We start from the raw sequence: 57,671 nt of genomic DNA, 5'->3' as shown, positions 1-57,671 counted from the left end.
TCCCCAACTTCCACGTCTTGACGCTACCTCTTAAATACATTACACCACCATGCATTCCAGTACCACAGAAGTTTCCCACTATCTCTTGGTCATCTGAAAGATTTAAGCCAAGAACGATAACCATTCCACCTGCCATATATTCTCCAAGAAAGTCACCTGCCTTTCCTCCAATTACCATAACCGGTTTCTTATCCGAAAACTCTTTCATGTGTATTCCAACACGGTAGCCAACATCTCCCTTTATAAAAATTTCACCACCTCTCATTGCATAACCTGTTGCATCACCAGCATTACCATATACAATGATTCTTCCTCTGTTCATTGTGTTTGCTGTAGCATCCTGTACATTCCCTTTTACAATAATTTCTGGACCATCCATATAGACAGCCATATCATTTCCTGGTGTACCCTCTATTGTTATCTTGTGATCTCCCTGAAGGGCGTTTCCAATATATCTTTGGCCTTGAACATTTTTTAAATATATTTCTGTTTCTTTTGATTTTATTAAATTTTTAATACTTTTATTTAGTTCCTTAAAATGTAATCCTTCCGCATTTAACGTTTGCATTATACCACCCCCTTTTCTATAAAACAGGCCTTTCTTAAACTCTCAGGGAAATTTATAAAACCAAATTCATCATCTCCTATTTTGTCAACAAAACTTGAAATATCTATCTCATCTCTTATCAATCTAGTATATATTCCTGCTCTGTCAACATCATTTATAATCAAATATCCTACAAGCCTTCCACCTTTTATATAAAACTTTTTATACCAATTCTTTTCTGGTATATGAACTACCTTTTCAATTACCCTTTCTTCTTTTTCTGACAGACCTGCACTAATTATTGACAACTCCAGTAATGGCATTGAATTCATCATAAATCCCTTATCAAAAATTTTTATTTCTCCTGTCATATTCATTCCTGCTATCTCACCCTGTTTGTAAGCATTTGGTATTATAGCTGTTTCCATCCGTTTGTTTTGAATAAAGTTATAACCTTCTGTAACATCACCTGCTGCATATATGTCTGGAACATTTGTCTGCATGAAATTGTCTACAATAATGCCTCTGTTTGTTTTTATACCTGTATCTTTTACTAAATCTGTATTGCACCTTACACCCATTGCAAGTATTATAAAATCACAATCTAATTCTCTATCTCCATCTAAGAGCACTCCAGTTGCCACATCTCGCCCTAAAATCTTTTTAACCGTGGTGTTTAATAAAACATTAACACTATTATTTTCAAGTTCTTTTTCTACAATCGAGGATGCAACGCCATCGAGAACACGGGGCATTATTCTGTCCATTATATCTATTACCGTTACATTAACACCTCTTTGAACTAGTGCCTCAACAGCTTTAAGACCACTGAAACTGGCACCAACTACAATGGCTTTTGAACCTTTTTCTGCATTTTTTTCTATTTCCTTTACATCACTAAATTTTATAAAGTTAAAAATATTTTTCTTGTCTATACCTTCTAAAGGTGGAACAAAAGGTTTTCCTCCTGTAGATATAAGAAGCTTAGAATACCCAATTTTATCACCATTTCCAAGAGTAACTTCCTTTTTTTTATGATTTATTTTTTCTGCCTTTACTCCAAGCATTGTTTTTACATTATTTTTTTTATAAAAATCTTTATCACGATAAAACATCTTATCTTCCGTTACCTTTTTGCCAAGATAATATGATATAAGCGGTCTTGAATAAGTGTGAAAAGGTTCATCAGATATAATGGTTATTGGAGTTTTTCTATCTATTCTCCTTATCCCTTCTACTGCAGCTATGGCAGCAGTAGAATTACCTATAATAACATAAGCCATATTTTAAACACCTCCTTCATTTATTCCAAAAGAACTATCCACTTCTTCCATATATAAAGCTTCATTTGGACAATTTTTAACACATTGGGGTTCTCCATCCTTTTCAATACAAAAGTCACACTTTGAGGCAATTTTCTTGTCTTTGTAATCCCGTTTTATAGCCCCATAAGGACAGGAAAGTATACATGTCCAACACCCAATACATCTCTGTTCATCATTTGTCACAATTTTATTTTTTAAATCTATCTGCATTGCCCCTGTTATACATGCTTTTACACATTCTGGTTCATCACAATTTTTGCACTGTAAACCAAAAGATACTGGTTTTTTTTCTTCAACTACTATTCTTGCTACCGGCCTTTGAGATGATTTTTTAAATGCCTTTATTAAATTGTCTTTATATTCAGAGTGAGCACCTATGCAATGAATCTCGCACAATCTGCACCCAACACAGACTTTTTCATTGACATATATTCTTTTTTTATAACTTTTCTTTTTATTCATATTGACCCCTCCCGTTTTATTCTCCCGCAGCCTTTATGCCAAGGATATCAAGCTCTTTGTTGCTAAGTCCTGTTCCCCTTAACATAAGCCTGTTTCCTCTTAAACTTTCTATCGCATTAATTCCCATTCCACCAAGCATTTCTTTTATTTCATGTGACCATGCATTCACAAGATTTTCAACTCTTTTAGAAGCTATTTCAGGATTAAGTCTCTTTACAAGGTTAGGATCTTGTGTTGCTATCCCCCAATTACATTTGCCTGTATAGCATTTCTGACACATATGACATCCCATAGCTATAAGTATTGATGAAGCAATGTATACAGAATCTGCACCTAGGGCTATTGCCTTAACAATATCTGCACTGTTTCGTATACTTCCGGCACATACAATGGAAACTTGGTTTCTTATTCCCTCATCCCTTAGCCTTGAATCAACAGAGGCTAAAGCTAATTCAACAGGTATTCCTACATTGTCCCGTATTCTTACAGGTGCTGCACCTGTACCACCTCTGTAACCATCAATTGCAATAATATCAGCTCCTGCTCTGGCAATACCTGAACATATAGCTGCTACATTGTGCACTGCGGCAATTTTTACAGATACCGGCTTTTTATAATCAGTAGCTTCCTTAAGAGAATATATAAGCTGTCTTAAATCCTCAATAGAATAAATATCATGATGGGGTGCTGGAGAAATTGCATCAGAACCTTCAGGAATCATTCTAGTCTCAGACACATCCGCTCCTACTTTTTCTCCTGGAAGATGGCCTCCTATTCCCGGCTTTGCTCCCTGCCCAATTTTTATTTCTATTCCGGCTGCTGAGTTTAAGTAGTCCGCATCAACTCCAAAACGTCCTGATGCTACCTGAACAATTGTATTCCCTTTATAACTGTTAAGACTTTTGTGAAGCCCTCCTTCTCCAGTATTGTACATAATACCCAGCTTCGAGGCCGTCCTTGCAATAGATTCACAGGCATTAAGACTTATAGAACCAAATGACATAGCTGAAAACATAATAGGCACTTCCAATTCCAGTTGAGGTGGAATTTTTTCAGCTAGCCTCCCATTTTCAATCTTAAGCATTTCTGGCTTTCTTCCAAGGAATGTTTTTAATTCCATAGGTTCACGTAGTGGATCAATAGATGGATTAGTTACCTGACTAGCATTTAGAAGAATATGATCCCAATATATGGGGTACTCCCTGTCATTTCCCATTCCAGCAAGAAGCATTCCACCTGTTTCAGCCTGCTTATAAATTTCCTTCATGGTTTTTTCAGTCCAATTTGCATTTCCTTTAAACTCAAGAGGATTTTTTCTTATTGTAAGAGCATTTACAGGACATAAAGCCACACATCTATGACAGTTCACACATTTTGACTCATCAGATACAACCTTTTTTTCTTCTTCATCAAATGAGTGAACAAGATTTGCACACTGCCTTACACAAACTTCACAATCTATACAGCGTTCTTTATTTCTTTCAACTATAAATTCCGGCGTTATATAACTTAAATTCATAATGTTTCAACCCCTTCCAATAATACAGTTACAGGTTCTCCTCCTCTTGGGCTCCAGATTTCATCCGGTGTAGGACAAACCACTCTTACGGCAGATTCTTCACTTGCAACATAAACTAAATCCCCTTTACTAGCTGCAACAATGGAACGCAATTTCACCCTGTCATTTAATGCTACAATTCCATTTTTAGATGCTAATATTATTGAAAAAGGCCCATTTATCAACAAACTACCATATACTGTCCTTATAGCCTTTACAAGCTCTTTTTTATCCTCATCCATTCTCTCTATCTCAGACCAAAAAGGAGCAGCCATTGCAGTAATTACAGTTTCTAGTGGAAGCTTATTACGTCTTAATAAAAAATCAAAAATATAAGTAATTGCTTCTGTATCTGTTTGAAGCGAACATCTATATTTAAGCATTTCAAGATACCTTCTATTTGCATCATAGGACGAAATTTCACCATTATGAACTACAGAAAAATCCAGTAAATTAAATGGATGAGCTCCTCCCCACCACCCTGGTGTGTTTGTTGGAAAGCGTCCATGAGATGTCCATATATAAGCTTTATAACCTTCAAGCTTATAAAATTCTCCTACATCTTCAGGATAACCAACTGCTTTGAAAGCTCCCATATTTTTGCCGCTAGAAGCTACAAATGCACCATCAATATCTGAATTAATCCTCATTACACATCTCATTACAAATTCATCTTCATTTAATCCAGATTCAATAATTTTATCTTTTAAAGGGCTTGCAAAATATCTCCATATTATTGGCGAATTTTTAATAGAAGCAACTTTCCTTGTTGGAATTTTACCTTCCATTTCAATATCAAAATGTTGATTTAAAAAAACTTCAGTTTTTTCTTTTGCATCCCTGTGTTCATAAAACATATGGATTGCATATAAATCTTTATACTCTGGATATATTCCATAGGCAGCAAAGCCTCCTCCTAATCCGTTTGAACGATCTCTCATCAAAGCTATGGACTTAATTATATCTTCTCCAGAGAAAACTTTTCCTTTTTTGTTTATTATTCCAGATATTGCACAACCCGAAGGAATTTTAACCTTACCCTCACGCATCATCATTGATATCCCTCCTTGACTTAAGCCTGTCTTTTTATTCTATGACTTTTAATCAATTTTTAATCTAATACATGCAATTTTTCTATATATAAATTGCAGTTTCCCGTAAAATAGCTTATTTGCTTTTTTTTAAAAAAATTATCAAAAAAAACGCACTCCAAAGAATTCTCTCACTCCTCGTTGAGTGCGTTAGTACCTTACGGTATGCACCTTTGCACACAGAGCCATATGGCTCATTTATTAATTGCAAAATAACTGTTTACAAAGTAATTATAGCATAAATAAATTTTTCAATCAATGTTTTTTTGAAATTTTTTTATTAAATTTGCAACTTTTTTGTTTTAATCCTGCATTTAGATTTGTAGCATTCCTAATTTCAAGAAAATTCGAAAAAAATCATATTACCCATTGACATACGCAAATAGCTATTGTATACTTAACAAGTGTTGAAGGGGTATAGCTCAATTGGTAGAGTAGTGGTCTCCAAAACCATTGGTTGCGGGTTCGATTCCTGCTGCCCCTGCCAAAAACATGATTAGACTTAATGTTTAGGTCTAGTCATGTTTTTTTGTTATAAAATCTTAAAACGAAATAATCTTATTCTAAGACTCCACCTTCTATAAGGTGGAGTTGCTCTTATAAATCTTTTTCTAATATCTAAAATACATTGAGTATATAGGAATAATTAATGTGGCAAGTGCTATAACATATACCGCTATAGCACCAAGTCTGTTTTTTTTATCCCATGTCCATTTCCCAAAACTTATTGTTCTTAAAAATACCAAAGTCAGTATAATAATTAAAGCAACTCTTTCAAATATCAAAACTACTCCTCCTTTGAATTGGGAACTTGTACTGTTCTCAGCATTATTCCAGGTCTTCTTATCTTTACGTCTACATTTACATCAAAAGTAGATTCTTTATATTTATTCAGCCAATTAAAGTCCTCCCATTCATCCCATGCAACAAATTTTCTTTTCATTAATTGACCAAAACCAACAATATCAACACCATATACTTTTATGGTTTTTTCAAGATATCTAGTAATTTCTTCTTCAAAAAACTTTTCTATTGACTTTTCTAAAATTTTTAAATTTTCTTTTTCTTCATAGTTTATGCCACTTTGTATTGACTGTATATCCCCCTCTAAAATAACATTTACACTTATATTAGGAGTATCATTTACAAGTTCAACACTATTTCTGGGTTCTCTTCCCTGACTCATACTTAAAAGCACAAAATGCCCTTCCTTCAGTGGATCAGGCAAAGTTGAAAATGCATAGTTGAAATCTCCTTTTACCATAAGATGAGACATGGTTTCAGCTCCATCTAAAACCCCCACCATCTTTGCACCATCAAAAACAGCAAGTCCCATTATTTCAGACTTTACATCCCCTGTTTTTGGCATACCCCCTGCTTTAAAATCACCTTCTAATGGAACTTCTCTTCCCTTCTCTATATATGTTGATTTTTCATTATCTATTTCATCTGATTTTTCAAAGTCACTAATCGAAGCCAACGCAACATAGCCCTGACTGGATGTACACTTTAAATTATTGTAAAACTTTAAAAATCTGGTATCTGCCGTAAATCCTGTATATTCAAATGCTCTCATCTTCATCTCATAATACTTTGCAGGATTACCTTCTAAAGCTGGCTCCACAGCCCTTATATATTCTTCCGCTGATCCTGTTGCAATAACCACAAACGTACTTGGTCTAAACTCTCTTCCTCTCGAAATAGCAGTAACATATTTATCTATTCCATCTCTTGCAAGTTCCTCAGAAAAGACAATTGCTTTAGCATGCGAAAGGTTTATTTGCTTACTTATAAACGTATTTGCCATATTAAGCCCAGAATATATTGCAGGAACTTCTAAAGTTACTATGCTGGAAGCATCTCCTTCTCCTCCCACTCCTCCTTCTCCACCTGCTATATTAACAGGTAGTGCTAATTGAAGTGTCATTTTTAGTAAATTGTCTTCTCCTTTATCAAATCCAATCGCCATAGGATAAGCAAGATCGTCTACCTCCCTAGCATCATAACATCCTGTCAGTCCAGTTAATAAAGTTACTAAAATAATTGCAAAACACAGCTTTTTAATTTTTCTTCCCATTTGAAATTTCTCCCTTCTTTTTTTTAATTATAGAAGCTGTTATTAAAAGAACAATAGGCATACCAAATGTAACTATCCAAGCAAACACTCTAAAAATCTGAGCCTCCAATTCAAAGGCTCTCATAATACTTGCCGGCATTAGAGCAAATGCAAAAATCAATATAGCCATGGGAAGAATAAGTGGTGTATGATATTTTAGCCTAAAAGTTTTTTTAAATACATATACTATAAAAAACAGTACAATTCCAAGGTATATAAAAGCAGATGTTGACCAAGCAAGTACAAAAATAGATTCAATTCTCGTAAAAAACCTTCCAAGATCAATATTTCTTGCCATAGCATACATTGGAAGAGTAATTTCTGTAGATGCAGGATATGGAACTGAAAGTGTATAAGCTAAAGTACCAACAGTTAGAAAAAAACCAGATAAAATTATACTGTAAATTCCAGTTTTCTTGAAACAATTAAAATTATTCAAAAAAGGCGGAAGTATAAATAGCACACTTATACCTGAGAAAACTGATATACTGGGCATTCCACCTACAAACAACTGATATGCCCCTTTACCCATAACAGGAAATATATTACTCGTACTAAAACTAGGTATTATCCCGGCTATTATTAATACGAAAGCTAATGCAACTGGTGGAACGATTATAGCCGAGAATCTTGTAATTGATTCAAGCCCATAAAATGCAGCAAAAACCATACCAAAAAGAAAAAAAAACATAACAAAACTTATAGGTGATTTTTCCAGTGCAATTATTTTTAGACCATCACTAAATTCTCTTAAAACAATTGAACATATAAACACATAGTCAATTACTATTATTAATCCAACAAAAATTCTGCCAACATTTCCTCCCACATATTCTCCAATATCCAGTATATCTTTTCCCTCAAAATTTTTGTACATTTTTGATATAATCCAAAAGATTAGTACAGAAAGCAGTGTTACATATATTGTTAAAATCCATCCTGCAGTACCTGCTCTTTCTGCCATAATGCGAGGAAAACTTATAAACAACTGGGTTGTTATTATAATTACTAAAACCGATATAGCTTCAGCCTTCCCAAATACAATTTTATTTTCCACTATAATCCTCCAACTTTCTTAGTTTTAATGCTGTACAACTATTTTTTATACTTTTAGTGCTTCTTTTTATCCTCTTTTGCCCATTCTCTAGAAACTTTAGGCTGTTTTTCTTGCTTATTTACATTAAGATAATCCGGCCTTTTTTCCTGCTTCCAGATAGGACTTCTTAAAAATTGATCTGCAATTCCATCACCTGTTCTAGGTCCAAAGGGTGCCATAAATGGTACGCCAAATGATTTTGCATTTACAAGCATTATTCCATGTAGAAAAATCCCCAAGGTTATTCCTAAAAATCCTGATAAAGCCGCCAAAATAATGTATAAAAATCGTAATATTCTAAAAGAAAAGGCAAGGGCGAAGCTGGGAACTGCAAAAGATCCTATTCCGGTAACAGCAACTACAATTATAAGTATAGGACTTACAATGTTTGCTGCAACTGCAGCCTGTCCTAAAATCAACGCTCCAATAATACCAAGAGTTGGACCTATTGGTCCTGGAATTCTAACACCGGCCTCACGAATAAGCTCAAATGCAAACTCCATCATAAGAATTTCCACTACAGATGGAAAAGGTACTGCTTCCCTAGATGCTTCAATTGCGATTAAAAGATCTGTGGGAATCATTTCATGATGATAATTGGTTACTGCAACATAAATTCCTGGTAAAAGCAAGGATAATATAACAGCAATAAGTCTTACAATTCTAAAAAGATTTGAATATGGAAATCTCACATATGCATCTTCGGGAGCGTGAAGCAAATCACTGTTAGTTATAGGCATTATAAGTGCAAATGGACTTCCATGCATAAGCACAACCAATTTTCCCTGGGTGATTAGACTTGAAGCCCTGTCAGGTCTTTCTGTTGCCAATATTTGAGGAGCTGGTAAAAATGTACTGTCCTCTAAAAGCTGCTCTAACTCTCCTGAATCCAAAATAAAGTCTATATTTATCTTTTCAAGCCTTCTTCTCGCCTCTTCAACTAAAGACTTATTTACAATATCATTAAGATATAAAAGAGAACATGGTGTTTTGCTCCTTTTACCAACCTCGAAATCCTCAACCATCAAGTTCTCATCTTTCAATGTTTTTCTTATAAGTGCCGTATTTACTCTCAAGCCTTCTGTAAACGCCTCTTGAGGACCCCTTATAACAATTTCTGATGTAGGTCTGTCCACTTGCCTTTGCATCCAACCCTTTACATCACATGCATATGCACTGTCTATTCCATCAATAAACAGTCCACCTCCACCAAAATTCACCTCATCTATAATGTCACTCATATTTTTGCTCATTTCCACCTGATTATGAGAAATCAGATGATTCCTTATATATTTTGCCAAGTCATCTGTATCACCTTCTACTTCAACATTTGAAAGAAGCATAAGTGGTTTTAAAACATGTGTATTTATCATTTCCGAGTCAGACATTCCATCAAATAAAATAAAAAATGCTGGCAGGTTTTTGTCTTTTATTACTATTTCAAACTTTTTTATTACAAGATCTCCATTATCAGGGTAATTATATTTCTTTTTAATGTACTCTAAATTCTCTTTAATATCCTTGCTTACTTTATCTGCTTTCTCAATCTTATTACTACTTTCTTTTTTAGATGAAAATATCTTATTTATTAATCCTTTTTTCTTGTGTTCTTTATCCCGACTCTTTGTATCATCATTAAGCTGTTTTCTCTCTTCCTCCGTTTCTTTTAAAATAAATGCCTCTTTTTCTTCGGGTTCTTTAAATACAACAATATCCCGCATTATTTTTTTAAATTTAGACAATCACTTCACTCCTTTTGGCTCATCTTTTATATAATAAAAAAACTATAAATGCTAAGAGTAACTATACATTTTACTAAAAGTATATGTATAATAATTTCTTTTTTAAGCTAATCATATTATGGTTTTATTGACATTGAAATATACAATTTTAAATTATTAACCAATAAAATTTTATATATTTACATCTGAAAAAAAATGTGCTATAATTATTAGTCGTTATCGGGGTGTAGCTCAGCTTGGTACGAGTGCTTGCTTGGGGTGCAAGAGGTCGCTGGTTCAAATCCAGTCACTCCGACCAAAAAAGGGTCAGGTTTGAATTATTTAAATAATTCAAACCTGACCCTTTTTGATCTTCACTTAAAAACTCTATATAAAAACCATTATGCCTAATATAATTAGAATTAGTATTACTGCAATATAAATACAACATCCACCCATTGCTTTCCCAACTTTTCTTTGTCTGCCCGACTTCGTCAATGGTATTCCTGTTTTTCTAGAAATATTCAATTTTGCCTTTGATACACCAGTAAGCCTTCTCCACGAAAAACCGCCTTTATTGGCCATATATTATTACAACTCCCTTCCATATGGGTAATATTTAATTCTTTATACATCTAAAAGAAATACCCCGCTGTTTCTAAATATTATTTTCAGTGTAACACACTATTATCATCTAAAGCTTTTAAAAACTCCCTTTGTAACTGTTTGTTATTCCCTAAACAATTACATGCACCACATTGAGTTTTAATATCTTTTATCAGTTCAGGATTTTTTAAAGATATTAAGCGAAAAGCTTCTCCAATGGCGTTACTCCCAATTCTTTTGTTTTGTGAAAGTACAAGTAATGAATGAAATACTTTTCTGTTTATGGCAAACTCACTATCCAATTTTGGTTTATTTACACCTTCTATTATTGATGACAAGGATTCATTAAATACGTTACCTATTGAATAAGCATGATTTCCACAGGTATATACAATTCCATTCCAGTCTATAAATAAATCTCTATGATATTTACCTCCATCATAAGCTTTATTAGTTGGAGTAAAATGATTACAACATATTTCAAATAGATTCTTTCCAGATTTGTTTTCTAAAACGTTATCACCAAGAGTCGATGCCTTTCCAACATTGGATATACCTAATCTTTTTAATAATATTTGACCTTCTTTGTTTTCATAAATACTGCTGTTAGATGTTAGTAGTTTTTTTAGCCCCACACCTGATTTGTTAATAACATCCTGTATAATATTATTTGTAGGTTTATGCCACATACCACTGGATGTAGCTGTTATTCTCAATTGATGTCCAATTGCATCTAATTTATGAATACTTCCAAAACCTTCTTTTAGAAAACTCCTTATGCTTTTTGCAACTAACTCTGAAGGTACACAGTTAGAAACTCTAGAATTTGGACTCTCAAGTGTATTGTGACTATTATCAACACTAAAGTAAACCCTCTCAAGACCAGCCTTCTTTAAAGACCTAACTATATCAGGTGTATCGATATCATATAAGCTAGCTTTCTTAAGTAGCTCTTTGTTAAGCTCTCTATAATTTCCATATGCACCTATCATGCCTCCATTTGTTACAATTGTAGGAATCATTCCCCTTTTAGTCGAGTATTCTATAAGCTTTAACAAGTTTTTGTACTCAATTAAAGGCTCTCCTCCTGTCCAATACGTCCCAACCATTCCGAGATTAGCTCCCTCATCTACAAGTTGCCGTATTTTCCCCTCAGAAAGTATCCTTTTGTTTTTATTTCCTGTTCTAGTTGTTTTGTTGAGACAAATTGCACAATCATTATTGCATTCAGGAGTTATTGATATTTTTAGTTGAGCTGTAGGACGAAACAATTCTGACATTATAATCACCTCATAGCACATTCATCATTGTGTATATTATAAATCCTTGCTCAAAATATATCAACTGCCTTTTGTCATCTGTGTACATTTTATTAAAATGAATGAAAAATTGGAATAAACATTGTTGAGCAAGTTTTAGAAGCTGCTAATAGCTTAAAATGATATTTTTATAACTTTAAAGTTCTTAATTTTATTTAATGAATAAAATTAAGAAAATATGTTGATAATTAAAATAGAAAAAACAGACTATTAAGGAGGATAAAAATATGTCAAGCGATGAGGCACCATCATTAAGCGAGCCTCGAAGATACAATAGAAAGTATTCAATTATTTATAGAATATTTATGTATCTTTTATTTGCAGTTATAATTGTTTTGGCAGTAATTAATTTAAATATATATAGTTGGTATAACCAAACCAAAGAAAATTATCAAGATGCTTTTTTAAGGGCAGAAAATGCATCTTATGAAAATAGCAACTTGATAGCTCAAAATGAAAATTTAAAAACAGAATATGAACTTTTAAAAAATCAATACAGTAAAATATTAAATCAAAATGAAGAAATATTAGAAAAGATAGAACAATTAAAAAATAAAAACAAGGAATTAGAATCAACTAATAAAGAACTTGTTGAAGATAATATAGAACTTCAAAACTCACTAAAAACAGCTGCATCAATTGGTATCAAGCCCCAAAGCTACACAAGTTTTGAAGGAATAAGCACAAGGGATACCATAGAAAAAGGCGAATATATAGGAAAATTTCTTGGTACTTTTTATACCCCAAGTGCAGTAGAGTGTGGCAATGACAAAGGTATTACTAGATCAGGACATCCTATAATCCCTGGAATATCTATTGCAATTGATAAAGAATATTGGCCATTTGGAACAATTTTTTATATCAAAGGACTGGGATATGCAGTGGCTATGGATACCGGCAGTGCTATTAAAGGAAAGTACAGGTTTGACTTTGCCGTATTTGACAGAAACTTTGCAAATCAACTGGGAAAAGATTATTGGGACGTTTACTTAGTCAAGCTAGGAGATGGTAATGTAAACGATATTTCTCTTTAGTTTTGTTCACCGTATTCTAAGGCTTCACCTATAAGGTGGAGCCTCACTCTTTTTTAATAGTATAAAAAATCTCAGAGCATCGAAATGTTTCAATATTAAGTCCTTCTCTTTGTTCTAAGACTTTTGATTAAAACTTATTTCTTTCTTTCCAAAAACAACATTTTTTATATTTTTTGCCACTTCCACAGGGACAAAGTGAGTTTAACTCCTCCTTGCTATCTTTAACAAAGGGTATATTAATCAACTTATCATAATATTTATCTTTTTTTAATTCATATTCATCAATTTCTTCATCTTCTAAATAATATATTCCTTCATCTTCAAACCAGTCATCATCGTCATAGTATTCATCATCAAATTTAAATCCACCAACCCACTCTTCTAACGAAAACACATCTTCTTTATCAATAAAAAAATAGCTTTCATTTTCCTTAAGTTCTCTTAGCACATCTTTAGAAGATCTTTTTGCATTGTTTTCTAATAAAAGCCAATCAACTAAAAAAGAATCTATTTTCCCATCTTTAGTTGCCTGCTCAATATCATCAATAAGCCCTTTTGGATGAATTAACGAACAACACGTAGGAAGGAATTCCCATATATAAGTATAATCTTTTTCAAGTTTTCCGTTCATAAGTTCTTTGAAATAAAATACCAGTTCTTCTCTTTTTAATTCTCCTTCACTTAACAATACCAGAAGTGCCTCTAATGCCTCACACCTAACAAACTCATCAATTAAAGAGTTTTCAATAATTTTTTTTAATGGATTTATGTCCCCATCACATACTGATGCCAAAATATTTTTCAAATTATCTGTTACCGTATCTCCAAGTAATCCATAAATAACTTCATCTCTAAAGCCCAAAAACTGTATAATTTCTCTATATGCTCTATTTTCACGAAAATACGCAAGTAAGTAAATAGCAGGAAAATGAATTAAGTATTTGTTATCTTTAAAAAGACTTTCAGCATTATTAACAGTATATTCTAGTATTTCAAGAAGCTCCGGTATAGCTTCTTCTTTATTTTCTAACGCATATTTCACCTGTTCAGAAGGATAATGGTCATCAAATCTTTCATATCCTTTGAATATTTTTAATCTCATATTTGCATCTCCCTTTAATATATTACACAATTCTAACATAATAATGGCTAAGAAATACTATCCTATTCTCATCGTCCAAAACCCGTTAAACCGTCGGGATTTTGTCCTTGAGAATACTAAGTTATTTCTAAGGCATTGCCTAGCAATGGCTAAGAAATACTATCCGATTCTCATCGTCCAAAACCCGTTAAACCATCGGGATTTTGTCCTTGAGAATACTAAGTTATTTCTAAGGCATTGCTTTATTAGAATATTTACTTTTAAAACTCTCTCTAAGAAATATTTTATATTATACCGTCGACAATAACAACTTAAAATTATGTTTTATTTCTGTTTTTTATAAGTATCTATTATACCAATAGCTCCTTTATATAAATTATGGTCAATCTTTGATTTCATTAATTCTATAAAAGAGAAAAATCCTACAATATGAATATGCATTTTTATTTTCGTATTAGCATCTTCTATTATTAATTCCTGAGTTCCTTTATTAAAAGTTACTCTTCTTATTTCTTCCCACATAATTTCTTTTTCTTGTCTTATTATGTTATAATGAGTTATCTTGTCTTCATCTGCAAAAACTTGAACGTTTATTGACAATAAAAAAAGAAATATACCCATTACCAACAAAAACATTGAAAATCCAATGGTAACTTTAATATCCCTTTCTATTCCAACTATCCCCAAAGCCGAAGTTGTCATAATTGCTATTGAAACTAAAATACCACTAAATCCGATTACGCCATAAATCCTACTCATTTTTAAAACTATAGCTCCATCTTTAATAACAGCTTTTTTTTCAGTACCTAACATTAAATACTTCAGTATTAACAAAATTACTGCAACTATTAACATTCCCACACTAATACGGTTCATTAAATTCCTCCATTTCATGTTCAAACTCAATTAAGTAATATCTAGGAAATAACATCCTATTATTATCATCCAAAACCCATTAAATCATAAGGATTTTTCCCTTGAAAATAAGACGTATTTCTAAAGCATTCCTACATTATTAAAATATTCTCAAACAATTCTATCACACTAACATTAATTGAACAATAAAAATTATTATTTATCGTTCTATTGTATCATTAAATGCTAAATAAGTGAACTCTAAGAAAACAAAGAGAAAACTTTCCCAACTTTAATTGCAGCTACCTATTCAATATGATATAATTATTCGATAGTAGGGCAAGATATATAATAAAAGTAAAACCGTTTAGCTAAAGTTAAACATTATATCTTGTGATTGGGACTTTAAACCACATAAAATCAAAGTATCTTTATGGCAGTCTTAAATGCAGGATAAAACTGCTTTTCTTTTATCTAAACGTTATATATGTTTTTATATATAAATTATTATCATAAATTTATGTTTGCTATTATATAAAAATTTATGGGGTTGAAAGGATGTTTTATAATGGAAAAACAATGCACTAAAAGAGAAATAGCTCTTAAAAGAGCAGAAGAATTAAAAAATCGTATTAAAGATTATAATGATGTAAAAGACACCATCCCACGTGGTATGTCTTCCACTCAAGAAGAAAAAATATCAGAAAAAAGAAAGCAAATTTCATCTCTTCTAAATGCAACTGAAAACGATTGGAATGATTGGAAATGGCAAATTAAAAACAGAATTCACAGTATTGATTTGCTTTCAAAAATCATTGAGCTAGATAATGATGAAATTCAAACAATTAAAAAAATTGAGGAAAAATTTAGATGGGGAATATCACCATATTATGCTTCACTAATAGATGATGACCCATTTAATCCAGTTAAGTTGCAGTCAATTCCTTCACATCATGAATTACATGAGGAAGGAGATTCTGATCCTATGGGTGAAGAGTACACCAATCCTGCTGGCTCTATCACAAGAAGATATCCTGACAGGCTAATAATTAATACAAGCAATATTTGTGCTATGTATTGCAGACATTGTCAAAGAAGAAGAAATATTGGTACTTCAGATAATCATACTGCAACGGAATTACTTAAAGAATCAATTGAATATGTCAGGAAAAATCCTGAAATCAGGGATGTCTTGATAACAGGTGGAGATCCTCTTACAATGTCTGATTCTACAATTGACTGGCTTTTAGGTGAACTTCACTCAATTCCTTCAGTTGAATATATTAGATTGGGTTCAAGAACTTTAGTTACAATGCCTCAAAGAATTACAGATGATTTAATTAATATTCTAAAAAAATATCCACCTATTTTCTTGAATACTCATTTTAATCATCCTCTTGAATTGACTAAAGAATCAAAAGCAGCTTGTGATAAACTTGCTGACAATGGAATTGTTTTGGGAAATCAAGCTGTTTTATTAAATGGCATAAACAACGATAAATATGTTATGCGTCTTTTAAATCATGAACTGTTAAAATGTAGAGTTAGACCATATTATATTTTTCATGCAAAACATGTTTCTGGAACCACACATTTTAACACTTCAATTGATGATGGTATTGAAATAGTTGAATACTTGAGAGGTTATACCTCAGGACTTGCTATACCAACTTATATCGTAAACGCACCAGGTGGAAATGGCAAAACTCCAATTTCACCTCAATATGTGGTTTCAAGAGGAAAAGACCATGTAAAAATTAGAACGTGGGAAGGAAAAGTTTTTGATTATCCAAATCATCCCACAAAAAACATTAAAGAATAAACTAGCTTAGCTAAAGCTAAACATCTAATCTTCAGGTAGATTATAATCTCCACCTGCGGATTATAAGACTCCACCTTATATAAGGTGGAGTCTTATAATAAGAAAGACTTAAAACTTTAACCTAAAACTTTAAGTACATGTTTATTTACCTATAACAAGATAAATTAAAAATAGTCTATCTAACGATTCTTGTTTCCAGTTATCAGTCTATACACTATATATATAGCAATAATCACAATTGCAGGTGGTATAAGAAAAGCAAGTATACTTCCAACTACCCTTATAGCAAAGACTGCCAATGTAATTGCACCTATTATAACCAAAATACTTTTTAATAATCCATCATTCATCTTCAATTCACCCCTTAAATAAATGTTCTTAATTAATTATACGATAAAAATTAATAAATGTCTTAAAATAATTAATTTAATTTAAAATAATTTTAATTTTACAGCAAAAAAGCACCTTTAAGCATAAGGTACTTTTCATCTATCTTGCATTTAATGTTTTGCACTTATGTATAATTTTTATAAAAATAATACACTCTATAAAATAATAAAAACAAATTTTACCATTTTAATTAAAACTTTAAATCTAATTGTTTTTAGCCACAATAAATACCAGTCTATCTTATACAACTTATAATTACAGAGAAATTCCTACAGAGTTTATTAAATAATTAAGTTTTTCTCTGTCAAGATTTTTTCTAAGCTCAACACCTTTTAAACTTAGAAGTCCTACAGGGTATACCGGAACTTTAAATATAGAAAACAAATATTGATCTAAACCATTTAGCTGTGAACCTCCACCGATAATAAAAATCTTAGATATTTGAGAACCATAACACCTCTCAATATAAAATTCAAAACACTTAACAATCTGCATCACAAGTCTTTCTATAAAACTACTTACTTTACCATAAGCTACAACATGGTCTCTTTTAGAAAGACTATTAGGCTGAGTCATACCATAAGTTTTCTTTAATCTTTCCGCTTCTTGAAGACTTATATTCATTTCATTGGATATGTGATTGTCTATATTTGAACTTCCAGACAAAATAACCTTGTTAAACTCTAAAACTCTGTCCTTTAAAAAATTAACAATTGTTGTTTCTGAACCAAAGTCCAATACTGCATAAGTATCACTTTGAACATTTTTATGTTTCCTTTTTGAGTAATACTCATCCATATCCTTTGTATAAATATCTCTGTTAAAAAACTTGGCAGTACTATTTGCCGGTATATCAACTGCTAAAGGTTTTAAATCTAAACCTTGCAAAACGTCTATATAACTCTCTAAAATTTTACGTGGAACTGCAGTAACAAAAACCTTATATATTTCTCGATTTTTATCTGTAACAGTTTGAAGCAGTTTGTAATCCACTCTGTAATTATCGATATCAACTGGAAGGAAATTAGGCATGCTATTTTTTATGGTAAAGTCTTCACTTTCACCTTCTGCCTTGTCAATCATGTAAATTCGGGTAATTATATTAGTACCGGACATAATTATTTTGGCATTTTTAGCTTTCATACCTTCCTCTTTAATAACAGCTTTAATAACTCTTAAAACTCTCTCAACATCATATATTGCACCGTTTTTAATGCAATCTGGAGGAGTTGAAACTATTCCGTAATTCTCAATAAAAATATTATTATTTTTCCTTACCGAAACTTCAACTACCTTTATGTTCCTATACCCTACATCAATGCATACCATTGAAGTTTTTCTAAATAATAAATCCAAAAACATTTACATATCCCCCTTAAGTGCAAAACATCTATGTTAAAAACATAAACTGTATATAATTATACGCTATATTAACACAGGGCACAACACATTTATTATATAAGTTATATTTTTTTTATATAATATAGATATGCCACTTTACAATAAACTTGTATACTTTTTTAATTATAGCATATAAATTATCATAATTCCAGCATATTTACTTTTCATATAAATATATTTTTGTTCATTAAATAAGTTTAATCTGTAGCATACTGAAAATTTAGCTATAAATGTCTTTTTAATTTTTTGAAAATATTTCTTAAAACTTAACGTAAATTTAATTTTTTATAACTTTGCAAAATTTAATTTAAACGTTATTAATACTTTCGGAAATTTCCCTCAAAAACTTTAATGTCATTTTTATTTCTTCAAAATTATTAAAACATCCAACACTCAATCTTACTGTACCTGTATTTATTGTTTTTAATGTATTATGTGCTAAGGGAGAACAATGAAGTCCTGCACGAGAAGCTACATTATAAACTTTATCCAATACATAACTTACTTCAGTAGACTCTACACCATCAAAATTAAATGCAATACTTCCTGAGTTTTTTAAAATATCAGACTTACTATATAATTTTACATTTTTTAATTCTGCTAATTCTTCATAAATGATTTTTACAAGTCTATGTTTAGATTTATTAATATTTTCAATCCCTATGCTGTTAATAAACTCAATTCCACACCCTAACCCTACTATACCTGGGGTATTAAGTGTTCCACTTTCAAGTATATCTGGAAATATTTCAGGTTGCATAAAGCTTTCTGAACTGCTACCTGTTCCCCCAGTCATCATAGGAGTTATTTTTATTCCCTCTTTAACATAAAGTGCCCCTGTTCCCTGAGGACCTAAAAGACCTTTGTGACCTGGAAATGCCATCATATCAATATTTAATTTATTTACATCAATTTTTATACATCCAGCTCCCTGTGAAGCATCAACTAAAAATAAAATACCTTTTTCCTTTGCAATAGTTCCCATTTCTTTAACTGGCATTATTATTCCATTTACATTTGATGATAAAGTACTTACAATAAGCTTTGTATTTTCTTTTAATGATTTCTTAATGTCTTCTGCATCTATTTCACCAAATTCATTTCCCTTTACAATTGACAATTGTATATTTTTATCTTTTTCCATTGATTTCAAAGGCCTGATTACAGAATTATGCTCCATACATGTAATTATAACATGGTCTCCTTCTTTTAATACGCCTTTTATTGCAATATTAATTGCTTCTGTTGCATTTTTAGTAAACACAATCTGCATTGGATTTTTTATGTTAAAAAAATCTGCAACGATCTGTCTGGTCTTTAAAATGGCTCTTCCAGAATCAAGAGCCATTTTATGTCCGCCTCTTCCAGGATTTGCACAATATTTTTTCATACATGATAACATTTTTTCATAAACACTTTTAGGTTTCGGATATGAAGTTGCAGCATTATCAAGATAAATCATAATTACTCACCTCAATGAATTTTTGAATTCAAACCTTTGATACTTTCTTACAATGTTTTTAAGTATACTTCTTATTTTTCTGTTTTCACACTTTTAAGTATGCAGGAAGTTGTATTCCTGTCTTTTCTGATGCATAAATAGCAGCATCAATATCAATCATGTTTTTATTATTATAAATTTTATAATCTGACTTGTATTTTTCTGGCGTACTAATAAGCATGATAGTATTTGCTCCAGCTTTTAATGCTTGCACTTGGGCATGTTTGTCTAAAGATGCTAAAGCTGTGGTTGATGGTATATATACTTTTTTGCATACAATTCTTGTAACAGCTATAGTTCTTAAAGTCAAGTTCACATCACCATGAGGTATATTTTCAAAAGGAGTACCTCTAGCTGGAATAAACGGTCCTATTCCTATCATATTTATACCCATTTCTTTAAAATACAGTATGTCATTTGCAATATCTTGTATGGTTTGATCTGGAATACCAATAATATTGCCAGAACCATTTATGTATCCTAATTCTTTTAACCACTTAGAACATTTTAATCTTAAATCAAAATTTCCATCTGGATGAATTAATTCGAAAAGTTTTCTGTTTGTTGTTTCAATTTTTAATAGAAAGTTGTCTGCACCAGCCTTTTTTAAATTTTTATAATCTTTAAAAGACTTTTCTCCAACACTTAAAGTTATTCTCATTCTTGTCTTTTCTTTTATGTTTTTAACAAGCTCTGTAAGCCTTCTTATACCCCAACCATAATCTTCTCCTGATTGAAGTATAATTGTTCTCATACCTATTTTATCCAAGTATTTGACAACTTCCATTATCTCCTTTTCATTCATTCTATATCTTTTAATTTTATTTTGTGAATTTATCCCACAATACTTACACTTTTTTCTACAATAGTTTGAAAATTCTATAGCACCTCTTATTTCTATTACATTTCCCACCGTTTCTTTTCTTATTTTATCTGCTGCAGCATAAATCCCATCAATTTCTTTTTTATTTTTGGTTGAAAGGAGATATATAATTTCTTCCTCTAAAAAATTTTCTCCGTTTTCAATCTTTTTTAAAATATTTAAAAAGGTCTTCGTTACTGATAGTCCAAGCTTTTTATCAATAAGCCCTTGAAGCTTCATTTTTTTATCCTCATATATATTTATTATTTCAATCTTATTTTTAGTAATTAAACTTTTTGATTTTTCAAGATAATCTCCATTTACCTTTATAGCTACAGCACATACTGTACCTGATTCTGGTGGTGCTGGAACTAAATCTGTTTGTATCCCCTCTTTTTTTAAGAGTTTATTTATTAAAAGCATTTGTGCACTGTTTTGTGCTAGTATTAAATAAAACTTTTCTTTCATTTCTTCATATCCTTTCAATTTTTCTATAAAATATAATATTCATAACTAACTAATAAAAATTCTGACTGCTTAGCTTCTCTAGCTTTTAAATTTCTTATTTTATTCTAAAACTTAAAAAAACTCCTCAAAACTTTAAAAATAAGTCTCGAAGAGTTTTTTTACAAAGAGTTTTATTTAAAAATAATCTAAAGCAACTTAAACATAATAGCAACTTCTTTTAAAAATTTAAACACTCTCTTCCCCTTCGATAAGACTAATCCGTTTCGTCAGGTAAATTTGAATATTAAAATGTAAAACCATACTATTAAATTTTCTTACCTAATGGGTAATGGCAACCTTTGCTTTTACACCACTAATGTTTCCTAATTTCCCAGCTAATGCACCAATTTGGTCATTAGATCCATCAACAATAATAGAAATAACTGATATCCCCTTCTCTTTATATGGAAGTCCCATTCTGCCTACAATTATATCTGCGAAATCACTTAATATATCATTTAACTTTTTAGAAGTTTCTTCACGATTATTAACTACAATTCCTAAAATAGCAACTCTATTATTATCCTTATTCATAATCAAACCTCTTTAATTCTTAAATTATGCCCTCATTATACCATAAAATAAATCGTGAAGACATATAATCAAAGAAAAATCATTTAAAATTATTTTTTTTTATTTTTATTCTAGAAAAATAATAATTTATATAATATACTTATACCTATAATACACTTTCAAGGGAGGCAACAATGAAAAAAAAGAGCTTTGAATTTATAATTGTCATACTATGTTTAATAGTCTGGATTATTTTAAATGAAAGTATCTCTATTTCAAGTATAATTCTTGGAATTATATTTGGCATACTGTCTCTATTTATTGTTGAAAAACTCCTTGTTTCTAATTACCATGAAATAGCTCGCAACTTAAAATTAAAAATAATTTTCAAATATCTTAGTTATCTTATTTTTCAAATATATATTTCTGGTTTTTCTGCCATAAGTATGATTGTTTTAGGTAAAACTAATGTAGGTATAGTAGAAATAACAACAGAGCTTAAAGATGATATGACAATTTCCATACTTGCTAATTCCATAACTTTGACACCTGGTACAGTAACACTTAGTAAATCTGGCAACAAATTAAAGATTCTTTGGCTAAATAAGATTACTTCTGATAGTGAAAAAGCAGGTAAACTTATAAAAAAAGATTTTGAAAAAATATTATCTGGAGGGTAAAATTTGTTTATAAATTATGCATTAATATCTCTTGTTGTTTTAGCAATAGCAGGTTTTTTAAGAATAGTTTTAGGACCTACAATATGGGATAGGCTTTTAGGTTTTAATATTTTTTCAGCAAAAATCATAATGCTGATTGTTTTGTATTCTGTTTTAATGAATAAAACTTATTTATTAGATATAGCAATAGTTTATGCCCTGTTAGGGTTTATAGGCATTATCCTTTTTTCACGATTTATTCAATGGAGGGGCAAAATATGAGTATGCTAAATTTATTAGGTAATATATTAATAGTGTTCGGCATAATATTATCTGCCTTTGGTGTATACGGCATATTTAGATTTAATGACTTTTACTCTAGAGTTCTAATTTCCTCTAAGGTTGATACAGTTGGGTTTATGACTATAATGCTCGGGGTAATTTTAAAAAATGGATTTAACTTTTTCTCCTTTAAAGTATTGCTAATAGTTATAATTGCCGTTATAACTACCCCCTTGGCCACTCATGCTATTGCACGTTCTGCTTATATTAGTGGGTATAAAATAAAGAAGGAGGATGACTAGTATGCTGCTAAATGTATTTCTTGTACTTATGGTATTGTTCGCTGTCTTTTCTGTTCAATCTGACAGCCTTAGAAGAGCTGTAATATATTTAGGAATATTCTCGCTGGTAAGTTCCTTTTGCTACCTTTTATATGGCTCTCCAGACGTTGCAATTGCTCAAGCTGTTATAGGGAGTACTCTCTCAACCATTCTCTATCTTGTGGCCTTAAAAAAATATAAAATATTTACAATATACTATACTTCTAATGAAAAATCAGCTACAAAAAAATATGTGATAGAAAGCTCCGGGAAAAAAGTAATTGATATGCTAGAAAAATTTTGTTATGAAAAAGAACTTGAGCCTGAAGTTGTTCACAGTACAGAAAAGGTTAAAAATATTGAATCAAAATACGAATATGATATAATAATATACCATAAAAATAAGGATATTTGTGTGTTTAGTAAAAAAGACAGCTATCTGGTGGATTCAATGAAAAAATATCTTACTAGTAAGCTGGACAATAATCTTAGTATTGTATATGTAAAAAACTTATTTTAAAGGAGCTGATATCTAGTGCGTAGAAAATTTATATTTATGTTTATATTTATCATCTCATTAGTTTTTTTTATAATATACAAAGAATCTGTTGAGGTGTTTCCAAATGAAGTATCTCAATATATAACACATAATTTTATAGAGGACACAGGAGCTAAAAATGCTGTAACTTCGATATACTTAAATTATAGAGTATATGATACAATATTTGAAACGCTTACCCTCATAGTTAGTGTTATAGGAGTAATTCATTTTTCTAAACACGAAGGAGAGTTATAACAATGAACAAAAACTCTGAAATAATTACAAATACAGTAGCACTTATTTATCCATTTATAATTTTATTTGGATTTTATATAATTTTAAATGGACATATTACTCCTGGAGGCGGATTTCAAGGTGGTGCACTTTTATCTGCTGTATTCATAACCAAATATACAGGAATTTCCGAAGGTGACAAAAACCTTAATAGCTTTAAATTAGTTGAAAAATTGATGTTTATATTAATTATAATCATTCCTGTTGTATTTTTATTTGCAGGATTAAATAAAAGTTTTTCGTTTTTAAATGAATACTACTTAATATTAATGAATATTCTCATTGGAATTAAAGTTTGTTGTGGTCTTAGTATAATATTTTTTAGATTTGTCTTTTATGAAAGCAGGTGATTTTTTGCAGTATATTAACGGTGAAACAGCCAGCATAATTCTATTTTTTATAGGTCTATACGGGCTTATTGCCAGAAGAAATATTGTAAAAACTGTTATTTCAATTGGAATAATGGAAGCTGGTGTAATACTATTTTTTATATCCTTAAATTTTAAGGACGGAGCTCTGCCTCCAATTGGAGACACATCTCCTGAATTAATGGCAGATCCTCTTCCCCAAGCTCTCATGATAACAGCAATTGTCATAGGCGTTTCAGTCACTGCAGTAAGTTTGACAATGTTCATAACGCTTTATCACAAATTTGGAAGTACAAACTGGTTGAAAGTATATAAAAAAAGGATAGATGAAGCCAATGATTAATTTGTATTATTTTGTATTATCACCAATACTTATAGCAATTTTGATGTATATTTTCAATAATAAATATATGAAGACTCTTGCTATTGTTTTGCAATCCTGCTTCTTAGTTGCAACAACAATAAACTTTAGCTATGTAAAAAAACATGGTACAATAATAGAAAACTTAGGTGGTTGGCCTGACTTTGTAGGTATCTCACTTAAAATGGATCTTCTTTCAGCAGTTATGATAATGCTGTCAGCTTTTTTATTCCTTGCATTTTTAATATTCGACTACCCAAAAAAATATGTAAACAGACTCTTTGTACTTCTCTTTCTTATACTTCAATCTTTAATAACTGGAATTTTTCTTTCAAATGATCTTTTTAATATATTCGTTTTATTTGAAGTTTCAACAATAGTTGTATCTATATTAATAATGTTTAAAAAGGACAGCAAATCAGTTTATGATGGTATTGTCTACTTTCTTGTAAATACTGTTGCAATGACATTTTTTCTTTTTGGAACAGGCTTTTTATATAAAACCTTTGGGGTATTCGATTTTAATGGAATCAGTGAAGGTATCAAACTTATAGAAAATAACTCAACCCTATTTATACCTTATGCCTTAATGATAACTGCAGCCGGAATAAAAACTTCATTAATGCCCCTTTTCAGTTGGCTCCCTAAAGCACATGTAACTTCTATAGCCCCCCCTATAGTGTCAGCATTGTTATCCGGTCTCTATGTAAAAACCGGCATATATTTATTTGTACGATTACAGGAAATGTTTCATCCTGCAATAGACACCTCAGCCTTTTTTATGTTAATGGGCTTTTTAACAGGTGTTGTTGGCTTTTTACTGGCACTTTCTCAAACAGATATTAAACTGATGCTCGCTTACAGCACAATATCTCAGATAGGTCTTATAATGATTGGTTTAAATTATCCTGGCCAAGACGCTTACTGGGGATCTATGTACCACATAATAAACCATGCATTTTTTAAGTCCACGCTCTTTTTGATAGCAGGAATAATTGTTGATGAATACGGCACAAGAAATATAACTAAAATTAAAGGTGTTTTTAAAAGAATGCCATTTATTTCTATAGCTTCTTTTTTAGCTATTCTTGGAATTACAGGAGCTCCATTTTTTAATGGAAGCTTTTCTAAATATCTTATTAAAACTGCAGTAAGTGGAAGCCCTGTAGAATATGCTCTAATTATAATTAATCTTGGAACGGTAATATACTTTTTAAAATTTTTATCAATCTTTAAAGGAAATTCTGATAAACCACCTGCAAAAATAGATATTTACACAAGATTTATAACTACAATAATGGCTTTAATGTGTTTTATAGGTGGAATCTATGGGCAATTTTTTGTAAATTTTTTATTCAATCTTGAAACACAAATATCTTCAAGTTATTATTTGCAAAATATAATTCTATTCTTTTTAACTGTGACAGCAGGCTATCTTTTTCACAGATACCTTATTCCAAAACTAAAGTTCATTACAAAAATAAAAGAATTTGAATTGGATTTTAATAATATATGTCTTTCAATTACTTTATTCTTTTTTGCAACATTAATTTATCTGGTAATAAAAGGCTAGATTGGGTCATCACTAACTTTCAAGAAGTATATCTCTGTACTTTTGAAGTTTTTTTTCAATGTCCTCATCGATTTCAGGAAAATCGATGTCTAGCTCACCCATTATATCCACCATCACCTGTGAAATTAAAAATCTGGCAAACCACTTTTTATCAGAAGGTATAATATACCACGGGGCATGTTTTGTTGCTGTATTAGCTATTGCTTCCCGATAACAAAATTGATAGTCATCCCAAAATTCCCTCTCCTCTACATCTGATTCAGAGAACTTCCAATTCTTATGTTTTTTATCTATTCGAGAAAGCAATCTATTTTTTTGCTCATCTTTTGATATATGAAGGAAAAACTTCACAGGTATAATACCATTTTCTTTTAGATACCTTTCATAATCTCTTATCTGTCTATATCTCATTTGCCATAAATCTTTTCCAATAAGCTTTTCTGGTATCATTTGGTTTTTAACAATGTTATGAACCCTTGTAACTAAAACCTCTTCATAATATGACCTGTTAAATACTCCTATATGCCCACGCTCAGGTAATGTTTTATTATGTCTCCAGAGATAATCATGATTAAGTTCTTCTTCGGTAGGTTTTTTAAAACTGTAAACACTCACGCCTTGAGGATTAAGTCCTGTCATCACATGTCTTATGGCACCGTCCTTACCTGCTGTGTCCATAGCCTGAAATATTACAAGTATTGAATATTTACTGTGTGCATATAATTTATTTTGAAATTCCAGCATCTTTTTCTTGTTTTTATCCATAATTGATAACGCTTTTCCCTTTGACAAATCCCCTAAAAACACAGTATCAATTTGAGACAGGTCAAAACCATTTGGGTTGTTAAATCTAAAGCTTTTTATATCTACCATTAATAATCCTCCATATAATATCCCTACAAGAAAATTCCTACAAAAAAGCAATTGCACTAAAGCAACACAACTGCTTTTAATTATTTGCACTCATTTATAATATTATACTTAAAAATCAAATTTGTAATATAAAGAAATTTTAAATTTCTAATTATTGAGACTCTCTATAGCCTTTTTAATTACTTTTTCATCATCTATTGTACACTGAATTACTTCTCCTATTTTCTTTCTTGGAAGTATAAACTGAAGTTTATTTCCCTTGACTTTCTTATCATAAAACATTTGATTATATACTCTATCTACATCAATATTTTGAAGAGTAACAGGCAGACTTATTTTCTCTAGAGTCTTTTTAACTTTTTCAGTGCTTTTATCATCAATAATATCAAGATAATTTGCCACTTTAAAAGCTGCTATCATTCCTAAAGAAACACATTCCCCATGCAAGAATTCAAAACCCATAACTGTTTCAATTGCATGACCAATTGTATGTCCAAAATTAAGAATTGCCCTAAGGCCACTTTCTTTCTCATCTTTTTCAACAACATTTCCCTTAATTGAACAGTTTATCTTTACAATATACTGTAAAACCGATTCATCTAAATTTAAGATTTTTTCAGCATTATCATCAATATATTCATAAAACTCTTCATCTTTTATTATTCCATGTTTTACAACCTCAGCAAGTCCTGAGCAAAGTTCTCTTTTAGGTAGTGTTTTAAGTGAATTGACGTTAATATATACTAATTTGGGCTGATAAAATGAACCAATTATATTTTTATGTCCTTTAAAATCCACTCCAACCTTTCCTCCTACACTGCTGTCAGATTGAGAGAGAAGAGTTGTTGGTATTTGCACAAAATTGATTCCACGTAAAAAGGTAGAAGCTACAAACCCTGTAATGTCACCAACTACCCCTCCACCTAATGCTACAAGTGTAGCATTTCTATCAAGCTTAAGGTCAACTAAAAAATTGTAAATTTCCTTTATTGTATCAAGGTTTTTACTCTTTTCCCCTGCTTTAATTACAAATTTTTCAACATAAACATTAGATCGTCTAAGAGCATCTATGCACTCATTTGCCTGACATTTATCCACATTAGTATCTGTAATTAAAACCATTTTTCCTCTAAGATTTGCATTCTCAATGGCCTTTCCTATGTTATCATATCCAGTTGTTATATAAATTGGATAACTTCTTTGGTCTAAATCAATGTTTAATTTTATCACTTTTTAACACTCCACCTTTTTAATATATGATGTTAAACATCTAACATAGCCACTTTTTTTACAAGTGGCTATGTCACCATCAAATAAACTTATTCACTACTCAATTGCAGCTTTACACCTATCACAAATATCAGGATGCTCCTGATATTTACCAACTGTTTTACTAATCATCCAGCATCTTTCACATTTTTCCCCTTCTGCTTGAGAGACAACTACTTTAATACCTTTAAATTCATCATCTTCATATGCTTTTCCCTCTGGCTGCTCTGAATTTACAAGTTCAACATCAGATACAATAAAAATTGTAATTAAGTCTTTTTCAATTGATTTTAAGAAATCATAATTATCACTATCTGCATATATGGACACTTTAGCATTTAATGAGTGACCTATTAATTTTTCTGCCCTTGCTATCTCTAAAGCTTTAGAAACTACCTGACGCACCTGTGTTATTCTGTCCCACTTTTTCTCTAATTCACTATTATCATAATTTTTGTTTTGAGCCGAACAATAATTTAATTGTACACTCTCTGTATCATCTGAGTCTCTATGAGGCATAAACTGCCAAATTTCTTCACTTGTAAAGGCAAGTACAGGAGCAAGCATTTTTACAAGTGAGTCTAATATCTCATACATAACAGTCTGTGCAGCTCTTCTACCTAAAGAATCTGCTTTTGAAGTGTAAAGTCTATCTTTTATTATGTCAAGATAAAAGTTACTCATATCTATAACACAGAAATTGTGAATCGCATGAAACATTAAATGAAATTCATATTTACTATATGCATCATCAACTGATTTTATTAGTTTGTTAAGTTTCATCAATGCCCACTTATCAAGCTCATTTAATTTATCATATTCTACTATATCTTTATTTGGATCAAAGTCACTTATATTTCCAAGAATAAATCTACTTGTATTTCTAATTTTTCTATAAACTTCAGAAAGCTGCTTTAAGATGTCCTTTGAAATTCTAATATCATTTTTATAATCTGAAGATGCTACCCAAAGTCTTAAAATATCAGCTCCATAGCTTTTTATTACTTCCTCAGGATCAATTCCATTACCCAAAGACTTGGACATCTTTCTTCCTTCACCATCAACAACATATCCATGAGTTAAAACTGTCTTATATGGAGCTCTTCCTTTAGTTGCAACAGATGTAAGCAGTGAAGACTGGAACCACCCTCTATGCTGATCACTTCCTTCTAAATACATATCTGCTGGAAAACTTAAATCTTCGAATGTCTCTAAAACTGCTGCATGTGTGGAACCTGAGTCAAACCAAACATCCATTATATCCTGTTCTTTTTCAAACTCGCTCTCTCCACATTCACATTTAATACCTTCCGGTATAATATCCTTTGCATCAACCTCATACCAAGCATCTGAACCTTTTTCTTTAAAGAGTTTTACTATAGAGTCTATCGTCTGATCATTTATAAGTTCTTTTTTACAATGTGCACAGTAAAATATAGGTATTGGTACTCCCCATATCCTCTGTCTTGAAATACACCAATCTCCTCTATCTCTAACCATGGCTGTTATTCTGTCTTTTCCCCATTCAGGAACCCACTTTGCTGTATCTATAGCTTTAATTGCTTCATTTCTAAAACCCTCTACCGATGCAAACCACTGTTCAGTTGCTCTAAAAACTATTGGCTCTTTACATCTCCAGCAATGTGGATATTGGTGGTCTATTTTTTCTGAAGCCAAAAGATGACCTGTTTTATTTATATGTTCTAAAATCGCAGCATTTGACTTATCATAATAAAGTCCTGCAAACTGACCTGCTTCCTCAGTTAAATATCCTTTATCATCAACAGGCACAATCACAGAAATATCATCATACTTTTTACACACTTCAAAGTCCTCTGCACCATGACCTGGAGCTGTATGAACACAACCAGTACCTGCATCTAAAGTTACATGGTCACCTGTAATTATCAATGAGTCCCTTTCTAAGAAAGGATGCTCACATACAATTCCTTCTAGCTCTTCTCCTGTAAACCTTTTTACCACTTGATAGTCTTCTATTTCAGCTGCTTTCATAACGTTCTCTACCAATTCAGTTGCCACTATATAATATTCATTTTGAGATTTTACCACACTGTACTCAAATTCACCATTTAGACTTATAGCTAGGTTTCCAGGTAATGTCCAAGTAGTTGTAGTCCAGATTACAAAGTGAATATTATTCAAATTATCAGTTATTGATTTAAATTTTCCTTTATCGTCCTTAACATTAAATTTAACATATATAGATTGGCTGGTATCTTCTAGGTACTCTACTTCAGCTTCAGCAAGTGCTGTTCCACAATCTGTACACCAATAAACAGGTCTCAGACCTTTATAGATATGACCTTTTTTAGCCATTTCGCCAAATACTTCAATTTGTTTGGCTTCAAATTCTGGCTTTAATGTTATATAAGGATTATCCCAATCAGCTCTCACGCCAAGTCTTTTAAAAGCATTCCTTTGTACATCCAGATATTTTAACGCAAAATCTTTACATGCATTCCTGAATTTTACAGGTCCAACTTCATGCCTTTTTAATCCCAATTCCTTTATCGCCCTCTGCTCAATTGGAAGCCCATGAGTGTCCCATCCAGGAGTAAAAGGAGTTTTGTAACCTTTCATACTATAGTATTTTACAACTATATCTTTTAATATTTTGTTTAAAGAAGTTCCTAGATGAATCCCTCCATTTGCATACGGTGGACCATCATGTAAAATAAACTTGGGCTTTTGTGAATTTTTTTCAAGCTGTTTTTTATAAATATTCATCTCATCCCATTTTTTCAAAAACTCTGGCTCTCTGTTAGGAAGATTTCCTCTCATAGGAAATTTTGTTTTTGGCAAGTTTAGTGTCTTTCCATAATTAACTGACATATACATACCTCCATTATAATTAAACTCTGATTTTTTAACTTTTTTTTAAACTTTAAAAAGCTCTCATCCAACAAGGGACGAGAGCTCAACTCACGCGGTACCACCCACATTTATTTATTAATACATATAAATTAAAAACATCTATCTGTCCTTAATTACATCATGCCATCTAATTTAAATCCACTCAGGCAAAAATATTACATAAATCACTTAATTTAAAATAACGGATTAATCCGGCTTTTGCTTAATAAAAATTTCTTTCTTTCAGCAAAGCAACTCATAGATGATTTTCAAAAACCAACTTTACAGATTTTCACCAAACATCCGCTCTCTAAAAAAGATTGATTTTCTACTCTTTCTACTCATCGTCTTTTAGGTATATTAAACTTTACATTTTAAAAAGATTATACAATACTACATCTTTTAATGTCAAGAGAGTATTTTATATATGGGTATATATATTATTTTCATTCACTTAGATATAATATTCTACCCTTTTTTTAATAGTTTATTTTTTGAATTCCTACCACTTCATAATTTGAAAATCTTCTGCCATCCCAGTCAAAGAGCATTGTGCCATTTTTTCCATCAGGCATAGCTGGACTGTTTTCAAAACCAATAAGAGTAGCCTCTTTTTTTAATATTTCAAAACCTATGATACCTAAAATTCCACTATTTTCAGGTTCACCATCATCTTTGTAATCATTAAGATTGGCATAACTGGCTCCAAAATTCAAAAAACCATTTTCTAAATCATTATCTGCCAAGTTTAAAGGCAAATAATTTTCACTTGTAACCATTGTAGCACCAGGAGGCTTTGTACTATCCTCAAAGGACTCCCTAGTATCGTAATTGACAGGCTTTAATATTTCTGGGTCGTATTTTATATTCACCTGAAAACCTGCTACACTTTCTGCCACATCTAATTTAACCTCTGCCTTCATTATGTCTCCAACTTCTCCTTCATTTTTATCAAGCTTTAAATGTATATAATTGTCTGTTGAAGGATCATTTGGAACTGGGACAGTGTCTTCATCTACATCAGCTACTAACTTTTTTTCACTGTCTTTTTCCTCATCTTCACCTGTATCATCTGATTTTGACTCGCTGCCCTGATCTGAAGAACCAGATTCAGAATCAGTAACAACTGAATCACTTACATCTGTTTCTCCTTCTGTATCTGATCCACATGCTGATAAGAGTGAAATCACCAAAAGGACACCAGCTAAAAACAGCGTTAATCTTTTATTGTACAATAACATCAACTCCTAAAAATATACTTAGTTCAAAATTCGAATAATGTAATTTCCCCCAACAATCTCCATGTCGTTTACACTACCCTAGAGTTCCTTTATAACATAATATTCATTAAAATTCAATTACTTTTAGAATATTTTGAGTGCATGTATTAAAAGTGAAGAACAATATCTCTTCCATATTTTCATTCACATAAATAAATTATTAAAAAAATATCATAATATAAAGAAAAAAGCCGCTAAATTGTTTTTTTAAAATATCAACTTGCGGCTTTAAAATCTATAAACATATATTTTAAATAATTAATATCAATTAGTTTATTTCAGCTGAATTTTGTACTGAATAATCTGAAATTCTATTTCCATCCCAATCATATAACAATGTACCAGATACACTTTGTGGCATTGAACTTATTTGTTCAAAAGAAACCTCTGTATTTTCATTACTTAACACTCTAAATGATATTTCTGCCAAAATTCCTGTGCTTTCATTTATACCATTGTCTTTTAAAGAATTTAAATCTGCATATGTTTTACCAAAAGACAACCTTCCATTTGGTAAATCATGAGATGAAACTGATAATGGCATAAATTCTTCATTAGTGATAACCGTTCCACCTTCAGGCATGGTGCGTGTTCCATAAACATCACCCGATGTGTTTACAGGTTCTAAAACTTCAGGATCATATTTTATGCTTACCTGATAACCTGCTAAATTGTCAATATTATTAACAGAAACCAACGCAGTTACTATATCTCCCACTGATGCAGTATTTTTATCAGCTTCTATAGAAATATAGTTTTGGGAAATATCCCCTGTGCCACTGTCGGTATCATCGCCCCCATCATTAACTGTTTCAGGCTGAATTACCGTATAATTTGACAGTCTGTCACCATACCAATTAAAAAGACTTGTGGCAGATCCCGCTGCGGTTTCTTCAAACCTAATATTTGTACTTTCTTCACTAAGAACTTTAAAACCTATCACTCCCAAAGTTCCTGATTCTTCTGGATTACCACTTTGTCTGTAGTCTTCTAAATAACTATATGTACTTGCAAAACTAAGTATTCCATCTGAAAAATTGGTATCAACTACTGATATAGGACTATATTCTGAATTAGCAATAATTTCTCTGTTTCCCATCATCTCTCTTTGTCCTAAAGCATCTCCAGTTTCAGCATTTACCGCTTCTAAAACGGCAGGATCATATTTAATATTAACCTGATAACCTGCTAAATTAGTTATATCATCAACATTAATATCTGCTTTAATTATTTCTCCCACCTGTGCTGATGTTCTATCTAATTCTATTTCGATATATCCATCAGTAACAGGATCAGGTGTTTCTACCGGTGGCTGTGTTGATGATGATAGGGTAATAACATCTGGTTGTATTACTGAATAATCTGAAATTCTGGCTCCTTCCCAGTCAAATAGCAATGTACCTGAAATACCATTTGGCATGGTATCTGCTTCTTCAAAACTAATAATTGCATTCTCTTCTTTTAAAACTTTAAATCCAATTGTTCCAAGTGTTCCAGTACTATTTTCTGGTTCTCCACTCATTCTATAATCATTAATAAAAGTATATACTTTTCCAAAATTCAATATTCCCTCTTCTACATTATTTGCTGCAGTTGAAAAAGCACCATATTCATCATTAGATATAAGCGTACCATCTATAGGTGCTGTTCCATCGCTAAATGCATTTTGGGTATTTGGATTAACTGCCTGTAAAACTTCAGGGTCATATTTTATATTTACCTGATAACCTGATAGATAATCAATGTTATCTATTTTTATATCAGCATTTATTATATCACCAACTGAAGCTGAATTTCTATCTAGTTCCAACGAAATACTTCCATCTGATGGAGCTGGCGGTTGAGTTTCTATTGGTGTTGAATCTTCTCCCTCATCTGAGTCTTCTCCGTTAATTACAACTGGTTGAGAAATAACATAGTCAGTATTTCTTTCACCTTCCCAATTGTATAACATAGTTCCTGTTGTACTATTAGGCATTGTATTCGTATCTTCAAAGCTCACAACAGTAGCTTCCTCTTTTAAAACCTTAAACCCAACTGCAACTAGAGTACCTGTTTCTTCACTATCCCCTGACATTTTGTAATCATCAAGATATATATATGTCTTTGAAAAATTCAGTATTCCTTCTTCAATGTCATTTGATGCAGTTGAAAGAGCACCATATTCGTCATTAACCAACACATCTCCATTATCAGGTATTTCACTTGACGTTAAAGCAACACCTGTATCAGGATTCACTGCTTCTAAAATTTCAGGGTCGTACTTTATATTAGCCTGAAATCCAGCCAAATTTTCAATGTTATGTACATTAATTTCAGCTATTATTATGTCACCAACTTCAGCTGTACTTTTGTCAAAATCAATAGAAAGAGAACTCTCTGCTGTTCCATTAGACATTGCATCAAATGCCTCCACAAGCGACTCTAAGTTAGAATTAGCAACAACAAACACTGTCGTCAACAAAAGAGCGACAACTAAAACCCTACAAATATTTTTTTTCATACAAAATCCTCCTAAAAAATTTTTTAAAATAATATATATATGATCTAAAAAGATCTTAAGGACGTGTAAGAACTTTCTTTAATCTTTTTACTTTACATCTATCTAACACAAATGCTATTTCGTCCCCAAAGAGATATTTTAAAACCTCTCTTTGAACATGCTTATTCTATTAGACACTTTTAACATATCATTTTTGAAACTGTATTTTGCTTTTTTCTACCTCCTTTCATCTTTATTTGACATCTAAAGTGTTTAAACATGCTATATATATTATTAACTATATAAAAATAAACTTTTTAATATCAATCATACAAATAGAAAATAAAACGAATAGACAAACTCCTACAAAAGGTATTAGGTAAATAGATTGGTATGTGTACTATAACGCAGTGTATTTATTCTTTGTAGTCTATTATTAATTAGTTTATACCCTACATAATTTTATTTTCACATTTCTTTGTATCGCTAAAAATTGTAAATTAAACACGTAGCCACTGAAATCAGAAAATAACTTACACAAACATTCTCTTTTTTGATAAAACATGGCTGAAAATAATGTGTACCTTAAATTGATTATACATTAAAAGATATCCCTTCCTAATATTAATTATATATCAATAACGTTTATCTTTCAACAGTATTTTATCCTAGCAGATGATTTATAAAAAGTCAATACAAAAGTATTATATTATATCAAAAAATTAATTTTGTAAGGTTATTTTAGAAATAAACAAAACTAGCTTATGTAAAAATTATTCTCTGGTTTCTTTTTTTGGTGTTTTAATTTATAAAAAAACCAATCACCCGAAGCTCAATACCCCGAGCAATTAGTTTTTTAAATAAATATTTTCAATATTTTGTTCTTAAAATTCAGATTCACCAGAATCTGAATTTTACTCTTCTGCTGGGAATGTGTCTATTATATCTAGTACATATCTTTTTATCAACGCTGCATCAGTAGAGTCAATTACTCCATCTCCATTGACATCTGCTGCTTTTAATACATCAGAATCAGTTATCACTTGCTGATGTAATACGTGTCTACTTAGTAATGCATAATCAGTGGATGAAACTTCTCCATCTCCGTCTAGGTCACCATAAACAAAAGATGGTTCTGGTGTTGGCTCTGGATCTGGTTCTTCTACAGTTGGTGGTTCTATATTGCCTCCTGCTGCTTTTTCATTGGCATAAGCAGCCATAAAAACAAGAGGTGAATTCCAATAAACAGTATGTTCATTTGTTACCCAGTCACCAGCACTTCTTGTATAAGATTTAGCCGCAAACCTTGAAAGTCCGCTTCCTTCGTAGGCATTAGGACCACCTGCCAAATATCCATTTGGTATACCTGACTTTCCATCGTGATTGTATATATTACTGAATATCTGATTTATTGAATCCTGTCCCTGTCCGGAAACAAAACTTAAGCGAAGAGGATTAGCACCTAAAATCCAGTTAAGAGATCCAAATCCAAAATTCGTTATATCTTCATCATATGTTCCTCTAAAAGCAGATGCAATTATTGCATCCATTGGAACATTTAATACCTGCATATTAATTCCCCAGAAATAGTTTCCAGGTATTATAGCATTGTTCCAAGGATTTTCTTCATATCTTTCCAACATCTTGTCAATCCATAAATCCAATTCTGTATTAATCCAATCTTCTGCATCAGAATCTACACCGTAAGAACTTAAATACATAAGATATGCTGTAAGCCACATATCTCCCCATGTATGTGCGTATCCATGCTCATCTTGGAATTTATCAGAAAATTTTTGATAGTTATCTAAAAAATATTCATGGTAAACTGCTTTTCCAGAAGCTCTGTAAAGGGATGCTGCCGCCCAAAGCCTGTTTCCACTGTCATCATCAACGTTATAAGGCCCTGGTGGTGAAATAATGTTATCAGGATTGTCTTCTAAAAACAGCCATGCTCTTTCTGCGGCTTTATAACACTCATCAGCAAACTCTTTGTCTATATCATTATACAATATGTATGCATGAGCAAGTATAGCTGCTGCACATGCCGTATCATCAGTAGTTGGGCCATTTTGATCTCTAATTATTCTCATGGTTATATTTTCATCATCATCAGACTGTACTCTTGGATAAAATCCACCTGTTTCTTCATCCTGCATTTTAAGCATCCACTCAAGTTGCCATCTTGCTTCGTCAAGAATATCAGGCACTTCATTACCGCTTTCAGGAATGTTAAATTGATTATCATTAAACTGAGAAGGGAACATTTCATAAGCCCAGAATAAATCTGAAACTGCTGTAGCACCAGCATTTACATATTTCCCATAATCCCCTGCATCATACCATCCCTTTGTAACATCTATAGCATCTTTATCGTCTGACATAAAAATAGCTTCTGAATCTTGTGGGGTCATATCATCTCTTGGATAATCAGGTGCAAATTCTTCAACAAGTTCAATGCCCTGTCTTTGGTAATAAAAATACCTTGAAGAATCTTTTAACAAAGAATCAAATACATCATCGCCTATTTCAAATTCAAGTGAATGATCTATTCCTTCTGCATCAACACTTATATAATATTTTCCTGAAGTATCGAAATCTGAAAAATCAGCTTTTAGAATTTTTTCTCCTGAATCAATAGCCTCAAATTCTGAAACTAGAGTTAAAGTACCCTCGTACACAACAGAATCATCTGATGCATCTATCACAGAAAACTCTGTTCCTTCATCAGCTGTTAAAACCTCTGGAAAACCTGTAACAAGAGCATATTTTTCTGAATCATTTAAAAATCCAAGTTGATTAACTTTTATTTCCGGATATGATTTCTCATTATCAGGAGATGTAATTTTTACATCATTTAGCCACACCGTCATAGTATTAGTGTGAGCTTGCTCCATAACTAGACAAAGTGAATCCAAAGGAGAGTAACCTAATTCTGGATCCATAATATCTTTTAAAGGTATTTTAACACTCTGCCACTCATCAGTTACATCAAAATAATCCGATGTATCTACATACAAAGTCACTTCAAGGTCTTCTCTTGAATACACTTTATCTCTTGCACCTATTATAAAAGTCTCTCCACCTTCTGCTCCCTTAATGTTAAATTCAAGGTAGCCGTTTTCAACGTATTGTGTGAAATCGTGAGTATTCCAACCTCTAAAAGTTATAAGAGATACCCACCACCATCCAGATACCGGTTCATGCACATTAAGTCTTATTGACGGTAAATCATTATAAGTCTCTTCATAGTCAACTGGTAATGTGCTATCTACTGTCTCAAGCTCTCCATATTCACTTCCAGACCAACCTTCTACATGAGATTCATCTTTAAAAATTTGATAGTCCTGAAGCTGTCTGTACCCTTCTTCTGGCACTTCAGTATCTGCCACAGCTGTTGGAACCAACAAAGTCACAATCATGGCAGCTACTAGAATCAATGATGCTTTTTTTCTGTACATTCTCTTCACTCCTTATAATATTTGTATTAAAACCACACAGAATCATGGCACATTAACTAAACAATATCTACAAAAATCTCCTAAAATTAATTCTAACAATTCAAAACATTTCAACAATTGTTTTTAAGAGTGCCAATATATTCAGTGTAAGGTTTAACAGATTTTATAAATTATTTTTCTTTTTAATATTAACAATATTAATACATTTTTTAAGTGCAATCCAGCATTAAAACAATCTAAGGTGTATATATTAAATACAATACACCCAGCAATTTATATAATTCTTATTATACGTATTCGAAGATTAAATTTTTTTTATGTACTCATAAAAAAAATTAATTTGACAGGTACTGCAACTTGCCCCACAATGATAAAAAAGTCGGCTTCACCGATTTAAAGCCAAGGTAATCCTTTAAAGTACAGCCTTTCGGTAGACTTTTTTGATTCCAGAAAGCAATGCACTTTCTTAGGCATTAAAAAAACTAGGGCGTAAATAAATTACACCCTAGTCTTTGTTTTGTTAAGTATTAATTGTTTTATTCATATATATATCCAAGTACATACGCTAATGGTGAATTCCAGTAAATACAGATTTCATTAGTAGCATAACTACCAGTTATATCTGCATAACGCCTTGCAGGAGGCGTATTATCATCTACCATCTGGGAAACTGGATCTCCCTCTATATCCATTATCTCATTATTAGGTCCTCCCACAAGCATACCTGGAACAGTCTCTCCAAGTATTACAGAAGGTCTGTGATGAGGATTCTGAGCAGATTTTTCACCATATCCTGTAACATAGCTAATATCGCTTGCATTTCTACCTAAGAAATAATGTAGCTGATCTAAAACAGCTTCTTTATATTTAGGGTTTGGCTGTAGTTTGTCTGCAAATATTAACATCATAGTACGGTCAGCTAAATCCTTATTACTGCCCCATACATAATAGTCTAAAGCAACTTTGTAACCGTCTTCTTCCCATACTTCCAATACACCTTGTGCATCATCAATAAAGCGGTCTTTAGCAGCTTGATAAAGATCACTTTCTTCATCAATGTGGTCAGTTGTCAATAAAGCTACTAGTGCATATGATCCCATATCACGCCATCCAAATCCAGCTCTTGGAAGCACGTTGTTTTCCATGTATTCAAGATACTCTTGGTCTTCAGTAACCTTATAAAGCTCTGCTGCTGCCCAGTAACGTTCATCACTAGAATTATTATCATTATATGCCCCACTGTGGAAAAACACTGGATCTGTATATCCATCTATATCAGGATTTTCCTCAAGCCATTCCCATGCTAAAATTGCAGCATCAAGACACTCTTGTGCAAATTCCTGATCAATATCTTTATACAATCTGTAAGCATACGCCATAACTGCAGCAAAATCACCTGTCGCTGGTGCTGAAACTGGTGCAAGATACAACTGATCATCATCATCCTGAGGTAGAACAGTCATAGATGCATGATATTGCCCTGTAACCTTATGGTATACGCCACCGGTTTCTGGATGTTGCATTTTAAGCATCCATTCTAATTCATACTGGGTTTCAGCTAATAATTTATCAGGTCCTCCGAAGTCAATTTCCTGTGTACTCGGAAAATGCTCAGCAGTCATCATCAAGTCAGCAACTGCTTTAGCAGCAGGTGTAATATATCTTCCATAATCTCCAGCATCATACCATCCACCATGTACGTCGATTTCTACATCACCATACAAAGGATCAGTTGGGTCATAATAGATAGCTTTTTCAGTATGAGCCGCTTCACGAGCAAATAGTTCACCAACATATTCTTCTTTTAACTCACCACTTCTTTGATAATAAAATAATTTTAATACTGCTTCAGTTACTTCGTCATATACATTTTCATTTACACCAAATACTGGTGATTTATCATTTCTTACTTGTACATAATAATCTCCATCGTAAGCAAATGAACTGAAATCAGCTGCAAGCGTAATGTCCCCACTGCTAGCATCTACAACTGGATTACCATCACTGTCCTTACTGTAAAGAGAAAGGTTTCCTGTCAATACAAGCTGATCATCCTCTGTATATAGTCTAAATGTACGTTCATCTGAAACTACAAAAGCAACTTTGTCATCATTTGGACGATACCCAACCTGATTTAAACGTATAGGATTTTCTCTTTCTTCTTCCGGTATGGTTCCTTCTGTCATAACAAGATTAAAATCATCAAAATAAATCATTTGATCAACTTCTGTTTCATCCCCATATTCACCTAAGTTAAAACATAAACGTGCCGCAATATCATCTTCATATTCCATAGTAAACTCTTTTTCATAAGTCTGCCACTCATCAGTAAGTGTTAATGAGTCATCAAGATAACCAATATAGTCTCCTCCGTTTTCTTGAATACGAATTTCTGCATCACGTTCTTCATTTGCCTTATACCTAAATGAAAACTCGTACTTATTTCCTTCGTAAAGTCTTATACCATCTTGGTAAAACTGAACTGAATAATCCTCAGTACCCGTATTGGTAACATTTATTACTGCCTCTTCATCTTCTACATCAAAACTTGCTTCTCCATGGGACATATCATGCATACCCCAATTGTTGGTTCCTGATGAAAAGTCTGCATTTCTCACCATATTATCATATGGATTTATTGTTGCTCCTCCAGAACTGTAATCAATGTAAAAAATCTCTACATTGTCAAGATATACAAAATATGTTTCTCCTTCTTCTCCATAACTTCCAAGTTGAAATTCTACCATTCCTCTATACGATTCTTCCACTTCTAAATCATCAAGTACAATTGTCTGAAGTGTTGTTCCCTCAGGTATTGTAAAGGATTTTGAATACATCTCATTCTCGTCTTCATCTTTTTCAGAATCAACAATCTGGAATATTGCTGTTTGTTCTATTTCTGATGCTATTTCGAATGAAATTGTATATTCCTTGTCTTCTTCTAGGTCAAAAGCACGCCAATTTCCGACCATTACATCCCATGGATTTTCAGTCCCACCTTCAATTTCTATTTCTCCATATCCATCAAATGCCGTAAAGTCACATGTATCAGTAGTATTCCACCACGCATTTGTTCTTCCTGAGAAATCCGCATTGTCAATCTCTACATAAGTAATGTTTGGGATTTCTTTTATCTGAACATTATCTATGTAAATGTTATATATTTCTTCTTCCTCTCCAAATGAACCAAATTGGAATGCAAATTTTGCACCAAAATCATCATTTGTTTCAAAATCATCAAAAGTATATGTTACTAGGTCATCTTCTCCAGAAACAGATATAGACTTACCGAATACTTCTGCGTCTTCTTCGTCATCATTTACTATTTGGAATCTTATGTCCTGATCAATATCACTTGCAATATCAAATGAAACTTCGTAATTGACACCACCATCTAATTGGACTATGTGGTGATAACCAATCATAACATCCCATGGATCTTCTGAACCACCTTCAAGTTCAACTGCTCCAACACCATCTTCAACTGCAAGAGTACATTCGTTACTCCACCAGCCAGTTGTTCCATCGGAAAAATCACCATTAGAAACTCTGTTATTAAAACGATCTGGATCAATAACAACCTCTTCAGGCTCATCAGAATCTTCGTAATCACCTGTCCTTTCTACAGTTGGAGAACTTACTTTTATCTCATGAGAATCAATATCTTCACCCTCAAAATACCCCAAACGTATAGAAAAATTTGCAGATAAATCTTCAGTAACCGTAAAAGGAATTTCAACAGTTTTTGAAGTTTCAAGTAATGTAACAGATACTACTTCATCTAATATAACTTCTCTAGTCATATCATCTTTTTCTAACACAACACGTCCACTACGAACTTCATCTAATCCATCACCTTCAAAGGAAAGTGATAATTCATACTCTCCTGCATCCATGTCAAATGAATCGTTATATTTTAACTGAATATCGTCCTCTGAAGTTCCTGTTTGTGCAATAGATACTTCTGCTCCCTCTGAGCTTGACTCTTCTATTTCCACATCAGTATGAGATAGATTATAAAGTGTCCAGTCTCCAACATTTTCTGTGTTTTCAGTTATAAATTCAGGTTCCTCTGAATCTGCTTCCTTTTCAACTGGAAACTCATCTATTATTTCGAGTATGTATCTTCCCAATAATGTTGCATCTGTAGTATCAATTGATCCATCACCATTTAAATCTCCAGCTTTAAACACGTCAGGATCAGTTATCCTATCTTCATATAAAATATGCTTTCTAATTATTGCATAGTCGCTAGATGTAATCTCTAAATCACCATCTAAATCACCATACTTAAATGAAGACAGCTCAACTTCTTCACCACCAACACCTTCTTCATAAGTTTCAGTATTCGCCAGTACTTGTGGAACTAAAATAGCCACAACCATGGAAAACACTAAAAATAATGCTAAACTTTTTTTCACCATTTCTTTTTCACTCCTTATGTATATTTGTATTAATATACGTAAAATCACTGCACACCTAAAACTAAATAATTTAAGCTAAACCCCCTTTACATTTATTGTAAAGTCTTGATAACTTTTTATTACTAAGTATTTAGTCTGGTAATACAAATCATTTTACGTAAAAAACTAAACATATAAATAATTGTACTTAATTTATAATAACATATAAAGTTAAGTATATCCATACTATTAGAATCGCTTTATATACACTCAGTTTAAATATAATTATATTTATTTAACTTTTCTCCTACTAGATATATGCGAATATTTTTTAATTTTTGTGTACCAAAAACAAAATATACATCGAATTGATATCACTTTAATCTTCAAGTGGAGTAGTACTCCACCTGAAGATCCGTTGTTTAGCTAAGGCTAAATGAGTTTATCCTGGCTTATCTATGGAAGTTGTCGTTTGTATTCTTCATTGGACACATTATCCATATGGTCTACAATTCCTTGTTTATCCAATTCATTTGTATAAAATTCTTCATAGTCTTCATATCCTCCCATATCCTGTGGAGTATCGGCAGAACCATATTTTAAAAGATCATTTAATTGATCGATTCCTTCAAACTCATCATCTTCTTTTGAATTAAGATGCTTTCGTCCTAAAGGAGTATCTAATACCTGCTCTTCTACAGGTCTTTGCTTATCTAAAAACTCCATTGTTACTTCTTTATTGTTTTCACAATTAATACATAGTCTTGAATACGGCAGTGCTTCTAATCGCTCATGTGAAATTTTATTGCCGCAAATTTCACACTTCCCATACTTTCCATTATTCATTTTAGATAAGGCATCATGTATTTCTTTTAATAAATTCTCCTCGTGCACTTTAAGACCATTATTTAATTCTAACTGAAACAATTCTGTTGCAATCTCTGCTGGATGGTTATCATAGTTTGATAATTCATTTGGTGAATCCACATCTTGCTCTGCAATTTTATGATTTTTCATATTATTTATTGTTTTTTCAATGTCTTCTTTTTGTTTAAACAATAATTGTTTTAATACATCTATATTGTTATCCATAATTTATTCCTCCTCTGACTGTATTGAAAATACAGTTCAATGAAATATTAATAGTGTACTTTAAACTCTATAAAAATTATATTTTTTTGAAAATTTGGTTCTCCATTAAACTTTCAAAGAGTACTAGAGTACTAATATATTTATACAAACGATAACTTTTTATTTGATGTTTATTATGGAAGAGAAAAAAATACCAACATATATATTGAAACTTTTATTATTTATAATATAATAGTGCTATATTACTTTTTTACAATAGGAGGAACATGTATGGATTACAAAGTTGATATCGGTGTTTTTGGTGGTTCAGGATTTTATTCTTTTTTGTCGAATGTACAAGAAATAGAAGTTGATACTCCTTATGGAAAACCTAGCGATAAAATAGCTATTGCTGATTTTGAAGGCAAGAAAATTGCTTTCTTACCTCGCCATGGAAAAGGCCACCAGTTTCCACCTCATATGATACCATATAGAGCTAATTTGTATGCAATGAAAAAGTTAGAAGCAAAAAAAATACTTGCACCTACAGCTTCAGGAAGTTTACAACCTGAAATCAAACCTGGAGATTTTGTAATATCTAATCAATTTGTAGATAGAACAAAAGGACGTAAGGATACTTTTTTTGACGGTCCTATAACCAAACACATCAGCCCTGCACACCCATATTGTTCTGAACTCAGACAAACTGCAATAAACGCTGGAAAAGATTTAGGTATAACAACTCATGAAAAAGGCACTGTTGTCGTTATACAAGGACCTAGATTCTCAACAATTGCTGAAAGTAGATGGTTTGGAAAAATGGGCTGGGATGTAATAAATATGACTCAATATCCAGAAGCTTATCTTGCAAAAGAACTTGGCATATGTTACGCAAATATAGCCCTTATTACTGATTATGATGCTGGTCTTGAAGGTCGTAATGATATACAGCCTGTCACTGAAGAAGAAGTACTTAAGGTGTTTGATCAAAACAATGAAAAAGTTAAAAAAATGTTGTTTGAAATTATTAGAAAAATTGATTTAGAAAACAAAAATTGTAATTGCCCTGATTTAAAACTTGATGAACTGGGGCTTTAAAAATTATGAAAGGAAGCGGTAAATTCTATGAGACCCATTAAATATTGTAATGGAGTATTAAAACTTCTTGATCAAACTTTACTTCCAACAGAACAAAAGGTTTTAGAGTTAGACAACTATGTTGATATTTCCCAAGCAATAAAAGACATGATAGTAAGAGGTGCACCAGCAATTGGAGTTACCGCTGCTTATGGAATAACAATTGGAGCAAAAGCTTTGGATTTAGATTCTAAAGAAGAATTTTTTAAAGCACTTAGAAATATATGTGATACCATAAAAGCTACACGTCCCACGGCAGTTAACCTTTTTTGGGCTGTTGACAGAGTTTTTAATAAAGCTGTTTCAAATAAGGACAAATCCATAAGTGAAATTCAATCAATAATCGAAAATGAAGCTTTGTCAATGGAGAAGGAAGATGTTTTGTCAAACAAATCCATCGGCAATTATGGAAATCAACTTATAAAAAAAAACAGTACTATTTTGACACACTGTAACGCTGGTGCCCTTGCCACATGTGATTATGGAACAGCCTTAGGTGTCATTAGAGCTGCACATGAATGCAAAAAAAATATAAAGGTCTTTGCAAACGAAACAAGACCATATTTACAAGGTGCTAGATTAACTGCATGGGAACTTATACAAGACGATATACCTGTTACCCTGATTTGTGACAATATGTCAGGTTATTTTATGAAGAAAGGAGAAGTTGATTGCGTAATTGTTGGTGCAGACAGAATTGCTTCAAATGGAGACACTGCAAACAAAATCGGCACTTATGCCCTTTCTGTACTTGCAAAGGAAAACAACATTCCTTTTTACGTTGCCGCACCAATAACCACTTTTGATTTTGATATACAAACAGGGGATGAAATTACAATTGAAGAGAGAAACCCAAAGGAAATAACTCATATTAAAAATACACAAATATCTCCCGCTGGTGTAAATGTAAGAAATCCTGCCTTTGATGTAACCCCTTATAAATACATAACTGCAATTATCACAGATAAGGGAATAATCTCTCCTGTGAGTTCTAAAAATATACTTTCAGTAAAGGCTAAGAAATAGCATCCGATTCTCATCGTTCAAAACCCATTAAGTTATTTGGGTTTTGCCCTTGAGAACAGGATATTATTTTCAACTCATTCCTGGTTTAACCAGTTAGCCTCAGCAATCTTTTTAATGAATTCTACTCCCATACATTATACCTGTAATAAAATATCACTTGCTAAAATCTTTGTACAAAAGGCTAGGTTGAATTCCCTTATTGTTTTGATATTTTCCACTGCTATACTTTTCATAATCTCCCTTAATTGTATGATAGTATATTTGACAAATTTCTACATTAGGATATATCTTTATTGGTTGTACACTAAATATCTCCAATGTCCAAAATCCACTGAATCCTATATCTCCAAATCCCGCTGTTACGTGTATAAATAATCCCAACCTTCCTATTGACGATCTGCCTTCCAGCATAGGCACATATTTGTCTGTCTTAGTATATTCTAACGTTCTACCAAGATACAATTTATTTGGCTCTAAAACCAATCCTTCTTCAGGAATAATAACTCTTTTAGTTTTGTTTGGCTTTTTCATATCTAGAAGTTTTTCTTCATAAATTATTAATTCATTATGCAACCTTAAATTATAACTATTAGGATTAATACGCTCTTTATTAAAGGGTTCAATAATTATTTCTTTTCCAATCTTACTCTCTATTTCTTTACCAGATAAAATCATTAATTTTTCCCCCTGTGTTTTTTAAGTTATTTTCTTTTAATCAACAGAGGTTGTTCCTTTAAATACTTTACAAACTTAAAACTTCAGTCTTTACCATGATATTTTTCTGAGCTAAAACTACTTAGAAGGAACTGTTGATTATATTTAATCTAAAATAAATTATATGACAATTATACTATACTTTCCTTTAAAATTAAATCAATTAGCTCAAGAAAATTCGCTAAGCAGCCCTATGACTCCCTTCGATAAATACTTCCCATTAATCTGCTTTTCTCATTGACCTTTAATTCTCTTAAATTATTTTTTTTAAGTTTTAATTTCATTATTTTACCATGGTATTGAAATTTATCTTGATGTAAATAATTTCTTATGATAGAATACTCCTTTGAAAGGTGGTGTATACATGGCTGATAATAACAATAATTGGCATTCTATGGATGTTAAAGATGTTATGGCTAAACTTAATACCTCAAAAAATGGTTTGTCAAAAGAAGAAGCTCAGATTCGACTTGAACAATATGGTTACAATAAGCTACCTGAACCTAAAAAAACAAACTTGTTCATGCGATTTATTATCCATTTTCACAACGCTCTAATTTATGTACTGCTTGCAGCAGCAGTAATTACAGCTTTAATGGATCATTGGATAGATACCTGGGTTATTTTAGCAGTAGTTATAATAAACGCAATAATTGGCTTTGTACAGGAGGGAAAAGCAGAGAAAGCTCTTGAGAACATTAAACACATGCTTTCATTAAAATCAGCCCTTTATCGTAATGGCAAAAGAGAAGAAATTGATGCTGAAAATATCGTTCCTGGGGATATTGTTATACTTTCCTCTGGAGATAAGATACCAGCAGATTTGCGTATTTTAGAGGCAAGCAATTTAAAGGTGGAAGAATCAACACTTACAGGTGAATCCACTGCAGTTACAAAAAAACCAGATCCTGTAGACAATGATGCTGTCTTAGGTGACAGATTAAGTATGGCATACTCAGGTACAACTGTAAGAAATGGAAGTGCTACAGGTGTTATTGTCGCAACAGGCACTGATACTGAACTGGGCAAAATCAATGAAATGATATCAAAGGCTGAAGATATAACAACTCCTCTGATAAAACAAATGAATACCTTTGCAAAATGGCTGTCTTTTATAATCATTGGTATATCCTTACTGTTCTTTGTTTTTGGATACACTATGAGAGACTATGCTATAGATGAACTGTTTTTAATTACAATAGGTCTTTCTGTTGCAGCTATACCAGAAGGTTTACCAGCAATACTAACAGTTACTCTGGCAATAGGTGTTCAACGCATGGCAAAGCGAAATGCCATCATAAGACGTCTACCATCTGTTGAAACTTTAGGGTCTGTTTCTGTCATTTGTTCCGACAAAACAGGAACCTTAACCAAAAATGAAATGACTGCTAAAACAATTGTTACCTCAGAAAATCAATATGAAGTTCAAGGTTCAGGATATGCACCTGATGGGAAAATAAAAAAAGATAATTCTTCTGTCGATATAGATAAACATCCTGTGCTTTCAAAACTTCTTCAAACAATGTGGCTTTGTAATAATTCAGAAATCAAAAAAAATGGTGAAGGTCAATGGGATGTAGCAGGCTATCCAACTGAAGGAGCATTAGTAACTTTAGGTTATAAAGCTGGATTAAAAAATTTAAAATCCAAAAGGCTTTCAAGTATTCCTTTTGACTCTGAATATAAATACATGGCTACTTTAGATGAATTAGATGGAAAACGTTATATATTTTTAAAAGGTGCTCCAGAACGACTTCTTGACTTATGTCAAAAACAGCTTAACTCTGACAAAGAGACAAAAATCAATCCAGAAATGTGGACAGAAAAAATGAATCAAATAGCCCAAAGAGGTCAACGAATGATAGGTGCTGCATTTTGCAGTGTAGATGATAAAAAGGATACTTTAAGTCATGAGGACATTAAGAAAAACATGGTTTTCTTAGGCGTAGTTGGTATTATTGATCCACCTCGCCCAGAAGCGATTGATGCAATCACTGAATGTAAAGAAGCAGGTATACGTGTAAAAATGATTACAGGAGACCATGCTGTTACAGCTAATGCTATCGGTAAGGAAATGGGCATTTGTGACGGTCAAAAAGCTGTAACAGGAGTAGAACTTGAAAACATGAGTGACGAAAAAATGAAAGAATCTGTTGAAGAACACGATGTTTTTGCACGTACCAGCCCCGAACATAAACTTCGTCTGGTAAAAGCACTTCAAGCTAATAACAAAATATGTGCCATGACTGGTGACGGAGTAAATGATGCTCCAGCACTAAAACAGGCAAATGTTGGGATTGCAATGGGTATCAAAGGCACTGAGGTAACAAAGGATTCTGCTTCTATGGTTCTTGCAGATGACAACTTTGCATCAATTGTAAATGCTGTAGAAGAAGGTCGTACTATATACGACAACTTAAAAAAAGCTATACTTTTCATACTTCCTACAAATGGAGCTGAAGCACTTGTACTTATAATGGGGTTGCTTTTAGGAATAACAATACCTATAACCCCGGTACAAATTTTGTGGATTAATATGGTTACAGCGGTAACTTTGGCACTGGCACTTTCTTTTGAGCCTATGGAAAGCAAAACCATGAAATTACCCCCAAGAAACCCTGATGAATCTATTTTAAACTCCTACTTTTTGTGGCGAATAATATTTGTGTCTTTGCTGATTGGAGGTCTGGTTTTTACAATTTTCATGCATCTAAGAGATGGTGATTACCCTGTAGAGATGATGCAAACAGTACTGGTAAATTCTTTGGTGGCAGGTCAGTTGTTTTATCTTTTTAACTGCCGCAAAATACATGAACCAGCACTTGGAAAAGGCTTTTTTGATAACAAGATTGTATTTATAGTAAGTTTTATTCTTATATTTCTACAATTAGTGTTTACTTATGTTCCTTTTATGAATGGTACCTTTGGAACATATCCTATCAGTTTAAAATATTGGGCTTTTCCTCTTATAACTGGTGTAATTGTGTTTTTAGCAGTTGAGCTGGAAAAATTCATTGTTCTTAAATTATCAAAGTAAAGCTTTTATAAAAGCTTGATATATCAAAAGAGGTCAGGTGCCTAGTACCTGACCTCTTTTGATATATTAAATTTTTTATAAGTTTCTATACTTCAAGAAAAAAGTAGTGAACTCGCTAAGCTAAAACTGGACAAGTTTACTTTAAGCAATTTGCTATAAATGATTTTTCATTTTTTTCTAATTGTTGTATTATTTCTGTAAGATTTTCTTTATTGTAATGATCTATATTTGAAATTTCCAAACCATGTTCGGTATATTCACTTTTATCTATTAATCTAACTACTTTTCCCTTGAATTCTAAATACAAATCATTTTTAATAGAGCTTCGAACCAAAAGGTTTATAAAACTATCTATCTCTATTTTTTCTTTAAAAACAATGTTTGCACCTGTCATGCTTAGATTCTTTATTATGCCATAAATGGACTCGTCTGTATCTCCCACAAAAACTTGAGCTTGGAAGTTTACCATGTATCTTTTAGATTTCCTTTTGTTTTTAAATTTTTTAATATCGTCAATAGTTATTCCAACAAGCCAAGGATATTTAATATCAATATCAATAATTGTACCATATAAAACATACTCAAAATCATCTTGCATTATATTGCAGGACACACAGTCTCCCTTTAATACATTACTTTTTAAAAAAAGATCAGGAAATCTAGTGTAAATTATGTTTTTTTCTACTTTTTGTATAACAGAAAGAACTGGTTCAAATACAGATTTGTGCTTAATACTAACTACAGCTCCCTTTTTTACAATTCTATTTTCATCTTTATTAAGCACATAGTCTACTCTGTTATTTACAGGCAGTAAATCATATTGTAAATTGTTCATATATGGTGACCTCCTAAAATAATATTAGTATATTCCATTAAAAAACTATCCTACCTATAACATAAAACTTTTATTATATTAATTATATCGGCATTTTTATCTTTTTTTTATACACTTTTAAAAAATTTTAAGGTTTAAATAAAAAAAAATTAGTTCTTATTACTAATTTTTTTATTTAAAATATTTTCTTTTGTCTATTTATCAACATATATAGGTAGTTTTTCACCCTATTCTTTTGAAAACTTATTTTTATAAGTTACTAGGTCACATATCCGCATAAATCCACCCTAACACAGTGTAACCATAGATTTAAACCCCCGTTACTGCAACTATTTTTTTCTCCATTAATTAAAGGGAACATTTATATTTATCTTTTCTCTTTTGCCCTTAAAACTAAATTGGATACGCTCTCTCCATAAACCAGAGTTCGTAATTGCTTGATAGTAAAATCCTTCATTTTGCTTGAGGAATCCGTCCTATATACTTTCTAATTCACTTATAACTTTTTTTATTCCACCAAGATTTTTTAATTTTTCCCCAACATTAATTGCATTCTCAATATATTTTTTATTGCTTTTTAATTCATTTACAAAATCTTTTATTTTAATTGCTTTAAAATCTTTGTCCGATATTAATTTGCCAGCTTCAAGTTTCTCTATTGAACGTGCATTATACCTTCGCTCAAAAACATTTCCTGGACAAATAATTTGAGGAGCCCCATATACCACTCCATCCATAATGCTATTTTGTCCACCATGATTTATAAAAGCTATTGCTTCTGGTAATAACTTATCAAATTCAAATTTATCCCTAACTATTATATTTTCTTCACTTATATTTTTTATCTGATTAGAAGCAATATACACATCATATTGAGAATTTAAAAATCCTTTTTTCATTTCGTTAATTTGTTTTCTAGGCGAAATAGCCCCATTCCCCATATAAACTACAATTTTATTTCTTTTTCCAAAATTATAGTGAGCTTTTTCTATATCATAACTATTTAAAGCACCTACAAACTTCACTTCCCTATCTTCAATTGGTTCTAATTCGTAAGAACTAGGTACTATTTTCAAATTAGCCCATCGAAATATTTCCAAAGTAGATCTGACATTCGGTAAATTGTTATCTTGCAAAAAACGATTAACACCTTTACTGTATTCAGGATTGTTAGCATATTCTTCTTGTACTGGGTAACTAAAACTTGTAGCCACTTTTTTGTTTTCAAGTTTTGCAGCTACAATAGCAGCAATTCTAAATTCTGCATAAACAACATCAGGGTTAAAGTCTCTTATGGCTTCTCGAATGCATCTTACATCTTTGCGAAAATAATCTTCGCAAATAATACCAAAGATATGCATAACTTCCTCATAACTACTTACATTTTTCTTTTTCTGAATTCCCAGCTTCTGAGCCGACCGAATTAAACTTTTTCCTAAAATTTTCGGCAATCCAAATACTGATGGTACTGGAACAAAATAATTTTTTACACTTTTTATTGGAGAATAATTTATATCTTCAGCAGCACAAAAAGCTACCTCATGACCTCTTTCTAATGATTCAGCAGCAATTTTTTTAGCTCTAGAAAAAGGCCCTCTTGCTTCAACAGGCACAGCCATAGGAGCTATTAATATCTTCATTTTCCTTAACCCCCTTTTTTAGTTCCTCTTTAATTTACTTACTATAGCTTCTCCAAGAAGGTTTTGTAATACTAATACATCCTTCACATTTCATAGGTTCTTTATATTCACATTCATTACAAAGAATACCACATCTTGACTCAATCATTTTTTATCCTCCTCTATAATTTCTCTACTATTAACTGTAAAACTTTGTTGTTAATTTAAACACCTTATCTTCAAATCCACTAAACGTCTAATTTATGTTAGTAATCAAAATGGCATATCATCATCTTCTTCGTTAACACTGTCTTCATTAATATCAAATTCTACTTCATCTTCATAGAAGTTCGCATCCATTTCCTCCCATGTAATGCCATAAGGTGCTCCACCTGAGGTATATCCTGCAATATAATAAAATCTATCATCTGAATTCATAATGGAAAAAGAATTATTTGCTTGATCCCTTTCTTGTTTACGGCGTTGCTTAGCCTTTCGTTTATCTTCAAGACTTTTCTTAAGTCGTTTAATATATTCAGGATCAATTTTATACCCTAGTATTTCTAATTCTTTTACTGCACATAACTTATCGACTGCAAAATGCTTACTATAACCATTTACAATATTTTTCCCTTCATATTTGGGTATCCAACACCTAGCTGCTTACAGCCTTGCTTTTCTTGGTATTCTTTTATGCCTTGGAATATTCGTTTTTCTTTTTTTCTTCATCTATTTTTTCTCCATATATATTAATTAACTCTATTATTATAAACAGATTATATATCAAATTGGCATTACTGCCATTTTACATACTTGGGGACAAAATTTATCAATAAGGCACCAACCTTTTGTCTAAGAGTTATTCATAAATACTAATGCTATTATCACTTAGCGTTACATTTTTTGTTGCTTCATTGGTAAAAGTCCGTTTTTCTCCTCCATCTGATCTATATAAAACATCTTGTGACAGTGTTATATTAGCCTTATCCTCTGATATTTCATACACCTTAACACTAACCGAATATTTACACACATGCCACCAATTAGTATTGAATTTTCCAAAACTAATTTTGACATTTTCATTAAACTTGTTAAAATATTCTTTGGGTATAACAAATTCAAATATATTTTCACCATATATACCTTCTTTAAATCTAACACTATTATCATTATTAAAATGCTTTTTTTCTACAATATTACCAGTATCATAAATATAATTTACCGTTATATCCTGCATATTTTGTTGCTTTTCATCTATTTCAAGGTCAACTGTAATATAGTTATGATATTTTGCGAATCTGTCACCTATTTCTGTAAAGAAAAACGTATATACTACAATTATAATAACCAATAAAAAAATTGTAATTGCACAAAAAGTAATAATAGGTTTTTTAGCTATATAACTGTTTTTATAAATCATAATAAACCCCCAACGTAGTATTTAAACATCCGCACAAGGATGTTCAGGCTTTTTAGTGTATTTTGCCTAATGTTTTGTGGTTCCGCTGTTTCAGCTACTTAGGGCGACTGCCCTTTGCGGCTGGAATTTCCGGAACTATATTGTTAGGCATAGTCCGTCAGCACTGCACTAGTATTAGCACTACAATAGTCTCCTTTCATTAAATCATGTATTAATCACCAAGGAAGTCTAGATCATTATAATTTCTATAACAAATTAACCCAGTCTCGCCTACTATATAAAATCCGAATAATCGTCACTGTTGTATATTCCTCACTTATATAATAAAACACAATATAATTTTCAACTATAAGCTTACGTATACCCTGCGTAGCCAATCTTTTATCACTAACCAAGCTATATCTATGTGGCTTTTCTTCTAAATCAAAAATCACTTTACTAATTCTTTCAATAACCTTCTTGGCAATATCCGATTCCTTAAGTTCCTTTGAAATGTAATACCCATTTTCAAACAAATCACGTTCGGCTGGTTCTGTAATTTCAATATTATAACTACTCATTGCCCAAGTCCTTCTTCAGATCGTGTAATGCTTCTCGAAAAGACCTTACCTTGCCTTTCTTCATCGCATCTATCCCCTCATCAAGTAGCTTATATAACTCGAATTTCCCGACTAGACGCTCATAAGTTTCAATGCTCATTACTGCTAAATCACCTTGTCCATTTTTAGTAATGTAAACTGGCTCACCAAACTGATGGCAGAATTATGAAATCTCGTTATAATTATTCCTTAAATCTGAACTTGGTCGAATTGATGGCATAAAACACACCTCCATTTTTGATATTATATCAAAATTTTGATATAATATCAAATAGCTTTCAAAAATATGTTTTAAATCTTCATTGAACCTAATATGACTAGAAGTCGTGTAATTCTTGCTTCATCTGCCTCGTTACCTACTGAATCCACAAGCCTCACATTCGGGTCGTTCCAACCCTAGTTTATTTTAAGCCGTTAAGCTTAATTGTTTTAATCCTTCTGCTAGTATATTCTTACTAGCATTACCATCTCTATTATGTTTGGTGTTACAGCTTGGACACTCCCATTCTCTTATTGTTAGATTTTTTACTTCTGGATTCTTATACCCACAATGATTACATATGGTAAAGATTGGACAGGTATGTCCAATTTAAGGCTTAGAACTTTAGAAGCTTATGCTGAAAGAGTTGCATTGTGCTGTATTGTTATAATGTTGAAAAAAATTATGGGGTTAGTTTACAAGCAACTATTGAACATAAGAATCCTTCTTTATCAAAAAAGCAACCTCTAAACTCAAAGATTCTGCTTGAGAGTATATACATTGAAAGGAGTGAAGTGAAATTTTTGCCAAAAACTGATTTGCAAAATTTAATCTCTACATTAGCACCATATTTTAGAATGAAATTTCTGAACTGTAGAGGTCTAGTAGTAGTTATTTGATTTTAGAATTGGATTATTTATACTCAATACCCTTGGACAAAAATACTAATAATGTTTTGCCCCTAAGTGCTAATTTGTAATTACTAGAACAAAGAACTTAGTTCTTAAATTAATTTAACTTTTATAATAAGTATCTTGCTAAACCATTTAAATGGACATACGCAGGTAAATTATTACACATATGAATGCTACGGGTAGGTTGTGTATTTAAGGAGCTATGCACTAGAAGGATATCAGTTTAATCAACAACCTTCTATTAACAAGAGATTTATATATAACTTGGCAACCTGTGAATTTGTCCGCAAGAAAGAAAATTTGGCCTTCATAGGACCTCTAGGCACGGGTAAAACTCATTTAGGAGTAGCGCTAGGAGTTAAAGCTATAGCTCAAAGATACAATGTATTATTCACAACAACAAACCATATGTTAGAAGATTTATATTTGTCGAGGGCAGACAATTCATTTAACCAGCGGTTTATAATGAGATGGGTTCCGTATGATAGCCTGTAAGGCAGGCCAGTCAATCATACCCCTTAGCCATTCTACAAAGAAATATTTGGGGGGGGTATGGTGGGCTGAACTCACTGGCAGGTAATCATATGGGGGAGTCTCGTTGTAAACTGGATTCTTGAAAAAGTTTTTTCTCTGTTGGATAGCGTTTTTTTGTTCTTTTTTTAGTGGGGAAAAATCTTTCCCCTTTTCGGGGAATTTTTATTGACAACAACATTTATGAATAGTACAATCTTTTTACCTCATATAATAGTCTGAAATTGAACTAATTTAGGGGTGAGTGATTAATGAAAGTTGGTATATTGACCATGTTTAATGGTCTAGATAATACATATTCTCTTGTAAATGTTGTAGCAGAGCACTTAAAAATGCTACTAGATGCAGGTATTAAAACCAAAATTCTTGTATCAGAGGATTGCCCCGATGATGAAAAAAGTGGTATATTTGCCCATCAAGGACTAGAGTGGGCTAAAATAACTAACAGATTAAAAGGCAATTACATTCATTGGCAGGATTATTCAAGTGGTGATGGCAAAATTCATGAAACCTTCTTTGAAGAAGCTGAAGCTATAGCTAATAATCTAGAGGTCAATTTATGTGACGTAGATATATGCATAATGCATGATATACACTATCAGGGGTGGCACCTAGTTCATAACGTTGCCATAAGAAAGGTTCAGGAAAAACTAACCAGAATAAAATTTATAGCAGTAACCCACTCAGCCCCTGTAAATAGACCAGTCAATCCAAAGTGGCCTTTTTCAGCCCGGTATACACCCATGCCAAACACCATATATGTATATCCTACATACTCAGGAATATCAGCCCTTTCCAAGCAGTATAATGTTCCTGAAGGCAAGTGCAGAGTAGTTTATAATAGTCTTGATATACTTTCCCATATGAGCCATCATATAAGATCTCTTAATGATAAATTTGACCTTCTTAGTTCAGATATATTTATTGTATATCCCGGTAGACTTACCACAGGAAAAAAGTTTGATAAAGTGGCGGCATTAGCTGGCGCAATTAAGAAAAAAACTGAGCTCAATGTTAAGGTGGTATTTTGTGATTTTCCTTCTATGGACATTAATCCCACTATATATAAAGCTACAATTAAAAAGATAGGATGTATTTACGGGCTTGATAAATGTCATATGTTTTTTACAAGTGATATAGGCTATTCTGAAGGGTTTCCAAGATCTGGTGTTCTTGAGCTTTTTACACTTTCCAATTTGTTTATTTGTCCATCTTATTCAGAATCCTTTGGCCTTACCGTGCTAGAAGCCTCCAGCAGAGGTAATTTTTTGGTTTTGAATGAAGCAGTTCCAGCTCTTGAGGAGCTTGGAAAAAAGCTAAAGGCATACTTTATGAGGTGGGATGCTCGTAACTTTGGGTTTGATACAAAGGAAACCTATAGCCCATCCGAACAAGCCTACCTAGAGGAACATGCTTCCATAATAGTAAACCTTATGCGTGATAATCCTGTACTTTATGCCAAAATACTTGCAAGGCAAAATTTCAGTCCAAAATGGGTATGGCATAATCAATTGGAACCTCTACTTGAAAAGTGATGTTTTTAAGGAAGTGGATTTGTATTACTAATAATAATGCCTTGGAAAAAAACTAGACTTTCTTTATAAATAGAAAGCCTAGTTAGACAATTTAGATTACATTGATTTATGGTAGTTCAGGGGCAATAAACTCTTCTGATTCGTCTGGATTTAAGATAGGGATGCTTCCTATAAAACCCAAGACACTATCAGTTACTGTAATATCAGTAATTGGAACATTTCCAGTATTGGTAACAATATATTTAAAATAAGCTGTCATTCCCGTTGGTAGTGTAGACCCTGGGGATGTTGGAGCTGCTATAAAAGTTTCCCCACCGTCAACAGAAACCAGTTTATCTATTGTAATAGATGGCTGTGCCACTATTACACCAACATAATTGGCTGG

Annotated in this window: 49 protein-coding genes, 2 tRNA genes, 1 pseudogene and 1 other annotated feature (1 of these 53 running past the window's edge); of the genes and pseudogenes, 17 read left to right on the top strand and 35 right to left on the bottom strand. The window is 32.0% G+C overall.

Going from position 1 to position 57,671, the window contains the following annotated elements:
• The 5 genes in view from RBH29_RS07080 to RBH29_RS07060 are tightly spaced (at most 16 nt apart) and all read right to left on the bottom strand, a layout consistent with a single transcriptional unit that may run on beyond the window.
• On the bottom strand, window positions 1-568 hold the 5' portion of the coding sequence (locus tag RBH29_RS07080) for a GltB/FmdC/FwdC-like GXGXG domain-containing protein (RefSeq protein ID WP_306696070.1). It extends 170 nt beyond the left edge of the window; 568 of the gene's 738 nt are visible here — the first part of the coding sequence; it begins with the start codon at window positions 566-568; its stop codon lies off the left edge, out of view.
• Window positions 568-1,830 carry an NAD(P)/FAD-dependent oxidoreductase gene (locus RBH29_RS07075; RefSeq protein ID WP_306696069.1) on the bottom strand — a complete coding sequence of 421 codons (1,263 nt, stop codon included), beginning with the start codon at window positions 1,828-1,830 and terminating at the stop codon, window positions 568-570. The genes RBH29_RS07080 and RBH29_RS07075 overlap by 1 nt, the downstream gene beginning before the upstream one ends.
• 3 nt (window positions 1,831-1,833) lie before the next feature.
• The gene (locus RBH29_RS07070) at window positions 1,834-2,334 is read right to left on the bottom strand and encodes a 4Fe-4S dicluster domain-containing protein (RefSeq protein WP_306696068.1); all 501 of its coding nucleotides are present in this window, start codon (window positions 2,332-2,334) and stop codon (window positions 1,834-1,836) included.
• A 16-nt stretch (window positions 2,335-2,350) separates the two neighbouring features.
• Window positions 2,351-3,853 (bottom strand): glutamate synthase-related protein, encoded by a 1,503-nt coding sequence (locus RBH29_RS07065; protein WP_306696066.1) that lies wholly within the window; start codon window positions 3,851-3,853, stop codon window positions 2,351-2,353.
• Window positions 3,850-4,947, bottom strand: coding sequence for a class II glutamine amidotransferase (locus RBH29_RS07060; protein ID WP_306696064.1), 1,098 nt, complete (start codon window positions 4,945-4,947; stop codon window positions 3,850-3,852). Before RBH29_RS07060 ends, RBH29_RS07065 begins: the two co-directional genes overlap by 4 nt.
• 447 nt (window positions 4,948-5,394) lie before the next feature.
• Between RBH29_RS07060 and RBH29_RS07055 the strand changes: the two genes are divergently transcribed.
• A tRNA-Trp gene (locus RBH29_RS07055) sits at window positions 5,395-5,470 on the top strand.
• A 124-nt stretch (window positions 5,471-5,594) separates the two neighbouring features.
• Here the strand turns inward: RBH29_RS07055 and RBH29_RS07050 are convergent.
• From RBH29_RS07050 to RBH29_RS07035, 4 genes are read right to left on the bottom strand one after another with little or no spacing between them, the layout of a single operon-like run.
• Window positions 5,595-5,768, bottom strand: a complete 174-nt coding sequence (locus RBH29_RS07050; protein ID WP_306696063.1) for a hypothetical protein — start codon at window positions 5,766-5,768, stop codon at window positions 5,595-5,597.
• Between the two features lie 2 nt (window positions 5,769-5,770).
• The gene (locus tag RBH29_RS07045) at window positions 5,771-7,060 is read right to left on the bottom strand and encodes a Ger(x)C family spore germination protein (protein WP_306696062.1); all 1,290 of its coding nucleotides are present in this window, start codon (window positions 7,058-7,060) and stop codon (window positions 5,771-5,773) included.
• Window positions 7,044-8,156 (bottom strand): GerAB/ArcD/ProY family transporter, encoded by a 1,113-nt coding sequence (locus RBH29_RS07040; RefSeq protein ID WP_306696061.1) that lies wholly within the window; start codon window positions 8,154-8,156, stop codon window positions 7,044-7,046. The genes RBH29_RS07045 and RBH29_RS07040 overlap by 17 nt, the downstream gene beginning before the upstream one ends.
• Before the next feature lie 53 nt (window positions 8,157-8,209).
• On the bottom strand, window positions 8,210-9,937 hold the full coding sequence (locus RBH29_RS07035) for a spore germination protein (protein ID WP_306696060.1): 1,728 nt from the start codon (window positions 9,935-9,937) through the stop codon (window positions 8,210-8,212).
• Window positions 9,938-10,157: 220 nt separating this feature from the next.
• Here RBH29_RS07035 and RBH29_RS07030 point away from each other — a divergent pair.
• Window positions 10,158-10,235: transfer RNA gene (locus tag RBH29_RS07030), tRNA-Pro, on the top strand.
• 68 nt (window positions 10,236-10,303) lie between these two features.
• Here the strand turns inward: RBH29_RS07030 and RBH29_RS07025 are convergent.
• The gene (locus tag RBH29_RS07025; protein ID WP_306696059.1) at window positions 10,304-10,501 is read right to left on the bottom strand and encodes a hypothetical protein; all 198 of its coding nucleotides are present in this window, start codon (window positions 10,499-10,501) and stop codon (window positions 10,304-10,306) included.
• Window positions 10,502-10,587: 86 nt separating this feature from the next.
• The gene (locus tag RBH29_RS07020; RefSeq protein ID WP_306696058.1) at window positions 10,588-11,802 is read right to left on the bottom strand and encodes a radical SAM protein; all 1,215 of its coding nucleotides are present in this window, start codon (window positions 11,800-11,802) and stop codon (window positions 10,588-10,590) included.
• Between the two features lie 266 nt (window positions 11,803-12,068).
• On the opposite strand from RBH29_RS07020, the gene RBH29_RS07015 reads away from it, so the two are divergent.
• The gene (locus RBH29_RS07015; protein ID WP_306696057.1) at window positions 12,069-12,875 is read left to right on the top strand and encodes a 3D domain-containing protein; all 807 of its coding nucleotides are present in this window, start codon (window positions 12,069-12,071) and stop codon (window positions 12,873-12,875) included.
• A 127-nt stretch (window positions 12,876-13,002) separates the two neighbouring features.
• On the opposite strand, the gene RBH29_RS07010 is transcribed toward RBH29_RS07015, so the two are convergent.
• Both RBH29_RS07010 and RBH29_RS07005 read right to left on the bottom strand, forming a co-directional pair.
• A complete protein-coding gene (locus tag RBH29_RS07010; RefSeq protein WP_306696056.1) occupies window positions 13,003-13,977 on the bottom strand; it encodes a DUF1186 domain-containing protein in 975 nt (324 codons plus the stop codon).
• A 324-nt stretch (window positions 13,978-14,301) separates the two neighbouring features.
• On the bottom strand, window positions 14,302-14,853 hold the full coding sequence (locus tag RBH29_RS07005; RefSeq protein ID WP_306696055.1) for a hypothetical protein: 552 nt from the start codon (window positions 14,851-14,853) through the stop codon (window positions 14,302-14,304).
• A 547-nt stretch (window positions 14,854-15,400) separates the two neighbouring features.
• Here RBH29_RS07005 and eam point away from each other — a divergent pair.
• Complete coding sequence (eam, locus tag RBH29_RS07000) at window positions 15,401-16,654, top strand: glutamate 2,3-aminomutase (RefSeq protein WP_306696054.1); 1,254 nt, start codon at window positions 15,401-15,403, stop codon at window positions 16,652-16,654.
• Between the two features lie 179 nt (window positions 16,655-16,833).
• Here the strand turns inward: eam and RBH29_RS06995 are convergent, their stop codons facing one another.
• From RBH29_RS06995 to RBH29_RS06975, 5 genes are all read right to left on the bottom strand, one after another.
• Window positions 16,834-17,004: a hypothetical protein gene (locus RBH29_RS06995; protein ID WP_306696053.1), complete on the bottom strand. Its 171-nt coding sequence runs from the start codon at window positions 17,002-17,004 to the stop codon at window positions 16,834-16,836.
• A gap of 295 nt (window positions 17,005-17,299) precedes the next feature.
• Window positions 17,300-18,406 (bottom strand): pilus assembly protein PilM, encoded by a 1,107-nt coding sequence (gene pilM / locus RBH29_RS06990; RefSeq protein ID WP_306696052.1) that lies wholly within the window; start codon window positions 18,404-18,406, stop codon window positions 17,300-17,302.
• 346 nt (window positions 18,407-18,752) lie between these two features.
• Window positions 18,753-19,907 (bottom strand): aminotransferase class V-fold PLP-dependent enzyme, encoded by a 1,155-nt coding sequence (locus tag RBH29_RS06985; RefSeq protein ID WP_306696051.1) that lies wholly within the window; start codon window positions 19,905-19,907, stop codon window positions 18,753-18,755.
• Window positions 19,908-19,992: 85 nt separating this feature from the next.
• Window positions 19,993-21,276, bottom strand: coding sequence for a [FeFe] hydrogenase H-cluster radical SAM maturase HydE (gene hydE, locus RBH29_RS06980; protein ID WP_306696050.1), 1,284 nt, complete (start codon window positions 21,274-21,276; stop codon window positions 19,993-19,995).
• Window positions 21,277-21,594: 318 nt separating this feature from the next.
• Window positions 21,595-21,849 (bottom strand): TM1266 family iron-only hydrogenase system putative regulator, encoded by a 255-nt coding sequence (locus RBH29_RS06975; protein WP_306696049.1) that lies wholly within the window; start codon window positions 21,847-21,849, stop codon window positions 21,595-21,597.
• 173 nt (window positions 21,850-22,022) lie between these two features.
• On the opposite strand from RBH29_RS06975, the gene RBH29_RS06970 reads away from it, so the two are divergent.
• From RBH29_RS06970 to RBH29_RS06935, 8 genes are read left to right on the top strand one after another with little or no spacing between them, the layout of a single operon-like run.
• Window positions 22,023-22,508 (top strand): Na+/H+ antiporter subunit E, encoded by a 486-nt coding sequence (locus tag RBH29_RS06970; protein ID WP_306696048.1) that lies wholly within the window; start codon window positions 22,023-22,025, stop codon window positions 22,506-22,508.
• A gap of 3 nt (window positions 22,509-22,511) precedes the next feature.
• Window positions 22,512-22,769 (top strand): monovalent cation/H+ antiporter complex subunit F, encoded by a 258-nt coding sequence (locus tag RBH29_RS06965; protein ID WP_306696047.1) that lies wholly within the window; start codon window positions 22,512-22,514, stop codon window positions 22,767-22,769.
• On the top strand, window positions 22,766-23,071 hold the full coding sequence (gene mnhG, locus RBH29_RS06960) for a monovalent cation/H(+) antiporter subunit G (protein WP_306696046.1): 306 nt from the start codon (window positions 22,766-22,768) through the stop codon (window positions 23,069-23,071). The genes RBH29_RS06965 and mnhG overlap by 4 nt, the downstream gene beginning before the upstream one ends.
• A 1-nt stretch (window position 23,072) precedes the next feature.
• Window positions 23,073-23,609: a Na(+)/H(+) antiporter subunit B gene (locus RBH29_RS06955; protein WP_306696045.1), complete on the top strand. Its 537-nt coding sequence runs from the start codon at window positions 23,073-23,075 to the stop codon at window positions 23,607-23,609.
• 15 nt (window positions 23,610-23,624) lie between these two features.
• Window positions 23,625-23,885, top strand: coding sequence for a hypothetical protein (locus RBH29_RS06950; protein WP_306696044.1), 261 nt, complete (start codon window positions 23,625-23,627; stop codon window positions 23,883-23,885).
• A 2-nt stretch (window positions 23,886-23,887) separates the two neighbouring features.
• Window positions 23,888-24,274 (top strand): MnhB domain-containing protein, encoded by a 387-nt coding sequence (locus tag RBH29_RS06945; protein WP_306696043.1) that lies wholly within the window; start codon window positions 23,888-23,890, stop codon window positions 24,272-24,274.
• Between the two features lie 4 nt (window positions 24,275-24,278).
• Window positions 24,279-24,635: a sodium:proton antiporter gene (locus tag RBH29_RS06940; protein ID WP_306696042.1), complete on the top strand. Its 357-nt coding sequence runs from the start codon at window positions 24,279-24,281 to the stop codon at window positions 24,633-24,635.
• Entirely contained in the window at window positions 24,628-26,226 is a 1,599-nt protein-coding gene (locus tag RBH29_RS06935; RefSeq protein ID WP_306696041.1) for a complex I subunit 5 family protein, read from the top strand. Before RBH29_RS06940 ends, RBH29_RS06935 begins: the two co-directional genes overlap by 8 nt.
• A 12-nt stretch (window positions 26,227-26,238) precedes the next feature.
• On the opposite strand, the gene RBH29_RS06930 is transcribed toward RBH29_RS06935, so the two are convergent.
• From RBH29_RS06930 to RBH29_RS06895, 8 genes are all read right to left on the bottom strand, one after another.
• Window positions 26,239-27,099 carry a polyphosphate kinase 2 family protein gene (locus RBH29_RS06930; RefSeq protein WP_306696040.1) on the bottom strand — a complete coding sequence of 287 codons (861 nt, stop codon included), beginning with the start codon at window positions 27,097-27,099 and terminating at the stop codon, window positions 26,239-26,241.
• Window positions 27,100-27,246: 147 nt separating this feature from the next.
• Window positions 27,247-28,329: a 3-dehydroquinate synthase gene (gene aroB, locus RBH29_RS06925; protein WP_306696039.1), complete on the bottom strand. Its 1,083-nt coding sequence runs from the start codon at window positions 28,327-28,329 to the stop codon at window positions 27,247-27,249.
• A gap of 96 nt (window positions 28,330-28,425) precedes the next feature.
• Complete coding sequence (gene ileS / locus RBH29_RS06920; RefSeq protein ID WP_306696038.1) at window positions 28,426-31,221, bottom strand: isoleucine--tRNA ligase; 2,796 nt, start codon at window positions 31,219-31,221, stop codon at window positions 28,426-28,428.
• 70 nt (window positions 31,222-31,291) lie between these two features.
• Window positions 31,292-31,596 (bottom strand) — a binding site (T-box leader).
• 125 nt (window positions 31,597-31,721) lie between these two features.
• A complete protein-coding gene (locus RBH29_RS06915; RefSeq protein ID WP_306696037.1) occupies window positions 31,722-32,477 on the bottom strand; it encodes a cohesin domain-containing protein in 756 nt (251 codons plus the stop codon).
• 313 nt (window positions 32,478-32,790) lie between these two features.
• Window positions 32,791-35,025 (bottom strand): cohesin domain-containing protein, encoded by a 2,235-nt coding sequence (locus RBH29_RS06910; protein ID WP_306696036.1) that lies wholly within the window; start codon window positions 35,023-35,025, stop codon window positions 32,791-32,793.
• A gap of 893 nt (window positions 35,026-35,918) precedes the next feature.
• Window positions 35,919-38,465, bottom strand: a complete 2,547-nt coding sequence (locus tag RBH29_RS06905) for a glycoside hydrolase family 9 protein (protein ID WP_306696035.1) — start codon at window positions 38,463-38,465, stop codon at window positions 35,919-35,921.
• Between the two features lie 536 nt (window positions 38,466-39,001).
• Window positions 39,002-42,889 carry a glycoside hydrolase family 9 protein gene (locus tag RBH29_RS06900; RefSeq protein WP_306696034.1) on the bottom strand — a complete coding sequence of 1,296 codons (3,888 nt, stop codon included), beginning with the start codon at window positions 42,887-42,889 and terminating at the stop codon, window positions 39,002-39,004.
• Between the two features lie 435 nt (window positions 42,890-43,324).
• Window positions 43,325-43,960: a TraR/DksA C4-type zinc finger protein gene (locus RBH29_RS06895; protein ID WP_306696033.1), complete on the bottom strand. Its 636-nt coding sequence runs from the start codon at window positions 43,958-43,960 to the stop codon at window positions 43,325-43,327.
• Between the two features lie 270 nt (window positions 43,961-44,230).
• Between RBH29_RS06895 and RBH29_RS06890 the strand changes: the two genes are divergently transcribed.
• Window positions 44,231-45,037 (top strand): S-methyl-5'-thioadenosine phosphorylase, encoded by an 807-nt coding sequence (locus RBH29_RS06890; RefSeq protein ID WP_306696032.1) that lies wholly within the window; start codon window positions 44,231-44,233, stop codon window positions 45,035-45,037.
• A gap of 27 nt (window positions 45,038-45,064) precedes the next feature.
• A complete protein-coding gene (gene mtnA / locus RBH29_RS06885; RefSeq protein ID WP_306696031.1) occupies window positions 45,065-46,102 on the top strand; it encodes an S-methyl-5-thioribose-1-phosphate isomerase in 1,038 nt (345 codons plus the stop codon).
• A gap of 153 nt (window positions 46,103-46,255) precedes the next feature.
• Here the strand turns inward: mtnA and dcd are convergent, their stop codons facing one another.
• Window positions 46,256-46,777, bottom strand: a complete 522-nt coding sequence (gene dcd / locus RBH29_RS06880) for a dCTP deaminase (RefSeq protein WP_306696030.1) — start codon at window positions 46,775-46,777, stop codon at window positions 46,256-46,258.
• Window positions 46,778-47,180: 403 nt separating this feature from the next.
• Here dcd and RBH29_RS06875 point away from each other — a divergent pair, with 403 nt between their 5' ends.
• Complete coding sequence (locus RBH29_RS06875; protein ID WP_306696029.1) at window positions 47,181-49,853, top strand: cation-transporting P-type ATPase; 2,673 nt, start codon at window positions 47,181-47,183, stop codon at window positions 49,851-49,853.
• Window positions 49,854-49,989: 136 nt separating this feature from the next.
• Here RBH29_RS06875 and RBH29_RS06870 read toward each other — a convergent pair whose 3' ends face one another.
• The 7 genes and pseudogenes from RBH29_RS06870 to RBH29_RS06835 all read right to left on the bottom strand — a co-directional run bounded on the left by RBH29_RS06870 (window position 49,990) and on the right by RBH29_RS06835 (window position 54,888).
• Window positions 49,990-50,688, bottom strand: coding sequence for a PilZ domain-containing protein (locus tag RBH29_RS06870; RefSeq protein WP_306696028.1), 699 nt, complete (start codon window positions 50,686-50,688; stop codon window positions 49,990-49,992).
• Window positions 50,689-51,164: 476 nt separating this feature from the next.
• Window positions 51,165-52,328, bottom strand: coding sequence for a glycosyltransferase (locus tag RBH29_RS06865; protein ID WP_306696027.1), 1,164 nt, complete (start codon window positions 52,326-52,328; stop codon window positions 51,165-51,167).
• 252 nt (window positions 52,329-52,580) lie between these two features.
• Window positions 52,581-52,745, bottom strand: coding sequence for a hypothetical protein (locus RBH29_RS06855; protein WP_306696026.1), 165 nt, complete (start codon window positions 52,743-52,745; stop codon window positions 52,581-52,583).
• Window positions 52,746-53,166: 421 nt separating this feature from the next.
• Entirely contained in the window at window positions 53,167-53,727 is a 561-nt protein-coding gene (locus RBH29_RS06850; RefSeq protein WP_306696025.1) for a hypothetical protein, read from the bottom strand.
• Window positions 53,728-53,972: 245 nt separating this feature from the next.
• Complete coding sequence (locus tag RBH29_RS06845; protein ID WP_306696024.1) at window positions 53,973-54,287, bottom strand: type II toxin-antitoxin system RelE/ParE family toxin; 315 nt, start codon at window positions 54,285-54,287, stop codon at window positions 53,973-53,975.
• Window positions 54,280-54,546, bottom strand: a pseudogene (locus tag RBH29_RS06840) (type II toxin-antitoxin system Phd/YefM family antitoxin). The gene RBH29_RS06845 and the pseudogene RBH29_RS06840 overlap by 8 nt, the downstream one beginning before the upstream one ends.
• 186 nt (window positions 54,547-54,732) lie before the next feature.
• Window positions 54,733-54,888 (bottom strand): zinc ribbon domain-containing protein, encoded by a 156-nt coding sequence (locus tag RBH29_RS06835; RefSeq protein ID WP_373463301.1) that lies wholly within the window; start codon window positions 54,886-54,888, stop codon window positions 54,733-54,735.
• A gap of 518 nt (window positions 54,889-55,406) precedes the next feature.
• Here RBH29_RS06835 and RBH29_RS06830 point away from each other — a divergent pair.
• Both RBH29_RS06830 and RBH29_RS06825 read left to right on the top strand, forming a co-directional pair.
• Window positions 55,407-55,715 (top strand): ATP-binding protein, encoded by a 309-nt coding sequence (locus RBH29_RS06830; RefSeq protein ID WP_306696023.1) that lies wholly within the window; start codon window positions 55,407-55,409, stop codon window positions 55,713-55,715.
• Between the two features lie 287 nt (window positions 55,716-56,002).
• Window positions 56,003-57,286, top strand: coding sequence for a glycosyltransferase (locus tag RBH29_RS06825; protein ID WP_306696022.1), 1,284 nt, complete (start codon window positions 56,003-56,005; stop codon window positions 57,284-57,286).
• A 106-nt stretch (window positions 57,287-57,392) separates the two neighbouring features.
• Here the strand turns inward: RBH29_RS06825 and RBH29_RS06820 are convergent.
• Window positions 57,393-57,671, bottom strand: a 279-nt coding sequence (locus tag RBH29_RS06820) for a DUF7507 domain-containing protein (protein ID WP_306696021.1), incomplete at its 5' end; no start/stop codon positions are given.

The organism is Herbivorax alkaliphila (genome assembly GCF_030848475.1).
Classification (GTDB): Bacteria; Bacillota; Clostridia; order Acetivibrionales; family Acetivibrionaceae; genus Herbivorax.
Note: the sequence above shows the minus strand (reverse complement) of the source record. Positions and strands in the feature narration are given on the sequence as shown.

Coding starts and splice junctions, on each gene's coding strand:
- RBH29_RS07075 (WP_306696069.1), bottom strand. CDS start 1,830: ATGGCTTATGTTATTATAGGTAATTCTACTGCTGCCATAGCTGCAGTA.
- RBH29_RS07070 (WP_306696068.1), bottom strand. CDS start 2,334: ATGAATAAAAAGAAAAGTTATAAAAAAAGAATATATGTCAATGAAAAA.
- RBH29_RS07065 (WP_306696066.1), bottom strand. CDS start 3,853: ATGAATTTAAGTTATATAACGCCGGAATTTATAGTTGAAAGAAATAAA.
- RBH29_RS07060 (WP_306696064.1), bottom strand. CDS start 4,947: ATGATGATGCGTGAGGGTAAGGTTAAAATTCCTTCGGGTTGTGCAATA.
- RBH29_RS07045 (WP_306696062.1), bottom strand. CDS start 7,060: ATGGGAAGAAAAATTAAAAAGCTGTGTTTTGCAATTATTTTAGTAACT.
- RBH29_RS07025 (WP_306696059.1), bottom strand. CDS start 10,501: ATGGCCAATAAAGGCGGTTTTTCGTGGAGAAGGCTTACTGGTGTATCA.
- RBH29_RS07020 (WP_306696058.1), bottom strand. CDS start 11,802: ATGTCAGAATTGTTTCGTCCTACAGCTCAACTAAAAATATCAATAACT.
- RBH29_RS07015 (WP_306696057.1), top strand. CDS start 12,069: ATGTCAAGCGATGAGGCACCATCATTAAGCGAGCCTCGAAGATACAAT.
- RBH29_RS07010 (WP_306696056.1), bottom strand. CDS start 13,977: ATGAGATTAAAAATATTCAAAGGATATGAAAGATTTGATGACCATTAT.
- RBH29_RS07005 (WP_306696055.1), bottom strand. CDS start 14,853: ATGAACCGTATTAGTGTGGGAATGTTAATAGTTGCAGTAATTTTGTTA.
- eam (WP_306696054.1), top strand. CDS start 15,401: ATGGAAAAACAATGCACTAAAAGAGAAATAGCTCTTAAAAGAGCAGAA.
- RBH29_RS06995 (WP_306696053.1), bottom strand. CDS start 17,004: ATGAATGATGGATTATTAAAAAGTATTTTGGTTATAATAGGTGCAATT.
- pilM (WP_306696052.1), bottom strand. CDS start 18,406: ATGTTTTTGGATTTATTATTTAGAAAAACTTCAATGGTATGCATTGAT.
- RBH29_RS06985 (WP_306696051.1), bottom strand. CDS start 19,907: ATGATTTATCTTGATAATGCTGCAACTTCATATCCGAAACCTAAAAGT.
- hydE (WP_306696050.1), bottom strand. CDS start 21,276: ATGAAAGAAAAGTTTTATTTAATACTAGCACAAAACAGTGCACAAATG.
- RBH29_RS06975 (WP_306696049.1), bottom strand. CDS start 21,849: ATGAATAAGGATAATAATAGAGTTGCTATTTTAGGAATTGTAGTTAAT.
- RBH29_RS06970 (WP_306696048.1), top strand. CDS start 22,023: ATGAAAAAAAAGAGCTTTGAATTTATAATTGTCATACTATGTTTAATA.
- mnhG (WP_306696046.1), top strand. CDS start 22,766: ATGAGTATGCTAAATTTATTAGGTAATATATTAATAGTGTTCGGCATA.
- RBH29_RS06955 (WP_306696045.1), top strand. CDS start 23,073: ATGCTGCTAAATGTATTTCTTGTACTTATGGTATTGTTCGCTGTCTTT.
- RBH29_RS06945 (WP_306696043.1), top strand. CDS start 23,888: ATGAACAAAAACTCTGAAATAATTACAAATACAGTAGCACTTATTTAT.
- RBH29_RS06935 (WP_306696041.1), top strand. CDS start 24,628: ATGATTAATTTGTATTATTTTGTATTATCACCAATACTTATAGCAATT.
- RBH29_RS06930 (WP_306696040.1), bottom strand. CDS start 27,099: ATGGTAGATATAAAAAGCTTTAGATTTAACAACCCAAATGGTTTTGAC.
- ileS (WP_306696038.1), bottom strand. CDS start 31,221: ATGTCAGTTAATTATGGAAAGACACTAAACTTGCCAAAAACAAAATTT.
- RBH29_RS06910 (WP_306696036.1), bottom strand. CDS start 35,025: ATGAAAAAAAATATTTGTAGGGTTTTAGTTGTCGCTCTTTTGTTGACG.
- RBH29_RS06905 (WP_306696035.1), bottom strand. CDS start 38,465: ATGTACAGAAAAAAAGCATCATTGATTCTAGTAGCTGCCATGATTGTG.
- RBH29_RS06900 (WP_306696034.1), bottom strand. CDS start 42,889: ATGGTGAAAAAAAGTTTAGCATTATTTTTAGTGTTTTCCATGGTTGTG.
- RBH29_RS06895 (WP_306696033.1), bottom strand. CDS start 43,960: ATGGATAACAATATAGATGTATTAAAACAATTATTGTTTAAACAAAAA.
- RBH29_RS06890 (WP_306696032.1), top strand. CDS start 44,231: ATGGATTACAAAGTTGATATCGGTGTTTTTGGTGGTTCAGGATTTTAT.
- mtnA (WP_306696031.1), top strand. CDS start 45,065: ATGAGACCCATTAAATATTGTAATGGAGTATTAAAACTTCTTGATCAA.
- dcd (WP_306696030.1), bottom strand. CDS start 46,777: ATGATTTTATCTGGTAAAGAAATAGAGAGTAAGATTGGAAAAGAAATA.
- RBH29_RS06875 (WP_306696029.1), top strand. CDS start 47,181: ATGGCTGATAATAACAATAATTGGCATTCTATGGATGTTAAAGATGTT.
- RBH29_RS06870 (WP_306696028.1), bottom strand. CDS start 50,688: ATGAACAATTTACAATATGATTTACTGCCTGTAAATAACAGAGTAGAC.
- RBH29_RS06865 (WP_306696027.1), bottom strand. CDS start 52,328: ATGAAGATATTAATAGCTCCTATGGCTGTGCCTGTTGAAGCAAGAGGG.
- RBH29_RS06855 (WP_306696026.1), bottom strand. CDS start 52,745: ATGAATTCAGATGATAGATTTTATTATATTGCAGGATATACCTCAGGT.
- RBH29_RS06850 (WP_306696025.1), bottom strand. CDS start 53,727: ATGATTTATAAAAACAGTTATATAGCTAAAAAACCTATTATTACTTTT.
- RBH29_RS06845 (WP_306696024.1), bottom strand. CDS start 54,287: ATGAGTAGTTATAATATTGAAATTACAGAACCAGCCGAACGTGATTTG.
- RBH29_RS06825 (WP_306696022.1), top strand. CDS start 56,003: ATGAAAGTTGGTATATTGACCATGTTTAATGGTCTAGATAATACATAT.